This window comes from Rhodococcus sp. AW25M09, assembly GCF_000333955.1.
Taxonomy (GTDB): Bacteria; Actinomycetota; Actinomycetes; order Mycobacteriales; family Mycobacteriaceae; genus Rhodococcoides.
Window position 1 is genome coordinate 1 of record NZ_CAPS01000073.1, and the last position, 47,810, is coordinate 47,810.

The 47,810-nt window shown below is 64.3% G+C and carries 38 protein-coding genes and 3 pseudogenes; 27 read left to right on the forward strand and 14 right to left on the reverse strand.

Annotated features, from left to right (window positions below; translation table 11 throughout):
- Both RHODMAR_RS28290 and RHODMAR_RS14960 read right to left on the reverse strand, forming a co-directional pair.
- Positions 1-143: pseudogene (locus RHODMAR_RS28290) on the reverse strand (AraC family transcriptional regulator); the annotation flags it as partial.
- A gap of 207 nt (positions 144-350) precedes the next feature.
- Positions 351-857, reverse strand: a complete 507-nt coding sequence (locus tag RHODMAR_RS14960) for a 2'-5' RNA ligase family protein (protein WP_042939352.1) — start codon at positions 855-857, stop codon at positions 351-353.
- A 10-nt stretch (positions 858-867) separates the two neighbouring features.
- Between RHODMAR_RS14960 and RHODMAR_RS14965 the strand changes: the two genes are divergently transcribed.
- Positions 868-1,965 carry an isocitrate/isopropylmalate dehydrogenase family protein gene (locus tag RHODMAR_RS14965; protein WP_008715905.1) on the forward strand — a complete coding sequence of 366 codons (1,098 nt, stop codon included), beginning with the start codon at positions 868-870 and terminating at the stop codon, positions 1,963-1,965.
- Between the two features lie 15 nt (positions 1,966-1,980).
- Here RHODMAR_RS14965 and RHODMAR_RS14970 read toward each other — a convergent pair whose 3' ends face one another.
- Positions 1,981-2,808: a class I SAM-dependent methyltransferase gene (locus RHODMAR_RS14970; protein WP_008715906.1), complete on the reverse strand. Its 828-nt coding sequence runs from the start codon at positions 2,806-2,808 to the stop codon at positions 1,981-1,983.
- Between the two features lie 212 nt (positions 2,809-3,020).
- On the opposite strand from RHODMAR_RS14970, the pseudogene rpsA reads away from it, so the two are divergent.
- Positions 3,021-4,500, forward strand: a pseudogene (gene rpsA / locus RHODMAR_RS14975) (30S ribosomal protein S1).
- Positions 4,501-4,656: 156 nt separating this feature from the next.
- Here the strand turns inward: rpsA and RHODMAR_RS27580 are convergent.
- On the reverse strand, positions 4,657-4,866 hold the full coding sequence (locus RHODMAR_RS27580) for a hypothetical protein (RefSeq protein WP_081606012.1): 210 nt from the start codon (positions 4,864-4,866) through the stop codon (positions 4,657-4,659).
- Between the two features lie 129 nt (positions 4,867-4,995).
- On the opposite strand from RHODMAR_RS27580, the gene coaE reads away from it, so the two are divergent.
- A complete protein-coding gene (coaE, locus tag RHODMAR_RS14985) occupies positions 4,996-6,213 on the forward strand; it encodes a dephospho-CoA kinase (protein ID WP_008715909.1) in 1,218 nt (405 codons plus the stop codon).
- A 61-nt stretch (positions 6,214-6,274) separates the two neighbouring features.
- Complete coding sequence (locus tag RHODMAR_RS14990) at positions 6,275-7,705, forward strand: DUF2252 domain-containing protein (protein WP_008715910.1); 1,431 nt, start codon at positions 6,275-6,277, stop codon at positions 7,703-7,705.
- 8 nt (positions 7,706-7,713) lie between these two features.
- Here RHODMAR_RS14990 and RHODMAR_RS14995 read toward each other — a convergent pair whose 3' ends face one another.
- A complete protein-coding gene (locus tag RHODMAR_RS14995) occupies positions 7,714-8,259 on the reverse strand; it encodes a DUF402 domain-containing protein (RefSeq protein WP_008715911.1) in 546 nt (181 codons plus the stop codon).
- Positions 8,260-8,337: 78 nt separating this feature from the next.
- On the opposite strand from RHODMAR_RS14995, the gene uvrB reads away from it, so the two are divergent.
- Together uvrB and RHODMAR_RS15005 are read left to right on the forward strand one after the other, a co-directional pair.
- Positions 8,338-10,500, forward strand: a complete 2,163-nt coding sequence (gene uvrB / locus RHODMAR_RS15000) for an excinuclease ABC subunit UvrB (RefSeq protein ID WP_042939353.1) — start codon at positions 8,338-8,340, stop codon at positions 10,498-10,500.
- Between the two features lie 28 nt (positions 10,501-10,528).
- The gene (locus tag RHODMAR_RS15005) at positions 10,529-11,395 is read left to right on the forward strand and encodes an SCO6745 family protein (RefSeq protein ID WP_008715913.1); all 867 of its coding nucleotides are present in this window, start codon (positions 10,529-10,531) and stop codon (positions 11,393-11,395) included.
- A gap of 6 nt (positions 11,396-11,401) precedes the next feature.
- Here RHODMAR_RS15005 and RHODMAR_RS15010 read toward each other — a convergent pair whose 3' ends face one another.
- Together RHODMAR_RS15010 and RHODMAR_RS15015 are read right to left on the reverse strand one after the other, a co-directional pair.
- On the reverse strand, positions 11,402-12,259 hold the full coding sequence (locus tag RHODMAR_RS15010; protein WP_008715914.1) for an ABC transporter permease: 858 nt from the start codon (positions 12,257-12,259) through the stop codon (positions 11,402-11,404).
- Positions 12,256-15,129: an alpha/beta fold hydrolase gene (locus RHODMAR_RS15015; RefSeq protein ID WP_008715915.1), complete on the reverse strand. Its 2,874-nt coding sequence runs from the start codon at positions 15,127-15,129 to the stop codon at positions 12,256-12,258. The genes RHODMAR_RS15010 and RHODMAR_RS15015 overlap by 4 nt, the downstream gene beginning before the upstream one ends.
- A gap of 182 nt (positions 15,130-15,311) precedes the next feature.
- On the opposite strand from RHODMAR_RS15015, the gene RHODMAR_RS15020 reads away from it, so the two are divergent.
- Positions 15,312-15,764 (forward strand): universal stress protein, encoded by a 453-nt coding sequence (locus tag RHODMAR_RS15020; protein ID WP_008715916.1) that lies wholly within the window; start codon positions 15,312-15,314, stop codon positions 15,762-15,764.
- Positions 15,765-15,840: 76 nt separating this feature from the next.
- Here the strand turns inward: RHODMAR_RS15020 and RHODMAR_RS15025 are convergent, their stop codons facing one another.
- From RHODMAR_RS15025 to RHODMAR_RS15035, 3 genes are all read right to left on the reverse strand, one after another.
- A complete protein-coding gene (locus tag RHODMAR_RS15025) occupies positions 15,841-18,162 on the reverse strand; it encodes a HelD family protein (RefSeq protein WP_008715917.1) in 2,322 nt (773 codons plus the stop codon).
- Between the two features lie 147 nt (positions 18,163-18,309).
- Positions 18,310-19,566: a DoxX family protein gene (locus RHODMAR_RS15030; RefSeq protein WP_008715918.1), complete on the reverse strand. Its 1,257-nt coding sequence runs from the start codon at positions 19,564-19,566 to the stop codon at positions 18,310-18,312.
- Between the two features lie 132 nt (positions 19,567-19,698).
- Positions 19,699-20,388, reverse strand: a complete 690-nt coding sequence (locus RHODMAR_RS15035; RefSeq protein ID WP_042939362.1) for an MBL fold metallo-hydrolase — start codon at positions 20,386-20,388, stop codon at positions 19,699-19,701.
- Positions 20,389-20,649: 261 nt separating this feature from the next.
- Here RHODMAR_RS15035 and uvrA point away from each other — a divergent pair, with 261 nt between their 5' ends.
- Positions 20,650-23,577: an excinuclease ABC subunit UvrA gene (gene uvrA, locus RHODMAR_RS15040; protein WP_008715920.1), complete on the forward strand. Its 2,928-nt coding sequence runs from the start codon at positions 20,650-20,652 to the stop codon at positions 23,575-23,577.
- Positions 23,578-23,667: 90 nt separating this feature from the next.
- Here uvrA and RHODMAR_RS15045 read toward each other — a convergent pair whose 3' ends face one another.
- The gene (locus tag RHODMAR_RS15045; protein WP_008715921.1) at positions 23,668-24,054 is read right to left on the reverse strand and encodes a DUF1844 domain-containing protein; all 387 of its coding nucleotides are present in this window, start codon (positions 24,052-24,054) and stop codon (positions 23,668-23,670) included.
- Positions 24,055-24,439: 385 nt separating this feature from the next.
- On the opposite strand from RHODMAR_RS15045, the gene infC reads away from it, so the two are divergent.
- The 17 genes and pseudogenes from infC (at position 24,440) to RHODMAR_RS15130 (ending at position 43,193) form a co-directional block, all read left to right on the forward strand.
- Positions 24,440-25,186 (forward strand): translation initiation factor IF-3, encoded by a 747-nt coding sequence (gene infC, locus RHODMAR_RS15050; RefSeq protein WP_008715922.1) that lies wholly within the window; start codon positions 24,440-24,442, stop codon positions 25,184-25,186.
- A gap of 118 nt (positions 25,187-25,304) precedes the next feature.
- On the forward strand, positions 25,305-25,499 hold the full coding sequence (gene rpmI, locus RHODMAR_RS15055) for a 50S ribosomal protein L35 (RefSeq protein WP_008715923.1): 195 nt from the start codon (positions 25,305-25,307) through the stop codon (positions 25,497-25,499).
- Between the two features lie 87 nt (positions 25,500-25,586).
- Positions 25,587-25,976 carry a 50S ribosomal protein L20 gene (rplT, locus tag RHODMAR_RS15060; RefSeq protein ID WP_008715924.1) on the forward strand — a complete coding sequence of 130 codons (390 nt, stop codon included), beginning with the start codon at positions 25,587-25,589 and terminating at the stop codon, positions 25,974-25,976.
- A gap of 38 nt (positions 25,977-26,014) precedes the next feature.
- Positions 26,015-26,812 (forward strand): TrmH family RNA methyltransferase, encoded by a 798-nt coding sequence (locus RHODMAR_RS15065; protein WP_008715925.1) that lies wholly within the window; start codon positions 26,015-26,017, stop codon positions 26,810-26,812.
- Positions 26,813-26,926: 114 nt separating this feature from the next.
- Positions 26,927-27,994 (forward strand): phenylalanine--tRNA ligase subunit alpha, encoded by a 1,068-nt coding sequence (gene pheS / locus RHODMAR_RS15070; RefSeq protein WP_008715926.1) that lies wholly within the window; start codon positions 26,927-26,929, stop codon positions 27,992-27,994.
- Between the two features lie 55 nt (positions 27,995-28,049).
- Positions 28,050-30,536, forward strand: coding sequence for a phenylalanine--tRNA ligase subunit beta (pheT, locus tag RHODMAR_RS15075; RefSeq protein ID WP_008715927.1), 2,487 nt, complete (start codon positions 28,050-28,052; stop codon positions 30,534-30,536).
- Between the two features lie 69 nt (positions 30,537-30,605).
- The gene (locus RHODMAR_RS15080; protein WP_008715928.1) at positions 30,606-31,166 is read left to right on the forward strand and encodes a hypothetical protein; all 561 of its coding nucleotides are present in this window, start codon (positions 30,606-30,608) and stop codon (positions 31,164-31,166) included.
- A gap of 65 nt (positions 31,167-31,231) precedes the next feature.
- The gene (argC, locus tag RHODMAR_RS15085; RefSeq protein ID WP_008715929.1) at positions 31,232-32,287 is read left to right on the forward strand and encodes an N-acetyl-gamma-glutamyl-phosphate reductase; all 1,056 of its coding nucleotides are present in this window, start codon (positions 31,232-31,234) and stop codon (positions 32,285-32,287) included.
- Positions 32,284-33,521, forward strand: a pseudogene (gene argJ / locus RHODMAR_RS15090) (bifunctional glutamate N-acetyltransferase/amino-acid acetyltransferase ArgJ). Before argC ends, argJ begins: the two are co-directional and overlap by 4 nt.
- The gene (gene argB, locus RHODMAR_RS15095) at positions 33,518-34,432 is read left to right on the forward strand and encodes an acetylglutamate kinase (RefSeq protein WP_008715932.1); all 915 of its coding nucleotides are present in this window, start codon (positions 33,518-33,520) and stop codon (positions 34,430-34,432) included. Before argJ ends, argB begins: the two are co-directional and overlap by 4 nt.
- Complete coding sequence (locus RHODMAR_RS15100; protein ID WP_008715933.1) at positions 34,429-35,634, forward strand: acetylornithine transaminase; 1,206 nt, start codon at positions 34,429-34,431, stop codon at positions 35,632-35,634. Before argB ends, RHODMAR_RS15100 begins: the two co-directional genes overlap by 4 nt.
- The gene (gene argF, locus RHODMAR_RS15105) at positions 35,631-36,566 is read left to right on the forward strand and encodes an ornithine carbamoyltransferase (protein ID WP_008715934.1); all 936 of its coding nucleotides are present in this window, start codon (positions 35,631-35,633) and stop codon (positions 36,564-36,566) included. The genes RHODMAR_RS15100 and argF overlap by 4 nt, the downstream gene beginning before the upstream one ends.
- On the forward strand, positions 36,563-37,078 hold the full coding sequence (locus tag RHODMAR_RS15110; RefSeq protein ID WP_008715935.1) for an arginine repressor: 516 nt from the start codon (positions 36,563-36,565) through the stop codon (positions 37,076-37,078). The genes argF and RHODMAR_RS15110 overlap by 4 nt, the downstream gene beginning before the upstream one ends.
- A 51-nt stretch (positions 37,079-37,129) precedes the next feature.
- Positions 37,130-38,329, forward strand: coding sequence for an argininosuccinate synthase (locus tag RHODMAR_RS15115; RefSeq protein ID WP_008715936.1), 1,200 nt, complete (start codon positions 37,130-37,132; stop codon positions 38,327-38,329).
- Positions 38,326-39,774 carry an argininosuccinate lyase gene (gene argH, locus RHODMAR_RS15120; protein ID WP_008715937.1) on the forward strand — a complete coding sequence of 483 codons (1,449 nt, stop codon included), beginning with the start codon at positions 38,326-38,328 and terminating at the stop codon, positions 39,772-39,774. The genes RHODMAR_RS15115 and argH overlap by 4 nt, the downstream gene beginning before the upstream one ends.
- A 108-nt stretch (positions 39,775-39,882) precedes the next feature.
- Positions 39,883-42,900, forward strand: coding sequence for an AMP-binding protein (locus RHODMAR_RS15125; RefSeq protein WP_008715938.1), 3,018 nt, complete (start codon positions 39,883-39,885; stop codon positions 42,898-42,900).
- An 86-nt stretch (positions 42,901-42,986) separates the two neighbouring features.
- Positions 42,987-43,193, forward strand: a complete 207-nt coding sequence (locus tag RHODMAR_RS15130; protein ID WP_042939356.1) for a Trm112 family protein — start codon at positions 42,987-42,989, stop codon at positions 43,191-43,193.
- Positions 43,194-43,217: 24 nt separating this feature from the next.
- Here the strand turns inward: RHODMAR_RS15130 and RHODMAR_RS15135 are convergent, their stop codons facing one another.
- The 3 genes from RHODMAR_RS15135 to RHODMAR_RS15145 all read right to left on the reverse strand — a co-directional run bounded on the left by RHODMAR_RS15135 (position 43,218) and on the right by RHODMAR_RS15145 (position 45,458).
- Complete coding sequence (locus tag RHODMAR_RS15135; protein ID WP_008715939.1) at positions 43,218-43,868, reverse strand: TetR/AcrR family transcriptional regulator; 651 nt, start codon at positions 43,866-43,868, stop codon at positions 43,218-43,220.
- Between the two features lie 61 nt (positions 43,869-43,929).
- On the reverse strand, positions 43,930-44,685 hold the full coding sequence (locus RHODMAR_RS15140) for an ABC transporter permease (protein ID WP_008715940.1): 756 nt from the start codon (positions 44,683-44,685) through the stop codon (positions 43,930-43,932).
- Complete coding sequence (locus RHODMAR_RS15145; protein ID WP_232433670.1) at positions 44,682-45,458, reverse strand: ABC transporter ATP-binding protein; 777 nt, start codon at positions 45,456-45,458, stop codon at positions 44,682-44,684. The genes RHODMAR_RS15140 and RHODMAR_RS15145 overlap by 4 nt, the downstream gene beginning before the upstream one ends.
- Before the next feature lie 60 nt (positions 45,459-45,518).
- Here RHODMAR_RS15145 and RHODMAR_RS15150 point away from each other — a divergent pair, with 60 nt between their 5' ends.
- The gene (locus RHODMAR_RS15150; RefSeq protein ID WP_042939366.1) at positions 45,519-46,151 is read left to right on the forward strand and encodes a DNA-3-methyladenine glycosylase; all 633 of its coding nucleotides are present in this window, start codon (positions 45,519-45,521) and stop codon (positions 46,149-46,151) included.
- A 30-nt stretch (positions 46,152-46,181) separates the two neighbouring features.
- Positions 46,182-47,456, forward strand: coding sequence for a tyrosine--tRNA ligase (gene tyrS / locus RHODMAR_RS15155; RefSeq protein ID WP_042939368.1), 1,275 nt, complete (start codon positions 46,182-46,184; stop codon positions 47,454-47,456).
- Positions 47,457-47,810 lie beyond the last annotated feature (354 nt).

Sequence of the window (47,810 nt, forward strand, 5' to 3'; positions counted from 1 at the left end):
GGCTGGGGGACGGCCGCTATCAGCGAGAAGTCGTAGGTCGGCAGACCCTCGTCCGAGCGATCGAACCCGAATACCTCGCACGCGACGCCCAGCTCGAACTGCTCGGCCAGCGGCATCAGCGCAACGACCACTCGTGTCAGCATGCACACGAGTATGGCAGAAAGTCGTCGATATATGGCGTTACTGCCACTCGTGCGGGATCCCCGCAGGTAGGACGCTGAGTGCATGACGATTGTACTTGTAGTTGTGCTGCTGTTTCTGGCCCTCGACGCGTTCGTGGTCGCAGGACTTGCTCCCGACACCCACACGGAGGTGACTCGGTTCGGAGACTTTCGGTTCTGACGCGTCGCTCAGCCGATTCGCCACTCCCGCTTGGCCTCACCGTCCCAACGACGCAGTGCCACAGCCGAGCCGAGCAGATCTTCGATGTTCCTCGACAGCAGGCGCACGGCATCGCCCGCCTCCTCGGGCGTCAATCGCCGGGCCAGCGTCACGTGCGGTGTCCATCGTCCGGGTTGGAGATGATCGAGCGAACGTTCGCCTACGGCCTCGAACATCCTGGCGTGCAGGTCGAGTAGATCGTTCGACGGAACGACCAGGCGAGCAAGGGTGATCGTGCGTCCGCCGAACACGACGAGGCCACCGAGGCGCACCTGGAACGGATCGAAGCGGACGGCCGCGCCGTCGTCCACGGCGTCGGGCATCCAGGAGGCCACCGCCATGGTGATGTGCGGGCGGTTCGACTCACCCCGGTGACGATTCTGGCTCGGAAGTTCGGCGTCGGACAGTGCCGCCCACTCGCGGCGAACCGCGGCATCGAGGCCGGCGTCGAGAAGAAGTTCTGCAGACTGCACCATGGAGGCCATGATGTCGCAGACGGACGGTCGCAATGCAACGACGCTTCGGATCGGGGCGATGACCGGTGACGGCATCGGCCACGAGATCGTGCCCGCTACGTTTCGGGTGGTCGACGCAGCACTGGCGGCCGTCGGTGGTCGAGCGGTCGACTGGGTTCACCTACCGCTGGGCCTCGGTGCCATCGAGGAGTACGGAACGCCGATACCCGAGAGCACCCTCAGCGAATTGAGCGAACTCGAGTGCTGGATTCTGGGACCTCATGACAGCGCGTCGTATCCGGAGCCGTTCCGCTCGCAGCTGACTCCCGGCGGACGGATCCGTAAGGACTTCGACCTGTTCGCCAATATTCGCCCGGCGAAGACCCTCACCGGGGTGCGGGCCGTATCGCCGCGGATGGACCTGGTCGTGGTGCGGGAGAACACCGAGGGTTTCTACGCCGACCGGAACATGTTCGTCGGCAGTGGGGAGTTCATGCCGACTCCCGACGTGGCCCTGGCGGTCGGAGTGTTCACCCGACGGGCGTGCGAACGCATTGCGCACGAGGCGTTCTCGCTGGCAGACCGACGCCGCAGAAAGCTGACCATCGTGCACAAGACCAACGTGCTGTCGATGACCACGGGACTGTTTCGTGATGCGTGCCGGTCGGTGGGGGAGCAATTTCCCCATGTCGAGATCAGCGAGGAGCATGTGGATGCGTTGGCTGCGCACCTGGTCCGGCGAGGTGAAGACTACGACGTCATCGTCGCCGAGAACATGTTCGGCGACATTCTCTCCGACCTCACGGGTGAGCTGTCCGGGTCGTTGGGCACAGCGCCGTCGATCAATTCGTCGGAATCGCAGGCCATGGCGCAGGCCTCACACGGTTCGGCCCCGGACATCGCAGGTAAGAATCGTGCCAACCCGACGGCGCTGTTTCTCTCGGCTGCGATGCTGCTCGAGTGGCTGGCGGATCGGCACCACGACGAACTGCCGGCCCATGCCGCCGATCGCATCCGGCATGCTGTCGATGCCACCGTCGAATCCGGAGTCGCGACGGCCGACCTCGGTGGGCAGGCGTCGACCAGTGCATTCACCGAGGCCGTCGAAGCCCGAGTGCACCGTCGTTGATCGGAGCGTTGTCGGTCAGAGCGGCTTGCGGCTGCTGAAGATCGCGGTGCCGGGAAAGAGTTGCCCACGTAGCGGGCTCCACTGCCCCCATTCCCGGTCGAGCCATTCCGGCCAGTCCGGCTCGACGATGTCTCGCACCTCGAGGCCTGCGGCGACCAACTCGCGTACGCGGTCACCGATCGTGCGGTGATGCTCGACGTAATTCGGCGTCCCATCCCCGTCGTACTCGACGTACGGGGTTCGATCGAAGTACGGAATCGTCGCGGTCAGCCCACCCACTCCCGGATCGTCGGGGAAGACCCACCGCATCGGATGATTGACGGCGAACACCCAGATTCCGCCCGGTCGCAGTACCCGTGCGACTTCTCTCATGACGTTGGCCGAGTCCGCGACGAACGGAACCGCGCCGAACGCCGAGCACACGATGTCGAACCGTTCGTCGGCGAACGGCAACGACTCGGCACTGGCCTGAACCAGTGGAACCGTGGAACTGCCCTCCGTCATGGCGTCGAGCCCACGTTGCAACATGCCCATGGAGATGTCGAGACCGATGGCCCGGGCACCCTGGGCCCCCAGCCAGCGGGCGCACGGTGCCGAGCCGCAGCCCACTTCGAGTACGTCCTTGTCTGCAACGTCCCCCAAGAGGTGGACGTCGCCCTCGTGCAGTCCCTCCGGACACCAGACGAACTCCCCGGATGAGGTCGAGACGCCCAGAAATGCGCCGTGCGTACGGTGGTAGTTGTCGGCATCGAGGTCCCACCAGTGTCGGCTGGCTCGGTCGCTCGAGGCCGAATCGACTCTGCCGCGGCCGGGAGTGGTCGGTGGGACGGAAACATCGTTCACACGCCGACTCTAACCGGGTTTGTGCTGGTACTGCGGCATCGCGTACCCTGTTCATCGCGAGTGTGTTCACGCTGCGCCCAGGTCGGGTTTCCCGGCGTCGGCGCTGCGGAGTCGGTGGCAGTTTCGCCGAAAGTGCTCGTGTTGCACATGTTCTACAGGTCCGACCGAACATCCATCAACCGATACCCAACCCGTCCGGAGCAACTCAACACATGCCCTCAACCACAACCTCACCGCAGGTAGCCGTCAACGACATCGGCTCCGCAGAGGATTTTCTCGCCGCCATCGACGCCACGATCAAGTACTTCAACGATGGTGACATCGTCGAGGGCACCATCGTCAAGGTCGATCGTGACGAGGTTCTGCTCGACATCGGTTACAAGACCGAAGGCGTCATCCCTTCCCGTGAGCTCTCCATCAAGCACGACGTCGACCCCAATGAGGTCGTCTCCGTGGGCGATGAGGTCGAAGCCCTCGTTCTCACCAAGGAGGACAAGGAAGGCCGCCTGATCCTGTCCAAGAAGCGAGCTCAGTACGAGCGCGCCTGGGGCACCATCGAAGAGCTCAAGGAGAAGGACGAGGCCGTCAAGGGCACCGTCATCGAGGTCGTCAAGGGTGGACTCATCCTCGATATCGGCCTCCGTGGCTTCCTTCCCGCCTCGCTCGTCGAGATGCGTCGAGTCCGCGACCTCCAGCCGTACGTCGGCAAGGAGATCGAGGCCAAGATCATCGAACTCGACAAGAACCGCAACAATGTGGTCCTGTCGCGTCGCGCATGGCTCGAGCAGACTCAGTCCGAGGTTCGCAGCGAGTTCCTGCACCAGTTGCAGAAGGGCCAGGTCCGCAAGGGCGTCGTGTCCTCCATCGTCAACTTCGGTGCCTTCGTGGACCTCGGTGGCGTCGACGGCCTCGTGCACGTCTCGGAGCTGTCCTGGAAGCACATCGATCACCCGTCCGAGGTTGTCGAGGTCGGTACCGAGGTCACCGTCGAGGTTCTCGACGTCGACCTGGACCGCGAGCGTGTTTCGCTGTCGCTCAAGGCAACTCAGGAAGATCCGTGGCGCCAGTTCGCTCGCACCCACGCGATCGGCCAGATCGTGCCCGGCAAGGTCACCAAGCTGGTTCCCTTCGGTGCATTCGTGCGCGTCGAAGAGGGCATCGAGGGCCTCGTGCACATCTCCGAGCTGGCCGAGCGCCACGTGGAGGTTCCGGACCAGGTCGTGGGTGTCGGCGACGACGCACTCGTCAAGGTCATCGACATCGATCTCGAGCGTCGCCGGATTTCGCTGAGCCTCAAGCAGGCCAACGAGGACTACGCAGAAGAGTTCGATCCGTCCAAGTACGGCATGGCCGACTCGTACGACGAGGGTGGCAACTACATCTTCCCCGAGGGCTTCGACTCCGAGACCAACGAATGGCTCGAAGGTTACGAGAAGCAGCGTGAAGAGTGGGAAGGTCGCTACGCCGAGGCAGAGCGTCGCCACAAGATGCACACCGCTCAGATGGAGAAGACGGCCAAGGACGAAGCTGCCGAAGCCGCCAACACCAACTACTCCTCCGAGTCGGGTCAGGTCCCCCGCCGATGCAGAAGGCGATGCTCCCGCAGCGTCGGCTCCCGCGTCGACCGGTGGATCGCTGGCCAGCGATGCGCAGCTCGCTGCACTTCGCGAGAAGCTGTCGGGCAACGCCTGATAAAAGATGTCCACCCGTGAGGGTGTGACCTCGGCCCCGGTTCTCTTCGTGAGAACCGGGGCTTTCTCGTTCGAATGTGTACCGGCACAGCCCAGCAGAGACAACAATGGACCCGGTTCTGCTGAACCGGGCCCATGTTCGAGGGGGGAGTGCGAACTACGCGGCGGTGGCTGGACTCCACTGGCCGACGCTCGCTGTGCGCTTGCGCATGGAGGCGAAGCTGTGGCGGGCGGGGGTCAGAAGGTTGGTGAACCAGTTTCGCCGGTGGTCGGCCAACGCCGAGGCAACTTCCGGGATGAGAATGCAATGAACGCCTGCATCCATGCCAAGGCGGTGCCGACCCGGTTGGATCTGATTGCTTCGCATGGGTGTCCTTTTCGATAGCAGTGGGTCGGCACATCGTGGTCGCGCTCGTCGAAGATAACCGACACACCTCCGAAAACGGTGCATTTGGGGCTGGTGTGCTTCGGCGTGTTCGAGTGTCAGACTGGGTGCATGCTGAGACTGGGACTGACAGGTGGAATAGGCGCCGGAAAATCGACCGTGGCGACGGTATTGACCGAACTGGGGGGAGTTCTCGTCGATTCCGATGTGCTCGCCCGTGAAGTCGTGGAGCCGGGAACACCTGGGCTGCAACAACTGACGGAGACCTTCGGTACCGATATTCTTGCGCCCGATGGCTCACTGGACCGTCCGGCGTTGGCCGCCAAGGCATTCGGCGACGAGGAATCTCGCAAGAAGCTCAACGCCATCGTCCATCCGTTGGTCGGTAAACGCACTGCCGAGATCATCGACGGCGCGGCACGCGATGCCGTAGTGGTGCAGGACATCCCGCTCTTGGTCGAAGGGTCGATGGGCCCGTTCTTTCAGCTGGTGGTGGTCGTCTGGGTCGATGCCGAGGAGCGAGTACGCCGACTCACCGGTCAACGAAACATGTCGGAGGCGGACGCACGCGCGCGCATCGCAGCGCAGGCGACCGACGACGCGCGTCGAGTTGCAGCAGACGTCTGGATCGACAACACCGGAGCACCGGGCAGCGTCGACGAGCAGGTTCGGGCCCTGTGGAACGAGCGCTTGATTCCCTTCGAGCGCAACATCAGAGAAAGAGTTGTCGCCCGGACGCATCCGGAACTGGCGACGGCCGATCCGGCGTGGGAATCGCAGGCCCGCCGAATCATCGGGCGTCTCGCACTGGCATGTGGGGACAAGGCCGTGCGGATCGACCATGTCGGTTCCACCGCCGTGCCCGGACTCGACGCCAAGAACGTGATCGATATTCAGATCACGGTCCGCGGACTCGACGACGCCGATGCGGTCGGCGATCAATTGTGCGCGGCAGGGTTCCCCGGAGTCGAGGCAAGCAACTCCGACGAGCCGAAGCCCGCGTACGGAATCGGCGGTGAGGCCGATCCGGCAGTGTGGGGCAAGCGCTTTCACGGCAGCGCAGACCCCGGTCGACCGGCAAATGTGCATCTACGAGTGGACGGTTGGCCGAACCAGAAGTTCGCTCTGCTGTTCCGTGACTGGCTCCGGGCCGAGACAGGTACAGCGACGGAATACGCGGGAATCAAGAGACGTGCCTCCGAGGCCGCAGCAGGAATCACGGACTATCGTTCGGCGATCGAGGCGTACGAGAACGCGAAGGCACCATGGTTCGACGTGGCATACCGTCGGGCGTGGCAGTGGGCGGCGGATACCGGATGGTCCTCCTGACGGCTCGGTCTCGAACCGGACAGCGGTTCAAGTTGCCACATCTCGGGGTAGACGGGCAGCTATGACGCCACGTAAGTCGACTGCCGATGCACAGCCCCACGACGATGGGGAGAGTCCGGACGGACTCGGAGGCGGCCCGACGGCGTCTCGGTTCGAGGCCTTTCGCGCATTGGCGCAGGCCAGAGCCCGTGGCGAGATGGTGTTTCTTCCGCGTCACCTCACTGGTCACGAGCGGCGCAGACACGTGCGTCAGACCATTCGGGAGGACCACGAGACTCGGATTGCGAACAAGGACGAAGAAGCCGTTGCCAAGTTCGACAAACTACACAAGAGCGTCTTCTCGTTCTTTCGTGGAACGTGCCTGCTGTTCTACCGCGATATGGCGGGAGAAGACGCGTGGATGCCCACGGTTCTGACCCTCGGCGATGTGCACCCGGAGAACTTCGGCGTGATGCCGAGCGTGGACAACGTGCCGATATTCGGTCCGAACGATTTCGACGAGTCCTTCTACGCGCCGTTCACTTGGGATCTCAAGCGAGGGGCGACGGCGTTCATGATCGGTGCGGGGGCCGAGGGCGGACAGGGCCGAAAGAAGCAGCGGAAGATCGCTGCGAGTTTCGTGCGCGGCTATATCGATGCCATGGAGCAGCTCGCCGCCGACTCCAGCGAGCAATACCAGCAGATGCGCCAGGACAACGCGCCGAAACTGATCCGAAAGCTGATCGAGGATTCGTTGGAGGATCGATCGCATTGGTTGGCCAGGAAATATCACGACGAGTACAGCTGGGGTTTTCGAGCCGACGACGAGCATGTGCCGATCACGCACCGGGTGCCCGAGTTCCAGGAGGCGCTGGAGCGATTCATCGCGGACAAAGGTGTCGAGATACCGGACCGCGCCGGCAATCTTGCGGTCAAGGATGTGTGCAAACGGCTCGGACAGGGCACCGCATCGCTGGGCCTGCCGCGCTACTACCTCAAGGTGGAGGGTCCGCGTCAGGACGGCTCCGACGACATCATCATCGAGTTCAAGCATGCGCGTCGCTCTGCCCTGGACGGTCTGACACCGCCGTGCGAGTACGTCGTCGACGGTGACGCCGGCCGTATCTCGCACGCTCAGGGGGTATTGCTGGTCGGTGGTGACCGCTTCTACGGTGCAGCCGAGGTAGATGGCGTTGCTTTCATGGTGCGCGAGCGTGCACCGTTTCGCGACGACATCGATCTCGACGACCTGTCCGGAAAACAATGGAAGACGTACGCCAGGATCTGCGGCGGCTCCCTTGCGCAGGCTCATGCGCTCTCCGACGAGGCCGGCTTGGTCGACCATGACATCGAACCCGAGATCCTGGCGGCCATCGGCAGCCGCGAGCTGTTCGTCGAAGACATCGTTGCCTTCGCCGACGATGCAGCACAGCGGGTACGCGCCGATCACGAGCACTTCCGTGCGGACCATGAGTTGGGAGCGTTTCGGTTCATCGACCGGGTATTCCGGTGATGGACGAATCAGGTTGGCTTACCGTTCCATTCGGTCGGCATCCCGACGGACGCGAGCCACGCATTCAGATCGTAATCGTGCCGCGTCAGCCCTTCGATGGCCGTGATCGATCTGGCCAGCGCACGCTCGGCCGTCGGGGTGTCGAGATGCTGCGCCACCCGCGCGTCGAACAATTCGTCGACGTCCAATAAGTCGTAGCCACGGCCGGTGCGAACGCTGAGGTCGAGGTAGTGGTCGATCGATGTCCACTCGGTGGTGCCGGATGCGTATTCGCCGATGTCGACGTAGTAGTCCTGGTCGCGGGCATTCTCGGGAACGTAGTGGAAGACAGACGCTCGCAGTCCCAGGGACGGCAGCAGCCAGGACTCCAGGTAGTGGAAGTGCGGGTGATCCGACGGTCTGGCCATGTACAGCCCCCACGGCTCGACGCGGTATTCGTCGACGGCGCGCACGAAACCCTTGGGGTCGACGTTCGTCTTGGCGACGAGGTCGAAGGTCTCGTGCTTGGGGGCATGAACGACGGCGTGCGCACCGGCTGACGTGTGAGCGACCATGCCTGTAGAAGCTACCGGGAACTGGCCTCCCGGGTCTGCCCGACGGAACTTGTCGGTGGTCGCGTCTACGCTTGTGAAATGGCGTTTGCATCCGAACATCCCGTTGTCGCGCACTCCGAACATCGTCCGGTGGGCGCAATCGAGCGCACGGGGCCGGCATTCGAGGTCGTCAGCGAACACACACCGGCGGGCGATCAGCCGACCGCCATCGCCGAGCTAGAACGGCGGATCAAGGCAGACGAGAAGGACATCGTGTTGCTCGGTGCCACCGGTACCGGCAAATCGGCCACCACTGCCTGGCTCATCGAGAAGCTGCAGCGCCCAACCCTGGTGATGGCTCCCAACAAGACGTTGGCGGCGCAGTTGGCGAACGAGCTACGAGACATGTTGCCCAACAACGCAGTCGAGTATTTCGTCTCGTACTACGACTACTACCAGCCCGAGGCGTACATCGCGCAGACCGATACTTACATCGAGAAGGATTCGTCCGTCAATGACGATGTCGAGCGTCTGCGGCACTCGGCGACGGCATCTCTGCTCTCGCGCCGCGACGTGGTCGTGGTGGCGTCGGTGTCGTGCATCTACGGTCTCGGTACCCCGCAGTCGTACGTCGATCGGTCGATCGAGCTGGAGGTCAACGTCGAAGTGCAGCGTGACGCGCTGCTCCGGCTGCTTGTGGATGTGCAGTACACCCGCAACGACATGGCCTTCACCCGCGGATCGTTCCGGGTTCGCGGTGACACCGTCGAGATCATTCCGTCCTACGAGGAGCTGGCGATTCGCATCGAGTTCTTCGGCGACGAGATCGAAGCGCTGTACTACCTGCATCCCCTCACCGGCGACATCGTTCGACAGGTCGATTCGGTCCGCATCTTCCCGGCCACGCACTACGTTGCCGGGCCGGAGCGGATGGAACGAGCCGTCAAGGACATCGAAGCCGAGCTCGAAGCACGTCTGGCCGAGCTGGAGGGCAAGGGCAAACTACTCGAGGCGCAGCGGCTACGGATGCGGACACAGTACGACCTGGAGATGATCAAGCAGGTCGGGTTCTGCTCGGGTATCGAGAACTACTCGCGGCACATCGACGGTCGCGGCGCGGGTACCGCGCCGGCAACCCTGATCGATTACTTTCCCGAGGACTTTCTCATGGTCATCGATGAGTCGCACGTGACCGTGCCGCAGATCGGGGCCATGTACGAGGGCGACATGTCGCGCAAGCGCAACCTCGTCGACTTCGGGTTCCGCCTGCCGTCCGCGACCGACAACCGACCTCTGACGTGGGAGGAGTTCACCCAGCGAATCGGCCAGACGGTCTACCTCTCGGCAACGCCGGGAAAGTACGAGTTGGGGCAGACCGGGGGAGAGTTCGTCGAGCAGGTGATCCGCCCCACCGGACTCGTCGATCCTCAGGTCGTCATCAAGCCGACCAAGGGACAGATCGACGACTTGGTTCATCAGATCCGAGAGCGCGCCGAGAAGGACGAGCGTGTTTTGGTGACCACTCTGACCAAGAAGATGTCGGAGGATCTGACCGACTACCTGCTCGAACTGGGTATTCGCGTCCGATACCTGCACTCCGACATCGATACGCTGCGCCGCGTCGAGTTGCTCCGGCAGCTTCGGCTGGGCGAGTACGACGTACTGGTGGGCATCAACCTGCTGCGGGAGGGTCTCGACCTTCCTGAGGTCTCGCTGGTGGCCATTCTCGATGCCGACAAGGAGGGCTTCCTCCGCAGCGGTACCAGCCTCATTCAGACCATCGGTCGCGCCGCGCGAAACGTCTCCGGCGAAGTCCACATGTACGCCGACAAGATGACCGACTCGATGACCTACGCGATCGAGGAAACCGATCGTCGGCGTGAGAAGCAGATCGCGTACAACAAGGAGCGGGGCGTCGATCCGCAGCCGCTGCGCAAGAAGATCGCTGACATCCTCGACCAGGTGTATCAGGAAGCCGACGACACCGATTCCGTCGTCGAAGTCGGTGGATCCGGTCGAAATGCCAGCCGCGGCCGGCGGGCACAGGGGGAGGCCGGCAGGTCGGTGAGCTCGGGGGTCTACGAGGGGCAGGACGTCTCCTCCATGCCGAGAGCCGAACTGGCCGACCTGATCAAGAACATGACCGACCAGATGATGAATGCGGCACGCGAGTTGAAGTTCGAGCTCGCAGGTCGCCTCAGAGACGAGATCCAGGATCTCAAGAAGGAACTCCGCGGCATGGACGCTGCCGGTCTGAAGTAGACGGCTCGATGTTCGATACGGTTCAGCGATGGATGCAACCAATGCTGGCCGGACCTCTCGAGCTCTCGAACTCCTTCACTCGACAACCTATTTCGTTCCCGAGACGCAGGAAGCGCTCGTCGCTGCCGGGTTGCCGCCTCGAGCCTGCTATTTCGCGGGGCGCGCTGCTCCCCTCGGCACGGTCGGCGCAGGCGTTGTCGCCGCCACCTTCTACAACTACAACCGTGAACTGATCGCACCGTTGATCCCGGCGGCCTGGGAGATCGCATCACCTGACGCGATCATGTCGATCCGCTACGACACCCTCGATGCAGCCTTCGGTCGACTGCTCGGACCCGAGGTGCTGACGTCCGCGGACATGGCCGAGGCCGCAGAGCTCGCATCGATCGCGGCCCGCGGAATCCCCGGTGACGACGGTCGGCCTCTGTATGCGGCGTATGCCGAGCTGGAGTGGCCGACAGCACCGCATCTGGTGCTCTGGCATGCCTTGACTCTGATCCGCGAGTACCGCGGCGACGGCCACATCGCCGCGCTGCAGACGGCAGGTCTGAACGGTCTCGACGCACTGATCACACACACCGCCACCGGGTACGGATTCGACAAGGAATTCGCGCGTAAGCAGCGGGGCTGGTCGACGGAGCAATGGGATTCAGCTGTCTTGTCCCTGTCCGACCGAGAATTGCTCTCGGCCGACGGTTCGCTGTCCCCGGACGGCAAAGATCTGCGCAAGCTCGTCGAGGACATCACCAACGACGTGGCCGTTGCGCCGTGGGCGGCGCTCGGCGAGGACGGTGCGGCTCGGCTGGTCTCGCTCGCGACACCGTGGCGCGATGCGATCATCGGCCACGGCGTGTTTCCAGCGGGCGTTTTCGGACCTGCAATCGCCAAGAAGTAGATCGGGTCAGCTGGTGATGTCCTTGGTGGCGAAACGCCGCCACGCGATCAAGCCGAACACTGCCGCGTAGCTCACGGCAGAGAACGAGCCGACCACCATGTCGTTCCAGTCGATACTCGTTCCGAAGGAGTCGATCCACGAATTCGCGTAGTGCCCGGGCAGGTAATTGCGAAGCGATCCCAGTGCCGTGATCTGGTCGAGAATCTGCATGAGGATGGACGTCATGACCGCGCCGCCGACGGCCCCGAGAGGGGCGTCGGTGAGCACCGACAGCAGCATCGCCAGGCCGGCGACCCACAGCAGGTTAATACCGATGTAGGCGACCGCGATCAGCAGCCGTATCAGCGAGGTGCCGTACGGCAGTCCCTCACCCAATGGAGTGATCAGCGACTCGGCTCCGTACATCACGGTGCCGATCAGCAGGGATGCACCTACGAGCACGACGAGTGCCGCACCGGACAAGGTAGCCGACACCAGCGCCTTCTGCGTGAGCAGCCGGCTCCTGGGCACGGGGATGGCCAGCAGGTATCGCAGACTCGACCAGGAAGCCTCGCTGGCCACCGAGTCGCCGAAGAACAGCGCCACCACCACGATCAGCAAAAATCCCACCGACATGAACAGCGCGAACACCGTGAAATTCATGCCACCCCGCGTGCCGAGTTCGATCAGCCCACCGGCGTCGGAGTCGGCACTCGAGCTGCCGACCGTGAAGGCGATGGCCAGAATGACCGGAAGCAGGGCCAAGAACCCGATCGCCAACTGAGTGCGCCGTCGTCCGAGCTGTCTGCGCAGCTCTGTTCGGAAGGGCAGTGTGCTTCCGCCGGAATAGCCGGCAGCGCGTCCGTCCGAGTGCGTGGTACTCATGAGCGATCCTTGCTGGTATCGGGCTCGAGAATGACAGAGCCCGGGGTATCCCGATGGACGAGGTCGAGAAACACGTCCTCGAGTCGTGTCGATTGCGAGAAGCCGCGTACCGAGACGCCAGCGGTCACGAGTTCCTCGATGACCACGGCGGAGTCGGCGTCGGTCAGATCGACGGTCACCGTTCCGTCGTCGACTATCGCAGCGCCGTCGTGGCCGGCGGCACCGAGTACCGACAGTGTGCGGGCGGCGTCGTCGACTCTGATCTCCGTTTGCCCGCCTGCTGCAGTCAGTTCGCGGACAGTGCCCGAGCTGATGACCGAACCGCGGTTCATGACGACGACATGGGTGCAGGTCTGCTCCACCTCGGCGAGCAGGTGACTCGACACCAGCACCGTCCTTCCCGTTTTCGCGTAGTTGATCAGGACGTCACGCATCGTCCTGATCTGCGGCGGGTCGAGTCCGTTGGTCGGCTCGTCGAGCACCATCAGGTCCGGCAGACCCAGCATTGCCTGGGCGATTGCGAGCCGCTGCCGCATACCTTGGCTGTACGACTTGACCTTGCGTTCGATCGCTGCGCCGAGGTCCGCGATCTCCAGCGCTTCGTCCAGGTGGGCTTCCTCGATCGGACGCCCGGTTGCCTCCCAGTACAGCCGTAGATTTTGCGTTCCGGTCAGGTGGGGGAGAAAGCCGGATCCTTCGACGAACGAGCCCAGCCTGGACAGCACCGGTGCGCCCGGGGTCACTTTGTGACCGAAGACGCGAATATCACCGCCGGTGGGGGTGATCAAACCCATCAGCATGCGCAGCGTGGTGGTCTTTCCGGCACCGTTCGGCCCGAGCAGCCCCAGAACTTGGCCCTGCTTCACTTCGAAGCTGACGCCGTCGACGGCGCGGAAGCCGTTGGAGTAGGTCTTGGCCAAGTCCGTGATCACCAGGGGAGTGTCGATCAGGTCCTCGTCGACCTCGGCGACCGTACGGCGTCTGGTGCGTACGGCTCCGGCCGCGATGGCGCACCCCACCACGAGTACCACCACTCCGATGCCGATCAGCGGTGCCACCGGAACGGTGCTGTTCGCGCTTGCCACTGCGGAGACGGTCGGCAGCTCGATCGCGTTGTCGGTCATGGCCACACTGAACCGAGCGGGTTCGAGCGGAACGGCATAGGCCTGGTCCGTGGTGGAGACACTGAGTTCGAGTCGATGACCCTGCTGGACGGTGTAACTGATGCCGGGAAGGACCACGGTCACGTCCACGGGGTCGATGCCCTCGGTATCGGGCAGACGTACAGCCGAGACAGCGCCACCGGGAAGAGTTCTGGTTCCGTTCGGCGAGACATCGTAGAGCTTCGCGAACAGCACCGATTGGCCCGGTGCAGCCAGCGAGGCCACCCGTAGATTCACTCGCGGTGCACCGGTGATCGTCACCGACGACTCGAGGGGATCGCTGCCGAAGGTGGCCGACTGTCCCGGCAGGTCCGCCGTCAATGCTGCGCCGGCCCCGGTCGATCCCAGCGCCCCGAGCACCGACCCCAGGCCGGGCACCGAGGAAATAGCTGACGGTGATGCCCCGGGCGGACGGATTATCGACTGATTCTCGGTAGCGGCGGTGAAGTCCACCGATCGGGTTCGAGTCGGGTCCGAGTCCGAGGTCAGTCCGGGATAGTCGGGCGCGGTCATCCGTCTGTTGCGGTCACCGCGGCGCTCGTCGAGTGCGCTCTGCGTGGAGTACACGAAGGGCGCGGCTCCGCTGCCGGATGAGGAGTCGCGAAGTGTGTTGTCGAAGAAGTCGGCGATGGCTCGATCGCTCGTAGCGTTCGTTCCACCGGCGTCGTGCCCGCCGTCGAACCACCGCACGGTGACGTTGCCGCCGGCAGCCGCGATCTGACGAGCCGTCGCGTCGGCTTGATCCACACCGAACAGCGTGTCCTGGGTGCCCTGAACCAGCAGCGTGGGTGCAGTGATGTTCGATGCCACCGCGACCGGCGAGTGCGCGGTCAGCAGATCCAGTAGCTGTCGACTGGGGATTCCGGTCACGGCGGATTGCGTGTACGCGTCGCAGAACTCGGGTGCAAACCTGCCGCACGCGGATGAGCCGCCCGTGGAGTCGGACGCGGCGGCGTTTCCGTTTCCATTTCCGGGTTCGCCGGGCGGTGCGCTCGCTGCGCCCACTCCGAAGAACACGCCGGCCCAGCCGCGCTTGAGGACGCCCGGCCCGCCGTATCCCGCCGCTGCAGGAGTGGCGATGTTGCCGAGGGCTTGTCGACCCTCGGCGGAGGTGACCCCGTAATTGGGGAACAGCGCCTGACCCAGATCGTTCCACGTGATCGCAGCGGCAATGGAATCGATGCGAGGATCGGTGCCTCCTGCGCTCAGTGCCAGTGCGCCGCCGTACGAGCCACCGGCGACGCCGATGTGCGGGTCGCCGGGAGCGTCCAGTCGTACTTCCGGTTGTTCGGCGAGCCAGTCGATGAGTCCACGCGCGTCCGCGACTTCGCGATCGGGATCGTTGATCGAGATCGAACCTGTACTGGCACCGAACCCGCGAGCGCTGTAGGCGAGTACGGTGTACCCGCGAGACGCGAGATCGCGTGCCTCTCCGTCGACAGAGTCCTTGCTGCCGCCGAATCCATGGGCGAGCAGTACCGTCGGCGCGGGGGTCTCGGCGGGGACGTAGAGCCGTGCGTCGATATCGACGGTCCCGGTCGAACCGGGGCTTTCCGGTAGCGTGATGCGCGCGTCACGCGTGGTTGTGTCAGCGCTCGAATCCTGGGGGAGGAACACGAATGCGAGAGCGGCCACCGCCAGAATTGCGATCAGGGCGGCACCGACGGTGATGGCCCGTCTCGACAGTGGCGGGCGGGGAATCGGCATGCAAACCAATGTATGTGAGTGGCGCGGATCGTGTTGTTCCCCAAGTTCACGTGCCGATCGGCCGCTTCCGGCTAATGTCAGCGCATCAGTCCCCGGACCACGTCTTTCGGTCCTGTGACTTGCACCAATCGAGTTCGACCAGAAGTGTCACATCTGTGTGTGACCGACAAATGGAGGAATGAATGAGCGCCTACCGCACCGTCGTCGTCGGGACCGATGGCTCCGAATCGTCACTGCGGGCAGTGGAGAAGGCCGCGGCTTTGGCGGGAGACGCCGACGCCACTCTGGTGATCGCCTGCGCGTACTACCCGGCCGACCCGAAGGACACGTCCGCTGCCGCCGACGCATTGCGCGAGGACGCCTACCAGATCACCGGATCGGCTCCGACGCGTGAGATTCTGCGCACCGCGCGAGAGCATGCCACGAAGGCCGGTGCCAAGAACATCGAGGAGAAGCCGATCGTCGGTGCACCCGTCGAGTCGCTGCTGGCACTCGTGGACGAAGTCAAGGGCGATCTACTCGTCGTCGGCAACCGCGGTCTGAACTCGTTGACCGGCCGCCTGTTGGGATCGGTGCCGTCCGATGCCGCGCGCAAGTCGACCTGCGATGTGCTGATCGTGCACACTGTCCGCTGATCTTTCGCTGCACGTCCAACGGCCCGCTCCATCGATCCGATGGAGCGGGCCGTTGTCGTCCGCCGCCTCCGGAACTCTAGGCTTCCGACTCGAACGGATGCAGCGCCGAGAGCTCCTTCGGTAGATCGTCGACGTGCACCACCCCCAGCCGCTGGGTGGCCCGGGTGAGCGCCACGTACAGGTCGTTCATACCCTTGGCCGACTCGGCCACGATGACACTCGGTTCGACGATCAAGACCGAGTCGAACTCGAGTCCCTTGGCCTCCTTGACCGTCGATACCGTCACCAGCTCCGACGCCAGATGCCGCAATCGGTCGACGTGTCCGGCTGGAACCAGCACGGCGCTCGAGCCGGGACGCGGGTGATCCGCTACTCGCTTCTCGACCGTGGTGACCAGATCGGCAGCGGCAACCCGGAGGGCCCACGGTTGTACACCGGTGCTCCGGATGGAGCGTGGTTCGGACTGCTCGGGATCGATCGCTGCCAGTACCTCGTGTGCCACTGTCATGATCTCCGACGGCGTTCGATAGTTGACTGTCAGTTCGGTCAACTTCCAGCGCTGAGCCACATACGGTCCGAGAACCGAGCCCCACGACGATGTTCCCGCGGGATCACCCGTTTGTGCAGTATCGCCTACCAGCGTCATCCACCGATTCGGGATGCGCCGCATCACCATTCGCCATGCCATCGCCGATAGTTCCTGGGCCTCGTCGACGATCACGTGCCCGTAGGTCCAGGTGCGGTCACCTGCGGCGCGTTCGGCTGTAGTGAGGCGCTGACCCGAATCCTGACGTCGGGCAAGCTGATCGGCGTCGATGAGGTCGTAGGCCATCAGTATCTCTGGATCGAGCTCGTCCTCGAGATCCTGAGGTGCCGAACCGGTCAGGATGTCCAGTGCGCCCTGGGCGTCGGCAATCTGGCCGCGCCACTGACGTTGCGCTTGTTCAAGTTCGGCGGCGTCGTCGACGCCGAGCAACTCGGCGAGTTCATCGAGCAGGGGAGCATCGGCGGAGGAGAAGCCCCGGCCCCGTCGCACCAGAGACTCGCGCTGCGCCGCGTCGAGGCTCGGTGCGGCAGAGGTGATCTTCTCCGGGGATGCAAACAGGTCTCGGAGAACCTGTTGGGGGGACAGGTCCGGCCACAGCTCGTCGATCGCGGCCATGACGTCCTTGTCTTCTCGCATCTCGTCACGCATGTCCGCGATGTCGTCTGCGCTCAGCAGGCTGGATCCGTCGACGAGGTTCTGCCCGAGCTTCGCCGCGAGTTGGTTGGCCAACTGATCGATGACCGAGGACACGAACAGGGGCCGAGCCAAGTTGTGCGGGCGCCGGGACGAGCGGGCGCGTCCGCGAGCACGAGTGACGATCTTGCGATCGAGCGTGATGTCGTAGGTGTCGAACTTCAGTCGCCGCGGCCGCGCGGGTACTTCCTGCCGGTCGCGTACCGCCTGGGTCAGGATCTCGACCATCGCCAGTGCGCCCTTGACCTCGGTTGCCAGCGGCGAATCCTCACGCTGCGCACGGACTCCCGGGTACAGGTCGCCGATCGTGGACAGCAATACCCCGGTCTCGCCCAGCGAGGGCAGTACCTGTCCGATGTAGTCGAGGAATGTCGCGTTGGGTCCGATGATCAGCACGCCGCTCTTGCCGAGCTGTTGCCTGTAGGTGTAGAGCAGGTAGGCGGCCCGGTGTAGTGCGACTGCGGTTTTGCCGGTTCCCGGCCCGCCCTGAACGACCAGCACGCTGCGGTGCTGCGATCGGATGATGGCGTCTTGCTCGCTCTGGATCGTTTCGACGATGTCGTTCATCTGACCGGTACGCGCAGCATCCAAAGCCGACAGCAATGCGCTTTCACTGGCGACGCCGCCGGCCACGGCAGCGTCACTGGACGATCGCGCAGAGTTCAGATCGAGGAACTCATCGGCGATCGACGTCACTCGGCGACCTCGGGTGCGAATGTGTCTGCGTCGCAATACGTTCTCGGGCGCGGCCGGGGTGGCCAGATAGAACGGCCGGGCCATCGGTGCGCGCCAATCGAGCAGGAGCGTCTCGTAGTCGTTCTTGTCGTCGAGAATCCCGACGCGGCCGATGTAGCGTTCGGGTCGGTCGTCGACCTTGGGATCGAGCGAGTCCGGATCGAGGTCGATGCGCCCGAAGCACAGTCCGTTCTCGGCGGCGTCGTACTTGGCGATGTCCTCGGTGTACATCTGGTTGAACGATTCGCGCTCGCTTCGGGCCTGCGGGGTTCCGCCGGTCTCGAGAAGTACTGCGCGGAGTCTGGTCGCCGCGTACTCGCGTAGTGCGTCGAGCTGGGTGTAGAGCCGCGTCAGGTGCGCCTGCTCGAAGTCTTCTTCGATCGGCACACCGGAGTTGCTCGATGTGTGGCCGTCGTCCGGCAAAGGGTCTCCTCGGGAGTTCGGCCGAGGCGAAGATATCGCCTCGAAATCAGCCAGAGCAGTCTACGCCGCACAACGGCCCTGCCGCAGAACCTCGAGTTCCGGGGCAGAGCCGTTGTGTGCGAACGTTGCTGGTGTGCTCGGCGAAAACTACTTCGCGTACTGCTGAATCTTCTTGTCCAAGTTCTTCTGAGCCTTGGCAACTCGCTTCTCGAGCTTTGCGCGAGCCTGCTCGGTCGCCTTCTCGAGTTCCTTGCTCTGCTTCTCGGCGCGCTTGCGAGCGCGCTTGCCCAACGTATCTGCGCGATCAGCTGCCAGTTCGGCCCAGGTGGCTCCACGCTTGCCGGCCTCGTCGGCGACGACGGAGCCCTTGTCGGCAGCGAGCTCGGCCAACTTGGAACCGCGCTTCTGCGCGACCTCCGCCAACTCGACGCGTCGATCAGCAGCGACCTCGGAAAGCTTGGATCCGCGCTTCTGCGCAAGTTCGGCCAGATCCGACCCACGGTGCGCTGCCTTGTCGGCCAGCTTGGATCCGCGCTTCTGTGCTTCGTCGGCCCAGTCGCTTCCGCGATCGGCGGCGAGTTCGGCCAGTTTGGATCCGCGCTTCTGTGCTTCGTCGGCCCAGTCGCTTCCGCGATCGGCGGCGAGTTCGGCCAGTTTGGATCCGCGCTTCTGGGCTTCGTCGGCCAATTCCGAACCCTTGTCGGCGGCGAAGTGAGCCCAACGGTTCAACGCGGGCTGGGCGACGTCGGCAAGTTCGGAGCCCTTGTCGGCAGCGATGTCTGCAAACTTGCTCAACTTCGGCTGTGCGGCGTCGGCGAACTTGGCCAGTTTCGGCTGCGCTGCGTCGGCGAGATCGGCGCTGCGACTCGCGGCGATGGAGGCGATTTCCTTGACGCGCTCACCGGTCTCGTGTGTGGAGTACCCGGGCAGCGCAGAGGCGACGCTCTCTTGCGCGCGGCGTGCGGCCCGCCGGCTGCGCCACGCCATGGACGGCTTGCCCTCGGTGTCGACGGCTGCGATGAGCAGTCCGCCGAGGAGGCTGAGGTTCTTGAAGAAATGAATGCGCTGTGCGGCCTTGGCTTCCGGATCGGTCTCGTTCCAGAAAGCATGACCGGCGAGCGTCGTCGGGACGAGGCTTCCGGCGAGTGCGACCGATGCGATGCGCGGAGCCTTACCGGTGGCCAACAGAATGCCGCCCGCGACCTGGATGCCACCGTTGATGCGAACCAGCGTCTCGGGGTCCGAGGGCACGCTGGCGGTGACCTCGTTCGGCAGCGCATCCTTGCTCTGCTCGATCAGTGGAGTGGCGACCTGTGCTTTGCCGCTGGGATTGCGGAGCGCGTCGATGCCCCCGGCGATGAAGATCGTAGACATCAACGGACGGGCGATACGGCGGACCAGCATTGACAGCCTCCTGCGTAGTTTCTCGTGTCATCGGCGTACTGAAATCGCACATCGGCTTTGATTTCTACCGGTGTGCGTCCATTTGTCTCATCATTCATACCCCGTGATCGGCGGTCTCAAGCGCGCCGATCGTTACCAGCCTCGTTCGCGCCATTCGGCCAGGTGAGGGCGCTCCGCGCCGAGAGTGGTGTCCTTTCCGTGGCCCGGATACACAACGGTGTCGTCACCGAATCGGTCGAACAGTTTGTTGGTCACGTCGTCGAGCAGGTGGGTGAAATCCGCGGGGTTTGCGGTCTTGCCGACGCCGCCGGGGAAGAGCGAGTCCCCGGTGAAAAGATGGGTGCGTCCGCGGTCGGCCTCGGTCAGCGCCAATGCAATGGAGCCGGGAGTGTGTCCGGCCAGGTGCACAACGTCGAAGGTGAGTTCGCCCACCGACACGGTGTCCTGATCGGCCAGTAGGCGGTCCGGAGTGACGGGCAGCGGCTCGGCGTCGAGTTCGTGGGCTGCAGTCGGCGAGTCCGTGCCACCGGCGATGTCCGCCAGCGCCTGCCAGTGATCGTCGTGTTGGTGTGTCGTCACGATGAGCGAGAGGGTCGGTGCGTTCTCGTCGATGAGCAACGAGAGGCGCTCGGCCTCGTTTGCCGCGTCGATCAGCAGGGAATTGCCCGTGGCGGAACAGACAACGAGGTAGGTGTTGTTGTCCATGGGGCCGACCGACATCTTCGTGATCGTCGCGCCGGGGATGGTCCGCCGCTGTGGCGGTGAACCCTGCGCGACGACGCCGGTGTAGTCGTCGTCGATGACCATGAGGTGCTCGTCCATCTCGAGGACGCTACCGTCGGCAGCGACGTCCGGGGCGTTGGGGTCACGAACGTGGAAAAGTGTGTCGGTGCCCGGACCTACCATTGCTACTCGGTGAGGTTCGATTCTCACCGAGGCAGGTTTTCGACCCGGGGTCCTCGGTTACACGACCCTCGTGGCCGGCAGGTCGGCACCACACGTCATACGCGATTCGAAAGCCGTGCAGCGCTGCGCGCAGCAGCAGCTCGGCTGGACGTGATCGTTCGGAAAGAAGGGAACACAGTGGCGGATCGCCTGATAGTGCGAGGTGCGCGAGAGCACAATCTGCGGGGAGTCGACATCGATCTACCTCGCGATGCGCTCATCGTGTTCACAGGTCTGTCCGGCTCGGGCAAATCGTCTCTCGCTTTCGACACGATCTTCGCCGAGGGTCAGCGTCGCTACGTTGAGTCGCTGTCTGCATACGCGCGGCAGTTCCTCGGCCAGATGGACAAGCCGGACGTGGATTTCATCGAGGGCCTCTCGCCTGCGGTCTCCATCGATCAGAAGTCGACCAACCGCAACCCGCGATCCACCGTGGGCACCATCACCGAGGTCTACGACTATCTGCGCTTGCTGTATGCCCGTGCGGGAACGGCCCACTGCCCGGTGTGCGGTGAACAGATCGCCAAGCAGACGCCGCAGCAGATCGTCGATCAGGTGCTGGACATGGAGGAGGGCCTCAAGTTTCAGGTCCTCGCACCGGTGGTGCGTACCCGGAAGGGCGAATTCGTCGACCTGTTCGACTCGCTCAACACCCAGGGGTACTCACGTGTGCGCGTCGATGGCGTCGTGCACCAGCTCACCAGTCCGCCCGTTCTCAAGAAGCAGGAAAAGCACGACATCGAGGTCGTCGTCGACCGGCTGACTGTCAAGTCCAGCTCCAAGCAGCGACTGACCGACTCGGTGGAGACAGCCTTGCGGCTCGCCGACGGAATCGTGGTCCTGGACTTCGTCGACCGCGACGAGAATGCCGCGGACCGCGAGCGTCGCTTTTCCGAGAAACTCGCGTGCCCAAACGGTCACCCCCTGTCCATCGACGATCTCGAACCGAGATCCTTCTCCTTCAACTCTCCGTACGGTGCCTGCCCGGATTGCGTCGGACTCGGTGTGCGCAAGGAGGTCGACCCCGAGCTCGTCGTTCCCGACGGGGACCTCAGCCTCGCCGATGGTGCGATCGCACCGTGGTCTATGGGTCAGACGTCGGAGTACTTCGGCCGCCTGCTGTCCGGGCTCGCCGATGCGATGGGCTTCGACCTGAATGCCCCGTGGAACAAGTTGCCTGCCAAGGTCAAGCGTGCCGTGCTCGAAGGCAGCGACCACCAGGTGCACGTGAAGTACAAGAACCGCTACGGCCGGACCCGTTCGTACTACGCCGAGTTCGAGGGTGTGATGCCGTTCCTGCATCGCCGCCTCGAGCAGACCGAGTCCGAGCAGATGAAAGAGCGCTACGACGGCTACATGCGCGACGTACCGTGCCCCACCTGCAACGGTGCCCGGCTGCGACCCGAGATCCTGTCGGTGACGATCGCGGCGGGCGACTTCGGTCCGAAGTCGATTGCCGAGGTGTGCGAACTGTCGATCGCCGATACCGCGAACTTCCTCAACAGCCTCACCCTGGGCCGCCGCGAGGAAGCTATCGCCGGTCAGGTCCTCAAGGAAGTGCAGGCGCGCTTGGGGTTCCTGCTCGACGTCGGTCTGGAATACCTCTCGCTGGCTCGAACCGCCGGTTCGCTCTCCGGTGGCGAGGCGCAGCGAATCCGGCTCGCCACTCAGATCGGATCGGGTCTCGTCGGTGTGCTGTATGTGCTCGACGAGCCCTCGATCGGTCTGCACCAACGGGACAATCGTCGATTGATCGACACTCTGACCCGGCTGCGCGACCTCGGCAACACTCTCATCGTCGTCGAGCACGACGAGGACACCATTCGCACCTCGGACTGGATCGTCGACATCGGGCCGTTGGCGGGGGAGCACGGCGGCCGCGTCGTGCACAGCGGCTCGTACGAGGATCTGTTGACCAACGAAGAATCGCTGACCGGTGCCTATCTCTCGGGCCGGATGGAAATACCACTTCCCGACACCCGTCGCGTAATCGACAAGAAGCGTCAGGTCACCGTGGTCGGTGCTCGCGAGCACAACCTGCGCGAGATCGACGTCAGCTTTCCGCTCGGCGTGTTGACCTCGGTCACTGGTGTGTCCGGTTCAGGCAAGTCCACGCTGGTGAACGACATCCTCGCGACCGTGATGGCCAACAAGCTCAACGGAGCTCGGCAGGTTCCCGGTCGGCACACACGGATCAACGGACTCGATCAACTCGACAAGCTCGTTCGTGTCGACCAGTCGCCGATCGGACGCACACCCCGCTCGAACGCCGCCACCTACACGGGAGTCTTCGACAAGATCCGGACGTTGTTCGCGGCCACCACCGAAGCAAAGGTTCGTGGCTACCAGCCCGGGCGGTTCTCGTTCAACGTCAAGGGCGGCCGGTGCGAGGCATGCTCGGGCGATGGCACTCTCAAGATCGAAATGAACTTTTTGCCGGATGTCTACGTTCCCTGCGAGGTCTGCGAGGGTGCGCGGTACAACCGCGAAACGCTCGAAGTCCACTACAAGGGCAAGACCATCGCCCAAGTTCTGGACATGCCGATAGAGGAGGCCGCGGACTTCTTCGAGGCCATCACCTCGATTCACCGCTATCTCAAGACACTCGTCGAGGTCGGTCTCGGGTACGTCCGCCTCGGCCAGCCGGCAACCACTCTGTCCGGTGGTGAGGCGCAGCGTGTGAAGTTGGCCGCGGAACTTCAGAAGCGGTCCACCGGGCGCACGGTCTACATTCTCGACGAACCGACCACGGGCTTGCACTTCGAGGACATTCGTAAGTTGCTCGGTGTCGTGAACGGTCTGGTGGACAAGGGCAATACCGTGATCGTCATCGAGCACAATCTCGACGTCATCAAAGTCTCCGACTGGGTCATCGACATGGGGCCGGAGGGTGGTTCCGGCGGCGGAATGCTTGTCGCGCAAGGTAATCCGGAAGCGGTGGCGGCCGTGCCGGAAAGCTACACGGGCAAGTTCCTACAGGAAGCGCTCACCCGCGAGTCCGTTGTATCTCCGCCGGTGAAGGCGGCCGCGAAGAAGCGCAGGCCGCGTAAGGTCGCGGCGGTCTGATCCAGCTACGGTCAGTCCACGACCGTGAACGACGACGCCGCATCCGGGAATCACCGGATGCGGCGTCGTTGTCGTTGCGACTGTTCCTGCTCAGTGAACCGGTCCGGTGTACTTCTCGCCGGGGCCCTTTCCTGGCTCGTCCGGATGGGCGGATGCTTCCCGAAACGCGCGCTGCAGCGCTTGCAGCCCGTCGCGAATAGGCCCGGCATGCGGTCCGAGGTACTCCACCGATGCGGTGACCAGTCCTGCCAGCGCTGTGATGACGCGCCGCGCCTCGTCGAGGTCCAAGTAGGGGCTTTCGGCGGGATCCGGCTCGGAGAGTCCCAACTTCTCGGCTGCCGAGCTCATCAACATGACCGCCGCGCGGCTGATGACCTCGACCGCGGGGACCTCGGCCAGTTCTCGGACTTCGGGCTCGGTGCCGACAGGGTCGTTCGCCGCGGGATCTGCACCGTCGGGAGTGGGGGAGCTGGTCATGCCTACGAGAATCCCACGCCGCCTGTGGCAACGAGAATCGGGTGTCCAGCAGACGTGGCGATCGGGCTCGATTGTTCGTTTCCGGAATCTGCTGGTAACGTGACTCGACGACCGTCTTCGGCGTGCACTTCTCGATGGAGGGCACCGCACGGAGGCAGCAAGTGGAGCCCGACTCCCACCGGTACGTAGCGTTCAACACGTTACCTCCGGTCCGGTCGCACGAAGGACACCGTTCCCGGTTTCTCGATGTGCTTCCTCCCAGCGAGGAGACTGTACGACGTTAGTTGTCGCGCAGTTCGACCGGTCGACATCGGGCCCTGCTGTCGGTACACACCGAAAGCAGGGTTTTTTCGTCGCAGTAATTTTTTCGCGGCGGGTGTCGAGGATGGACGGCACCGGGCTGTGCCAGTGGCAGGCGGTCGGGTTACACACCACACCGCACTACCTAGGAGGCCCCATCAGCACTGAGACCCGCATCAACGATCGCATCCGAGTTCCCGAGGTCCGGCTTGTCGGACCTGGCGGTGAACAGGTGGGGATCGTGCGTGTTGAAGATGCACTCCGCTTGGCTCTCGAAGCCGACCTCGATCTTGTCGAAGTAGCTCCCGACGCTCGTCCGCCGGTCTGCAAGATCATGGACTACGGGAAGTTCAAGTACGAGGCTGCGCAGAAAGCGCGCGAATCGCGTAAGAACCAGACACTCACCGTCATCAAGGAGCAGAAGCTCCGCCCCAAGATCGACGCGCACGACTACGAGACCAAGAAGCGCAATGTCGTTCGCTTCCTCGAAGCCGGCTCGAAGGTCAAGGTCACCATCATGTTCCGCGGTCGCGAGCAGTCCCGACCCGAGCTCGGCTTCCGTCTGCTGCAGCGCCTGGGCGCGGACGTCGCGGAGCTCGGTTTCGTGGAGACCTCGGCCAAGCAGGACGGCCGAAACATGACGATGGTGTTGGCACCGCACAAGGGTGCCAAGACTCGCGTCAAGGCGCAGGAGAGTGCAGCGGCACCGCCCGCGCAACGTGCACCCGCTCCGGCACCGGAACAGCCCGCCGCCGCAGCTCCCGCCGCCGCAGCCCCGGCTGCCGAGGCACCGGCCGCGGCAGCTCCGGCTACTCCGGCGCAGACCAACTGAGCCTCGCGCTCTGCCAGTAAGACAGCCTCTACACCTACTTCGGTGCACTGACGTTCCGGAGCACTGTTGGGCTGTGCCATGCAACACCGAAGAAGCTATTACAGAAGAAGAGGATTTCATGCCCAAGCAGAAGACCCACAGTGGTGCCAAGAAGCGATTCAAGGTGTCCGGCAGCGGCAAGATCCTGCGCCAGAAGGCCGGCCGTCGCCACCTGCTCGAGCACAAGCCCACCAAGGTGACTCGTCGCCTCGATGGTGTCGCCGTTGTCAAGAAGGCCGACGTACCGCGGATCAAGCGCCTCCTCGGCATCTGATCTCGACCGTTCGCCGACTGATTCCGGTCGGCTTCATCCCATTACCATTCGGGGTTTCACAAACCCCCAGATCGACAGGATTCACCAGTGGCACGCGTAAAAAGGGCCGTCAACGCCCAGAAGAAGCGCCGTTCGATTCTCGAAGCGTCCAAGGGATACCGCGGACAGCGCTCACGTCTGTACACCAAGGCCAAGGAGCAGCAGCTCCACTCGCTCACCTATGCGTACCGGGACCGTCGCGCGCGCAAGGGTGATTTCCGCAAGCTGTGGATCACACGTATCAACGCTGCGGCGCGGGCCAACGACATCACGTACAACCGCTTCGTCCAGGGTCTGAAGGCCGCGGGTGTCGAGGTCGACCGCAAGATCCTCGCCGAGCTGGCTGTGTCGGATGCCGAGGCATTCGCAGGCTTGGTCGCCATCGCCAAGGCCGCATTGCCTGCCGATGTCAACGCTCCTGCCGGAGAAGCAGCCTGAGCGAGTCGAGGTACGACGACTCAACTCCGAAACGACCCGTGGATTCGCTGACCGAGCGAACACCACGGGTCGTTTCGGCCGTCAAGCTCGCGCGAGCGGCAGAGCGCAAGAAGACCGGACAGTTCCTGGCCGAAGGGTTCAATGCCGTCTCCGAGGCAGCGCGGTCCGGGCTGATCCGTGAGCTGTTCTTCACCTCCGATGCCCTCGAGCGGCACCGCACGCTCATCGCGTCCATCGAGGCCGGTGGGGCGCGAATCTTTCCGATCACCGATCGGGCCGCGAAGGCGTTGTCCGACACCGTCACCCCACAGGGACTGATCGCGGTCACCGAGCTGGTCGACGTACCCCTCGACCGTGCCTTGGCTGATACTCCTCGCCTGGTGGCCGTACCGGTGGAGGTAGCCGAGCCGGGCAATGCCGGAACTGTCATCCGCGTCGCGGACGCCGCCGGCGCAGATGCGGTGGTCCTTCTGGGCGATTCGGTCGATCCCCACAACGGCAAGTGCGTTCGGGCGTCGGCCGGCAGCGTGTTCCATCTTCCGATCGCCCGGGAACGGTCTGTCGAGTCCGGTATCGAGGCATTGCGTGGCGCGGGGCTGACGATCGTGGCCACCGCTGCCGACGGCGAGGTGGACCTGGACGACGCCGACCAGTTGCTCGCGCAACCGACTGCGTGGTTGTTCGGCAACGAAGCCCACGGGCTGCCCGAGTCCGTGGCGCGCGCAGCCGATCACCGCATTCGAATCCCTATCCACGGTCGCGCCGAGAGCCTCAACCTGGCAGCGGCCGCGGCGATCTGCCTGTACGCGAGTGCCCGAGCTCAGCGACGCTCGTGAGCCCCGTGCGCACGGTCGCCTAGGATCGATACCTGTCTGCTCCGCGCAGGAGTGAAGCCTGCGCAACGACCCCTCGTTGCAGACACCGACTATTACTCGAGGAGTGCTGCTGTCGTGGCGAAGAAAGATGTCGGACCCGAGCCGGTGGATCCGAGCGTTCTGGAGGAGTCTGCGCTCGGATCCGCGGTGGATTCGGCCGAGCAGGCGTTCGCCGACGCGTCGGATCTCGATGCTCTGACCAAGGTCAAGGCCGATCACGTGGGTGGAAAGGCTCCGCTGGCGCTGGCGCAGCGTGCGCTCGGTGCGCTACCGGGTGAGCAGAAGGCGGACGCGGGCAAACGCGTCAAAGCAGCGCGTGACCGAGTGCAGAAGGCGTTCGACGAGCGACGCGTCGTGCTGTCGGAACAGCGCGACGCGGCCATCCTGGTGGCAGAAACGATCGACGTGACGCTGCCCACCGATCGAGCTCCGGTCGGCGCCCGGCACCCCATCACGATCATCGCCGAGCAGGTGGCAGATGTGTTCGTGGGGATGGGCTGGGAGGTCGAAGAAGGCCCCGAGGTCGAGACCGAGCATTTCAACTTCGATGCGCTCAATTTCCTGCCCGACCATCCGGCGCGCACGATGCAGGACACGTTCCACATCGCACCCGAGGGATCACGCCAGGTATTGCGTACCCATACTTCGCCGGTGCAGGTGCGTTCGATGCTCTCGCGCGAGCTGCCGATCTACGTGGTCTGCCCGGGACGAACGTTTCGCACGGACGAGCTCGATACGACGCACACTCCGGTGTTCCATCAGGTGGAGGGCCTCGCCATCGACAAGGGCCTGACCATGGCGCATCTGCGCGGAACGCTGGATGCGTTCGCGAAAGCGTTGTTCGGCGATGACACCCGCACTCGTATGCGGCCCAATTACTTCCCGTTCACGGAGCCGTCGGCCGAGGTCGACGTGTGGTTCCCGAAGAAGAAGGGCGGGGCAGGTTGGGTCGAGTGGGGTGGCTGCGGAATGGTCAACCCGAAGGTGTTGCAGGCCAGCGGTATCGACCCCGAGGTGTACACCGGTTTCGCGTTCGGCATGGGCCTGGAGCGGACGCTGCAGTTCCGCAACGACATCCCGGACATGCGAGACATCGTCGAAGGCGACGTCAGGTTCACGCTGCCCTTCGGTGTTCAGGCCTGACGCTTCTTCACAACCACCCCACTTCTTCTCGGATACAAGAAAGAGCTGAGTACACGTGCGAGTCCCACAATCCTGGCTGACCGAGGTTCTGCACGCGGGGACGCCCGACTGGGCTGTCTCGCCCGAGGAACTCGACGCCGGTTTCGTACGGGTCGGGTTCGAGGTCGAGGAGCTCGAGGCCCTGGACAATGTGGCCGGACCGCTGGTGGTGGGCCGGGTGAGCTCGATCGAAGAGCTGACCGAGTTCAAGAAGCCGATTCGTTTCTGCCTGGTGGACGTCGGAACCGACGAGCCGCAGGAAATTGTCTGCGGAGCGCGAAATTTCGAAGAGGGCGATCTGATCGTGGCCGCTCTGCCGGGCAGCGTTCTGCCCGGGGGGTTCGCCATCGCATCGCGCAAGACGTACGGCCGCAACTCCAACGGCATGATCTGTTCGACGCTCGAGCTCGGACTCGGCCGAGACCACTCCGGAATTCTGGTGCTGCCCGACGGTACAGCCGACCCGGGTGACGACGCGAAAGCAGTTCTTGGCCTGCAGGATTCGGTCATCGAGCTCAATGTCACCCCAGATCGTGGCTACGCCTTCTCCGTCCGCGGTCTCGCCCGTGAACTGGCGTGCAGTTTCGATCTGCCGTACGTGGACCCGGCGCGCACGGTCGCCACCGAGGTCACCGGTGACGCGTGGTCTGCCACCGTCGAACCGACGTCGGGCGCGTCGCGATTCGCCTTGCGCAAGGTCGTCGGTATCGATCCGACAGCAACGACTCCGTGGTGGATTCAGCGTCGTTTGCTCCTGGCCGGCGTACGCCCCATCTCCGCGGCGGTCGATGTCACCAATTACGTGCTCCACGAACTCGGGCAGCCACTGCACGCCTTCGATGCTGCCAAGCTGGACGGCGGCATAGTCGTGCGCCGTGCGACAGCGGGGGAGAAGCTGACCACGCTGGATGGTGTCGAGCGTTCGCTCGATCCTGAGGACGTCGTCATCGCCGACGGATCGGGAGCGATTTCGCTCGCGGGTGTGATGGGCGGGTTGTCCACCGAGGTCGATGACTCGACCACCGAGGTCGTCCTCGAGGCGGCGTCGTTCGATCCGCTCGCGGTGTTCAGAACCGGGCGTCGGCACAAGCTCTCGAGCGAGGCAAGCAAGCGTTTCGAACGAACCGTGGACTCTGCTCTTCCGGTCGCGGCGCTCGATCGTGCTGCACAGCTACTGGTCGAGATCGCGGGTGGTCGGATCGAGCCCGTGCTGACCGACATCGGGGAGGCAACCGAATACCCCTCGGTCACGATGGACTTCGATCTGCCGGACCGGATTGCCGGTGTGGAGTACCCCAACGGGACCGCGGCTCGACGGTTGACACAGATCGGATGCCGAGTCGAGGTGTCGGTCGACGACGCCGGGCACGGCCAGCTGATCGTCTCGCCGCCGTCCTGGCGACCGGATCTGGTGCAGAGCGCCGACCTGGTAGAAGAGGTGCTGCGGCTCGAGGGACTCGAAAAGATTCCCTCGGTACTACCCTCTGCTCCCGGCGGTCGTGGCCTCACCGCGGAACAGAAGCGACGGCGCGCCGTCGGCAAGGCACTCGCGTTTGCCGGGTACGTCGAGGTGTTGCCCCCAGTGTTTCTCCCCAAGGGTGTTTTCGACACCTGGGGCCTCGCGGCGGACGATTCTCGGCGCGAGACCACCTCGGTGCTCAACCCGCTCGAGGCCGACCGTCCAGAGCTCGCGACGACGGTGCTCCCCGGTCTGCTCGAGATGCTCGGTAGGAACGTCGCCCGCGGTCAGCGAGATGTCTCGCTGTTCGGAATAGCCCAGGTGGTGCTCCGAGACGATGCCACCGCCGCGGTGGAGGCATTGCCGGTCGACCGTCGTCCTACCGACGATCAGATAGCCATGCTTCGCGGTTCGCTGCCTGCGCAGCCGGTGCATGTGGGTCTTGTGCTCACCGGGCAGCGTGAGTTCACGGGTCCGTGGGGGCCGGGACGCGCCGCCGAAGCTGCGGACGCGTTCGCAGCGGTACGCACGGTTGCCGAGGCGGCCGGCGTGAACGTCGATCTTCGAGCTGCACAGCACCTTCCGTGGCATCCGGGTCGGTGTGCCGAGGTTCTGCTCGACGGCGAGGTCGTCGGGTATGCAGGTGAACTGCACCCGGCGGTCCTCGAACGCGCCGGCCTGCCGCCGCGCACGTGTGCCGTCGAGCTCAGTCTGAGTGCTCTCCCCGTGGTCGAATCGCTCCCTGCCCCCGAGGTGTCGCCGTATCCGGCGGTGCTGCAGGACGTAGCCGTAGTGGTCGACGCGTCCGTGCCGGCGGCCTCCGTGGAAGCCGCGCTCACGATCGGCGGCGGCGACTTGCTCGAGTCGATCCGGTTGTTCGACGTCTACGACGGTGAACAGGTCGGCGAAGGACGCAAGTCGCTGGCCTTCGCATTGCGGTTCCGTGGGACCGACGGCACCTTGACCGAGGATCAGGCGACTGCCGCTCGCGACGCAGCGGTGGAGGCTGCATCGAAGGCGGTCGGAGCCCAGCTGCGGAGCTGATCGGTCCACCCCCGGGCAGTCGTGTCCGTAGCGTGGAGTCACGAGTGGTCACGACGACTGGAGTAGCAGATGAGTGAATCCGAAGTTGACGGCACTGCGTCCGACTTGCAGGTGGTGCAGGATGTCCTCGCGGCGGTCGCGGGTCGGCCACAGCTCGCCCCGGTTGCGGCTGCAGCGTCGGCTCTTGCTGCCGAGTTGAGCACCGCCGAGCCCGCTACGCCCGGTCGCACTGTGCCTGATCCCGCATCAGCGCCGGGGACGGTTCCCGATGTCGATGTTCCGAAGGTCACGAAGCCGCGAATCGATCAGCCGCTCGGGGATCCGCCGCCCGGGGCTCCCCTCGGCGGCACTGTGCCGGGGATCATCGAGGCGGAGCTGGTCGATGATCCGCTCGGCGCTGCCGGCGGCGGATCTATCGGCGGCGTGGTCGGTGACTTCACCGATTCCGGCGTGCCGACCTGGGACGGCGTGCGAGACAAGGTGGAGCATCGCTCGGGCACCGCTGCCGGGGCGCAGGAGTTGGACGAGGACTCTCGGGCCGGCCGCGACCTCGACGAGCAGTGGAGCGAACGGCAGGAAGCGGGTCGGCGCAAGCTCGACGAAATCCGCAAGTCCATGGGCGGAAGCTGACACGCCGGGCGGGGTACACCCACCCAGCCATGAATGAGCTTGCATGATGCTGCATAATAAACCGCATGACTATTTCGGAGGCCACGCCGAGGCGTATCGCGGTGGCAGGCGCAAGCGGTTATGCCGGTGGTGAGATTCTTCGGCTTCTGCTCGGGCACCCTGCGGTGCGCGACGGTTCGCTGGTCATCGGATCGCTGACGGCCGGCGGCAATGCCGGTGCCACGCTGGGCGAATTTCATCCGCATCTCTTGCCCCTCGCCGACCGTGTGCTCGGCCCCACCACCGTCGACGAGCTGGCCGGGCACGATGTGGTGTTCCTGGGGCTTCCGCACGGCAAGTCCGCCGAGCTCGCTCTGCAATTGCCCGAGTCGGTGCTGATCATCGATTGCGGCGCCGACTTCCGTCTCACCGACGGCGAGGCGTGGGAGAAGTACTACAACAGCCCGCACGCGGGGAGTTGGCCGTACGGACTGCCCGAGTTGCCGGGCTGCCGTGAGCAGCTGGTCGGCGCAACCCGCATCGCAGTTCCCGGGTGCTATCCGACGGTGTCGTCCCTCGCGCTCGCGCCTGCCGTCGCTGCCGGCATCATCGAGCCTCGCGTCAATATCGTTGCTGTCAGTGGCAGTTCGGGTGCCGGTCGAGCTCCGAAAGCAGAACTTCTGGGCTCGGAGGTGATGGGATCGGTTCGGGCGTACGCCATTGCCGGTGCCCACCGGCACACACCCGAGATCGTGCAGAACCTCTCGGCAGTCGCCGGGAGTGCTGTCACGGTGTCGTTCACGCCGGTTCTTGCGCCGATGCCTCGCGGAATCCTGGCCACGTGCACCGCGATCACCACTGCCACTCAGGAGCAGGCCGTCGAGGTATACGAAAAGGCCTACGCTGCAGAGCCGTTCGTGCATGTGCTTCCTGCCGGGCGACTCCCGCAGACCGGTTCGGTCATGGGATCGAACGCTGTACAGATGAGTGTGTCCGTCGATGCGGACGCGGGCCTGCTGGTCGTGATCGCGGCTATCGACAACTTGGCCAAGGGCACGGCGGGAGCTGCTGTCCAATCCATGAATCTTGCACTGGGAATTACCGAGACCGAGGGTCTCTCTACCGTAGGAGTGGCACCATGAGCAGCCTTCAGGACGAGTCGGAGGCCGTCGGCAAAGTAGCGGGAAAGCTGGTCCGCACTCAAGGTGTCACCTCGCCCGCAGGTTTCCGTGCCGCGGGAATTCCTGCCGGTATCAAGGTCAGTGGTAGGTCGGATCTGGCTCTGGTGTTCAACGAGGGTCCCGATTTCGCGGCGGCGGGTGTGTTCACCCGCAACAAGGTCAAGGCTGCGCCGGTGCTGTGGTCGCAGCAAGTGCTTTCCACCGGACGTTTGCGTGCTGTGATTCTCAATTCCGGTGGTGCCAACGCCTGCACGGGGGCCCCCGTTTCTAGGATGCGCACCGCACGGCAGAGGAAGTTGCGTCAGCACTGAGCAATTGGGGTTCCGAGACGGGGGCGATCGAGGTTGCCGTGTGTTCGACGGGTCTGATCGGTGATCGGCTGCCGATGGACAAGCTGTTGCCCGGTGTGACCGAGGTCGTCCACGAACTGGCGGGCGGAATCTCCGGTGGTACCGATGCGGCGCACGCGATCATGACCACCGATACCGTGCCCAAGCAAGCGGCGATCCATCATGCCGACAAGTGGAACGTCGGCGGCATGGCGAAAGGCGCAGGCATGCTGGCTCCGTCGTTGGCCACGATGCTCAGTGTCATCACCACCGACGCCGTCGCCACCGCGGAACAGCTCGACACGGCGTTGCGGGCGGCGACCCGGTTGTCGTACGACCGGCTCGATGTGGACGGAGCGACCTCGACCAACGACACCGTGTTGTTGCTCTCCTCCGGGGCCAGCGGAGTGGCTCCGTCGCAGGACGAACTCGACGCTGCGGTACTGGCAGTGTGCGAGGACCTTGCCGATCAGATGATGGCCGACGCCGAGGGCGTGACGAAGCGGGTGAAGATCACCGTCTCGGGTGCGGTGTCCGAGGACGATGCTCTGGTCGGCGCGCGGGCTGTTGCCAGGGACAGTTTGACCAAGACTGCGCTGTTCGGTTCGGATCCCAACTGGGGGCGGGTGCTCGCTGCGATCGGCATCGCTCCGATCGAGCTCGATCCCGATCGAATTGCCGTCTCGTTCAACGGTAACGCGGTGTGCATCGACGGCGTGGGCGCGCCGGGGGCGCGGGATGTGGACCTGTCCGGTGTCGACGTTGCGGTGACCATCGATCTCGGTCTCGGCTCCGGTTCGGCCTCCATCCGAACCACGGATCTTTCGCACGCGTACGTCGAAGAGAACTCGGCCTACTCGTCATGACCTCGGCCGCACTGGAACTCACGGCTGCGCAGAAGGCGTTCACGCTGGCAGAGGCCCTGCCCTGGCTGCAGCGCTTCGCGGGCAAGACCGTCGTGGTGAAGTACGGCGGCAACGCCATGATCGACGAGAATCTCAAACGGGCGTTCGCTGCCGACATGGTTTTCCTGCGTACCGTCGGAATCCATCCCGTGGTCGTACACGGTGGTGGCCCGCAGATCTCGGCCATGTTGACCAGGCTCGGGCTGGCCGGTGAGTTCCGCGGCGGCTTCCGAGTCACCACGCCCGAGGTGATGGACGTCGTTCGGATGGTTCTGTTCGGCCAGGTCGGACGTGAACTCGTCGGCCTGATCAACAGTCACGGTCCGTACGCGGTCGGCATCTCCGGTGAGGATGCGCACCTGTTCACCGCGACCCGGCGCACCGTCCTGGTCGACGGCACCGCGACCGATATCGGATTGGTCGGAGACGTCACCTCGGTCGACCCGGCGGCGATCTTCGATCTCATTGCCGCAGGCCGGATCCCGGTGGTGTCGACCATCGCTCCGGACCGGGACGGTGTGGTGCACAACATCAATGCAGACACCGCGGCAGCCGCGCTGGCGAGTGCCATCGGTGCCGAGAAGTTGGTCGTTCTCACCGATGTCGAGGGGCTCTACACCGCGTGGCCCGATCGCAGCTCGTTGGCCTCCGAGATCGATGTGTCTGCACTCGAGACGTTACTGCCCTCGCTCGACGCCGGGATGGTGCCGAAAATGGAAGCGTGCCTGCGTGCCGTGCAAGCGGGTGTGCCGACGGCTCATGTCATCGACGGCCGCGTCGAACATTCCGTCCTGGTGGAACTGTTCACCGGCGAGGGAATCGGCACCATGGTCACCCCCGATCGTCCTTCTACGTCAGGAGTCACGCTATGACCGGCACAGAGGCCACAGTCGATCTGCAACAGCGGTGGTCGAACTCGTTGATGGACAATTACGGGGTGCCGCGCGTGGCGCTCGTCCGGGGCGAGGGTGCGGTGCTGACGGACGCCGACGGCAAGCAGTATCTCGACCTGCTCGCCGGTATCGCCGTCAACATTCTCGGCCACGCGCATCCCGCGGTGATCGAGGCGGTCACCACTCAGCTGTCCACCCTGGGCCACACCTCGAATCTGTATGCGACCGAGCCCGGAATCGCGTTGGCCGAGCAGCTGCTCGCGCACCTCGGTGCCGGGGCAACCGGACGAGTGTTTCTGTGCAACTCCGGGACCGAGGCCAACGAGGCGGCATTCAAGATCGCGCGGCTGACGGGTCGTCCCAACATTGTGGCGGCCGAGAAGTCCTTTCACGGGCGGACGATGGGCGCGCTGGCGCTCACCGGCCAAGCAGACAAGCGAATCCCGTTCGAGCCGATGCCCGCCGGAGTGCAGCACGTGCCGTACGGCGACGTTGCGGCGCTCGAAGCAGCCGTCGATTCCGACACTGCCGCAGTGTTTCTCGAACCCATCATGGGTGAAGGAGGCGTGGTGGTTCCGCCGGAGGGATATCTTCTCGCCGCGCGCGAGATCACCGCGAAGCACGGTGCGTTGCTCGTCCTCGACGAAGTGCAGACCGGTATCGGCCGTACCGGGTGGTTCTACGCCCATCAGTCGGTCGGCATCGTGCCCGATGTCATCACCCTGGCCAAGGGCTTGGGTGGTGGCCTGCCCATCGGTGCCTGCATCGGTATCGGAGCTGCGGGAGAGTTGCTGCATCCGGGCAAGCACGGGACCACCTTCGGTGGAAATCCGGTGTGTGCTGCGGCGGCACTGGCGGTGCTGCGCACCATCGCGGACGAGGATCTGCTCTCGCACGCGGACAGCATCGGCAAGACGATCGCGCACTCCATCGACAATCTCGAACATCCTCTCGTGAGCCATGTCCGGGGTTCGGGGTTGCTTCTCGGCGTGGTGCTCACCGCGGCCGTGGCACCGGCGGCCGAGGCGGCCGCACGCGAGGCAGGCTTCCTCCTCAACGCAGCCCAGCCCGATGTGCTCCGGCTCGCACCACCGTTGATCATCACCGAAGAACAAGCTGCGTCGTTCGTGGCGGCGCTACCGGCAATTCTCGACGCAGCACAGGAGGCTCATCAGCCATGACGGTTCAGCATTTCCTTCGGGACGACGACATCACCCCACAGCAGCAGGGTGAGATCCTCGCCCTGGCAGCCGAACTCAAGCGCGCGCCCTTCTCCAAGCGTCCTCTCGAAGGACCGAAAGGAATCGGTGTCATCTTCGAGAAGAACTCGACGCGCACCCGCTTCTCCTTCGAGATGGGCATCGCGCAATTGGGTGGCCATGCGGTGGTCGTGACGGGCCGCGATACCCAATTGGGTCGTGAGGAGACGCTGCAGGACACCGGCCGGGTGCTCTCGCGCTACGTCGAGGCGGTGGTGTGGCGCACGTTCGGGCAGAAGCGGCTCGAGCAGATGGCCACGGGTGCAACGATTCCGATCGTCAACGCCCTGTCCAACGAGTTCCACCCGTGCCAGGTGCTGGCCGATCTGCAGACCCTGATCGAGCACAAGGGAGATCTCCGGGGCCGCACACTGGCCTACTTCGGTGACGGGGCGAACAACATGTCGCATTCGTTGCTCATCGGCGGAGTGACGGCAGGGCTGAACGTCAGGATCGCCGCTCCCAAGGAGTTCGTCCCACTCGGCTACGTCCTCGACGCCGCCCGTGCGCGAGCCGAGGAGACCGGTGCCACCATCACCATCACCGAGGACCCGGCCGAGGCCGCCTCGGGAGCCGACGCGCTGGTCACCGACACCTGGACGTCGATGGGTCAGGAGAACGACGGGCTCGATCGAGTTGCTCCGTTCCGGCCCTATCGAATCGACTCCGACCTGCTGTCCAAGGCGCAATCGGACGCCGTCGTGCTGCATTGCCTCCCTGCACATCGCGGCGAGGAGATCACCGACGAGGTGCTCGACGGCCCGCAGAGCGTCGTCTGGGACGAGGCCGAGAACCGCCTGCACGCGCAGAAGGCGCTGCTGGTGTGGCTTCTGGAACAGGCGCGACGACCGTGAAAGAAGACGCCACTGCGGTGCCGCTGACCGCATCGACCCGCGCGGGCAGGCAGGCGCGGATCATCGCGTTGCTGGCCACGCACCCGGTGCGCAGTCAACCGCAGTTGGCGTCCTTGCTCGCAGCCGAGGGAATCGACACCACGCAGGCGACGTTGTCGCGTGACCTCGAAGAACTGGGTGCGGTGAAACTGCGCGCCCCCGACGGTGGAGTCGGGGTGTACGTCGTGCCCGAGGACGGCAGCCCCGTCCGCGGAGTATCCGGCGGCACCGACCGCCTGCTGAGATTGCTGGGGGAGCTGTTGGTGTCCACCGATCACAGCGGAAATCAGGCTGTGCTCCGAACGCCACCCGGTGCGGCGCACTACCTCGCCAGCGCACTGGATCGGGCTGCGCTACCCGAGATCGTGGGCACCATCGCCGGCGACGACACGATATTGCTCATCGCGCGCGAACCGCTCACCGGTGGCGAAGTCGCCGACAAGATAGAGAAGCTTGCTCGACGCGGGAACTGAGTACCGGCTACCCATCACGTGCAACAAGAACAACGAAGGAGCTCGAACACCATGGCCGAACGCGTCATCCTCGCCTACTCCGGCGGACTGGACACCTCCGTCGCGATCAGTTGGATCGGGAAGGAGACCGGTAAGGAGGTCGTCGCCGTGGCGATCGATCTCGGCCAGGGCGGTGAAGACATGGAGATCGTGCGTCAGCGAGCACTCGATTGCGGCGCCGTCGAATCCGTCGTCGTCGATGCCAAGAACGAGTTCGCCGAGGAGTACTGCCTGCCGACGGTGCAGTCCAACGCGTTGTACATGGATCGATACCCGCTGGTGTCGGCCATCAGCCGTCCGCTCATCGTCAAGCACCTCGTCGAGAACGCACGGGCCCACGGCGGAACCGTCGTCGCGCACGGATGCACGGGCAAGGGAAACGACCAGGTTCGGTTCGAGGTCGGCTTCAACACCCTCGCCCCCGAACTCGAGGTGCTGGCACCGGTACGTGACTACGCGTGGACCCGCGAGAAGGCCATCAAGTTCGCCGAAGAGAACGACATTCCGATCAACGTGACCACCAAGTCGCCGTTTTCGATCGACCAGAACGTCTGGGGTCGCGCGGTGGAAACCGGTTTCCTCGAGGACTTGTGGAACGCACCCACCAAGGATGTCTACGACTACACCGAGGATCCGACGGTCAACTTCCAGGCCCCGGACGAACTCATCGTCTCGTTCGACAAGGGGCGTCCCGTCGCGATCGACGGTCGTCCGGTCTCGGTACTCGAAGCGATCCAGGAACTCAACACTCGCGCGGGAGCGCAGGGCGTCGGACGCCTCGACGTGGTCGAGGATCGGTTGGTCGGCATCAAGAGTCGTGAGATCTACGAGGCTCCCGGTGCCATGGTGCTCATTCGCGCGCACGAGGAACTCGAGCACGTGACCCTCGAGCGCGAACTGGGTCGCTACAAACGTCACACCGACCAGAAATGGGCCGAATTGGTGTACGACGGTCTGTGGTACTCCCCGCTCAAGGGTGCTCTCGACACGTTCACGGCACACACCCAGGAACACGTCTCCGGCGATATTCGCCTGGTTCTGCACGCCGGCGGCATCATCGTCAACGGTCGTCGCAGTGGCGAATCGCTCTACGACTTCAATCTGGCCACCTACGACGAGGGCGACACGTTCGACCAGTCCGCGGCGAAGGGTTTCGTTCAGCTGCACGGGCTGTCTTCGAAGATCGCTGCGAAGCGGGACCTGGGCCTGTGACGAATTCGGAAAGCTCGCATGGAACCAACGAGGGTTCGCTCTGGGGCGGCAGATTCGCATCGGGGCCGGCCGCGGCGATGGCGGCTCTGAGCAAGTCGACCCACTTCGACTGGGTTCTCGCCCCCTACGACATCCGGGCGTCGATGGCGCACGCCCGAGTGCTCAACGGTGCTGGATTGCTCACCCCGCAGGATCTCGAGACGATGCTCGACGGTTTGCAGCGCCTCGCCGACGATGTCGCCTCGGGTGTGTTCGCGGCAGCCGAATCGGACGAGGACGTGCACGGTGCTCTCGAACGCGGCCTCATCGATCGCGTCGGACCCGAGGTCGGTGGGCGGCTGCGGGCCGGCCGTTCGCGAAACGACCAGGTGGCGACGCTGTTCCGGATGTGGCTACGCGACGCAGTTCGGCGAGTGTCGGTCGGTGTTCTCGATGTGGTCGACGCCCTGGCGACACAGGCCGCGGCGCACCCGACCGCCGTCATGCCGGGCAAGACTCATTCGCAGGCGGCCCAGCCGGTGTTGTTGGCGCACCATCTGCTCGCGCACACCCATCCACTGCTGCGTGATGTGCAGCGGTTCGCCGATTTCGACAAGCGAGCAGCGGTGTCGCCGTACGGTTCCGGCGCTCTCGCCGGTTCGTCTCTCGGATTGAGTCCGGAGAAGATCGCGGCCGAGCTCGGGTTCGACGCGTCCGCCGAAAACTCGATCGACGCCACGTCTTCCCGAGACTTCGCGGCCGAGGCGGCGTTCGTGCTGGCGATGACCGCGGTCGATCTCTCCCGGTTCGCCGAAGAGGTCATCTCGTGGAGTACCCCCGAATACGGCTACGTGACCCTCGCCGACGCCTGGTCGACAGGTAGCTCGATCATGCCGCAGAAGAAGAACCCGGACGTTGCCGAGCTGACCCGCGGCAAGACGGGGCGATTGATCGGTAATCTGACCGGCTTGCTGGCCACGCTGAAAGCTCAACCGTTGGCCTACAACCGCGATCTTCAGGAAGACAAGGAGCCGGTCTTCGATTCGGTGGCGCAGCTCGAGCTGTTGCTCCCGGCGATCACCGGGTTGACGGCGACCCTCGAGTTCCACACCGATCGCATGGCCGAGCTGGCACCGGCGGGATTCACACTTGCCACCGATATCGCCGAATGGATGGTGCGGCAGGGGATTGCGTTCCGGGTTGCCCACGAGGCGGCCGGAGCGTGCGTCCGAGCGGCCGAGGCGCGTGGCGTCGGGCTGGTCGATCTGACCGACGACGAACTGTCCGCTATCGATCCGGCGCTCACTCCCGATGTTCGCGAGGTGCTGACGGTGGAAGGTTCCATCTCGTCGCGCGATTCGCGCGGTGGGACCGCAGCGGTGCAGGTGGCAAGCCAGCTCGGTGGGGTGCGGGCGTCGGCGTCGGCACTGCGTGCGTGGGCCGAGGTGCCGGTGTTGCGGCACTGAGAGAGCAATCGATATCCACGCCGGTCTCCTCGAGTGTGATGTGAGAGGCTTTCGTCACACGAAGATCGATGCCGGTCGTTCTGTCGGGCCGAACGCAGGAGTGAGTTTGTGGGACTGAATGCAGACGCCGTACGCGGTCCACTACGTCGTGCCATCGCCACGGCGCAGAACGGTCTCGAGGTCATCCGTCTGGGTGGTCTCGAAACCGAGGTGGATCCGTCGCCGTTTCGGGTGATGGACCGAGAGCCGATGTATCGGCTTCGGCGCTACTTCCCCGACGATGTGCCTGCGGACAGCCCTCCGGTGGTGCTCATTCCGCCGATGATGGTCTCCGCGGATGTCTACGACGTCACCACCGACCAGGGGGCCGCCGGAATCCTGCACGGCATGGGTCTCGATCCGTGGGTGGTCGATTTCGGTTCGCCCGATACCGAAGAGGGTGGGTGGAGCCGCACTCTCGCCGACCATGTCGTGGCCATCAGTGAGGTCGTCGACAAGGTGCACGAGTACACCGGACGTGACGTCCATCTCGGTGGGTACTCTCAGGGTGGAATGTTCTGCTACCAGGCGGCCGCCTACCGTGGTGGGCGAAACCTCGCCAGCCTCATCACCTTCGGTGCTCCGGTCGACACGTTGGCCGGATTACCGCTGGGGATCCCGGCTGGCGTGGCCACGCGGGGCGCGGAGTTCCTGGCCGATCACGTGTTCACCCGGCTTGCCGTATCGGGTTGGATGGCGCGGACGGGATTTCAGTTGCTCGATCCGGCGAAGACCGTGCGGTCGAGGTTGGACTTCCTGCGTCAGTTGCACGACCGTGAGGCGCTGTTGCCCCGCGAGCCGCAGCGACGCTTTCTGGCGATGGACGGGTGGGTGGCCTGGTCCGGGCCTGCCGTGGCGGAGTTGTTGAAGCAGTTCGTCGTTCACAATCGCATGATGACCGGCGGGTTCGCCATCAGGGACCGATTGTTGACTCTGGCCGAACTCACGGTGCCGGTGTTGGCCTTCGTCGGCGAGGTCGACGACATCGGTCAACCGTTGGCTGTGCGCGGCATTCAACGCGCTGCGCCGCGCGCCCAGGTCTTCGAAACCACGTTGCGCGCCGGTCACTTCGGCCTGGTGGTCGGCAGCACTGCGGCTGCGCAGACGTGGCCGACCACGGGAAACTGGATTCGGTGGCGCGAGAACCTCGGACCCAAGCCCGAGGCGGTCCGCCCGATGGAGCGTGAGGATCACAGCGACACCGACAGCGGAGTGTCGATCACCAACCGACTGATCCATACGGCCGCCTCCATCGCCGAGGTCGGCGTCGGCGTCGGCCGTGGGCTGGCATCGGCGGCCACCGGTGCGGTGCGTGGTACCCGAGAAATCTCGTCCGAGGCCGTGCGTACGTTGCCACGACTGGCGCGGCTCGGTCAGATGCAACCGCACAGTCGAGTTTCGTTGGGCCGCTTGATTGCCGAGCAAGGACGCAAGTCTCCCAACGGTGAATGCTTCCTGTTCGACGACCGAGTGCACACCTACGATGCGGTGAACGTTCGCATCGACAATGTGGTGCGCGGTCTGATCAGCGTCGGTGTACGGCCCGCGTCACGCATCGGAGTGTTGATGGAGACGCGGCCGAGCGCGTTGGCTGCAATGGCCGCACTCTCGCGCATCGGTGCAGTGCCGGTTCTGTTGCAGCCGGGCAGTGACCTGGCAGCAGTATTGCGGACCGTCGACGTCGACACCGTGATCGCAGATCCCGACAACGCCGCGGCTGCAGTCCCGGTGGTACCGAATGTGTTGGTCCTCGGCGGCGGTGACACTCGCACACTGGACATCCCCTCGGGGTACGAGGTGACCGACCTCGAGGCCATCGATCCCGACTCGGTGCGTCTACCTCAGTGGTACGAGCCCGATCCCGGTCGCGCTCGTGAACTGGCAATGATCCTGTTCACCACGACCGACCGTGGCCTCGAGCCTCGCTACATCACCAATTATCGCTGGGCGTTGTCGGCCTTCGGAACCGCAACAACCGCCGCGCTCGGTCCTGGCGATACCGTGTATTGCCTTGCCCCGCTGCATCATTCGGCTGGAATACTCGTCACGATCGGTGGTGCGCTCGCAGGCGGATCACGCATTGCGCTCTCTCGTGGTCTCGATCCCGAACGGTTCAGCGAAGAGGTCTACCGTTACGGCGTCACCGTGGTGAGTTACACCTGGACGATGATGCGGCAGATCCTCGACGATGGCCGTTTCCCGGTCGATTCCGGCCATCCGGTACGTCTGTTCATCGGCTCCGGGATGCCGGTGGGACTGTGGCGACGCACGCTGGCACGGTTCAGCCCGGCCCGGGTGCTCGAGTTCTACGCATCGACCGAGAACGATGTGATTCTGGCCAACGTGGCGGGTTCGAAAATCGGCTCGAAGGGCCGTCCCTTGCCCGGCAGTGCTCGCGTCGCCCTGGCGGCCTACGACCCGATCACCGGCCGACTCGAAGAGGACGACGACGGCTTCGTCCGGCAGTGTCGAGACAACGAGATCGGGCTGCTACTCGGTCGGCCCAGCGGAGAGGGCGAAGCGACGAGCCACGTCATGCGGGGAGTTTTCGAGCCCACGGACGCATGGATCCCCACCGAGAATTTGTTCCGCCGCGATTCCGAGGGAGATTACTGGCTCATCGACCGTAAGGACACGGTTGTGCGATCAACCTGCGGTCCGGTGTACACGCAGCCCATCGTCGACGCGGTAGGGGATCTCGACCAGGTCGATTCGGCTGTGGTCTACGGAGTGCGCGTCGCTGTCGATCGGCCACGATCGGTTCGCGTCGAGGCGAGTGCTACCGAGGTCGCAGTCTGCGCCATCTCACTGCAACCGGAGGCAGTGATCACGGCGCGTGCACTGACGGACGCTCTCGGTGCACTGCTTCCTGCGGAGCGCCCGGGGATCGTGCACGTGGTGCCCGAGATCCCGGTGGGTCGCGCATACCGTCCGAACGCGACGGCATTGAAGGAAGCAGGCATCCCTGTGCCGAGCGCGCGGTCATGGTTCTACGACGAGGAGTCGAACACCTATCGAAGACTGACCAAAGCCGTTGTGGCAGAAAGATTCGTCGACACCTCCGACCGAGCAAAGGTGTCGTCGTAGCTGCGGTTCGTCGGCGCTTCGGCGGCGTTGGGTACCGTAACCCAGTACATGACTCCGGCTGGGCCGGAGGCGAACAAAGGACACTCGTGGCGATCGATCAGACACTGCTCTCCATTCTTGCCTGCCCTGTGGACAAGGGGCCGCTGCTGTTGGTCGACGGCGAGTTGCTCTACAACCCCCGGCTGCGGCGCGCGTATCCCATCGCGAACGGCATCCCCGTTCTACTTGCCGACGATGCCCGCGATGTGGACGACGCCGAGCACGACGCCATTCTCGCGCGCGCTCGGTCCTGATACGCGACTATCGGGGCTCGCCGTTCACGAGCTCTCTTCGGATCCGTGTCCCACCGGCAGGGGCCCGGTGAGGTAGCGCTGCAGCGTTGGGGCCACCCAGTCGACGACGCGCTCGGCGGGCATCGAGGCGAGTGGTTCCAACTTCAGAATGTGGCGGCTCAGCAGCAGGCCGGACATTTGAGCGGCCACCAGGTTGACGCGTTCGAGAGCCGACCCTGCTGGGTCGTCGACGCGGGTGGCGATGTCTCGAAGCACCACCTGCATGAGAAATGTTCTGAGTAGCGCGGGGTCTCCGCTGGAGATCATCGTGCGAAACGCGGCGATGACGGCGTCGCTGTTCTCGGACTCCCACACTCCGAGTACGCCGGTGAGGAGCGCTCGACCCAGGTCGTCGGTGTCCACGGACAGAACTTGTCGGAGGGTGTCGCTCGGGTCGATCGGAAGCGCGATCGACGCCACGAACAGGTCCCGTTTGGTGCCGAAATAGTGGTGGATCAGGGCGGAGTCGACGCCCGCGTCGGCGGCGATGGCGCGCACCGAGGTCTTGTCGAATCCATGTTGGGCGAACAGTCCTCTGGCCGAGGCCAGGATCGTGTCGCGGGTGCCTGATCGGCCCGGCCGACGACCGGATCTTGTCTGGGAATTATCGGTTTCGTTCACCACCGGCACAACCATGCCCGATGATCCACGCCGGGGGTCGTGTCGGGTCCTTCGGTGTGCACAGGTGGTGCGACGCTCACGGCGTTCTTCGACGCAGCGTGGCGGCAGCGGCGCACAGTGCAAGGACGGTACAGCTGCCGACTACCGCAAGGTCTCTTCCCATTTCTACGGTCACGGCGGACTCGAGAGAGATCTGCTGCAGGGCATTCACCGGGTAGGTGAGGGGGAGGACGTTGCTGATGGCGTGTAGCCAGTCCGGCATCTGGTCACGGGGAACCAGCAGGCCGCACAGAAACAGCTGAGGTAGCACCACGAGCGGCATGAACTGCACCGCTTGGAACTCGGTCCGGGCAAATGCGCTGCACAGCAGTCCGATCGCCACACCGAGCATCGCGTCGAGCACGGCGATCAGCACTACCCAGGCAATGGGTCCGGCTGTGGTCAAACCGAGCAACCCGAATGCGACCGTGCAGGCGAGGATGGCCTGCGCGACTGCAGCGAGTGAGAACGCCGATCCGTAGCTCACGAGAAGATCGAGCTTCGACATCGGGGTGGTCAACAGTCTTTCCAGTGTCCCGGAGGTTCTTTCGCGTTGCATCGCGATCGACGTGATGAGGAACATGACGACGAATGGCAGGACCCCGAGCATGGTGATCGCGATTCGGTCGAACAGCGATTGCTGTCCTGGCGCGGTCGGTACGTCTTCGTAGAGGAAGTACAGCAGCACCATCAGCAGGGTGGGCACCAACAGGATCATCGCGACCGTTCGGTGGTCGGACCGGAGTTGGCGAAGGATCCGGCCGGTTCCGGCGGCGTATATCTGCATGTTCATGCCTGTGCTCCGGTGATCTGGGTCGATTCGATGAGAGTCAGGAACGCATGTTCGAGGCTCGTCTCGTTGGTCCGGGTGAGCAATTCTTCTGGACTCGACTGAGCCAGGACGGACCCTTCGCGCATGAGGATGAGTGAACTGCAGTGCTCGGCTTCGTCCATGACGTGGCTGGACACCAGGATCGTTGTCCCGGCTGCGGCGATGTCGGCGAATCGCGACCAGAGTTCGGCGCGCAGGACAGGATCGAGTCCGACGGTCGGTTCGTCGAGGACGATCAACTCGGGCTCTGCGACCAACGCGCTCGCCAGTGACACTCGTCCGAGCTGTCCACCGGAAAGTTGCCCCGCTCGCGAGGAGGTCCAGTCCGTCAGGCCGACCGAATCGATAGCCGCGGCCACCTCCGGTGCCCGGCGACCGTACATGGCCCCGAAGTACTGGACGTTCTCACGAACAGTCAGATCCAGGTAGACGCTCGGAGCCTGGGTGACGTAGCCGACCTTGCTGCGCAGAACGCTGGACCCGGCTGGTGAACCCAGAACGGTCACCGATCCACTCCGGACGATCTGCGTACCGACGATCGCCCGCATCAGCGTCGTTTTTCCGCAGCCCGAAGGACCGAGCAGGCCGGTGATGGTTCCTCGGGGAATCGTCATATCCACGTCCCGAAGTACGGGTCGGCCGCCGCGCCGCACCGTCAACCGTTCGATCTCGACGGCGTGCTGGTAGACGTCGGGCATATCGACCTCCTGAAATTCACCAAGCAATGAAATCATCGTGTGGTGAATTTATAGACCGGCATTGGCCCATAGGTCAAGGGGCGGCATCATGTGGGAGTGGATGTGCGAGATCTCGAGCGTGGCCGGCCCGTCGATGTCGCCGTGCGATTGCTCGGAGGCATCGTGACCGCAGGGGAGGTGGTAGTTCGTATCGACGAGGTGGAGGCTTACGGCGGTCCGGCCGACGGTCCTTGGCCGGACCCGGCGTCGCATTCGTTTCGCGGACCCACCGCTCGCAACGAGGTCATGTTCGGGCCGGCTGGACACCTGTACGTCTACCTGAGTTACGGCATGCATGTGTGCATCAACGTCACCTGCGGCCCGGTCGGGACAGCGGCAGCAGTATTGCTTCGGGCGGGTGAGGTGACAGCGGGCCATGAGCTCGTCGACAGCAGGCGCGGAAGTGCCGGACGATCTGCCAGAGGTGGGGCAAGTGGCCCGGGCAATCTCGGGAAAGCGCTGGGGGTCGGCTTGGTCGACAACGGAACCGACATGTTCGACGATTCGGCGCCTGTCACGCTCCAACTCCGAGGCCGTCCGCTGAAGGGCAGTGCTGTCGGATGCGGTCCGCGCGTTGGGGTGAGCCTGGCCGCCGATCGTCCATGGCGGTTCTGGACACAAGGATCGCCGGCAGTGTCGGCCTACCGGCGAAGCCCGCGTGCGTCCGTCGCCGATGAGCCCGAGCGTTGACCGACGTGGTCGTGCGGGAAGATGTACCTCGTGAGTGAAAACATCATCGACGAAATGACCTGGCGCGGACTGATCGCACAGTCCACCGATGCGGACGATCTGCGGAAAGCAGCGTCCGAGGGTCCGATCACGCTCTATTCGGGTTTCGATCCGACGGGTCCGTCGTTGCATGCAGGGCACCTTGTGCCGTTGCTGGCACTGAAGCGGTTCCAGCGGGCCGGGCATCGGCCGATCATTCTTGCCGGCGGCGCGACCGGACTCATCGGTGATCCGCGCGACGTGGGGGAGCGGACCATGAATTCACCCGAGGTCGTCACAGAGTGGGCATCGCGTATCCGCGGTCAGCTCGAGCGCTTCGTGGAGTTGAACGACAGTCCCACCGGCGCGGTCGTGGTCGACAATCTTTCGTGGACAGGGGAGTTGTCCGCCATCGATTTCCTCCGGGACATCGGCAAGCACTTCTCGATCAACGTGATGCTGGCTCGCGACACGGTGAAGACCAGGCTCGAAAGCGACGGGATGTCGTACACCGAGTTCAGCTACATGCTGTTGCAGGCCAACGACTACGTGCAGCTTCGCCGAAAATACGGCTGCAGTCTGCAGATCGGCGGCTCGGACCAGTGGGGAAACATCATCGCCGGGGTGGAGCTGAACAGGAGGCAGGACGCTGAGTCGGTTCACGCACTGACGGTTCCCCTGGTCACCTCGGCCGACGGCAAGAAGTTCGGCAAATCCACCGGTGGTGGAAGCTTGTGGCTCGACCCCGAGATGACGAGCCCATACGCCTGGTACCAGTACTTCGTCAATACCGGCGACACGGATGTCGTGAAGTACCTGCGCTGGTTCACCTTCCTGTCGAAGGAGGAGCTGGCAGAGCTGGACGTGGCGACTGCAGAGCGTCCCCAGGCGCGCGAAGCGCAGAAGCGACTGGCCGCCGAGATGACCACGCTCGTGCACGGGGAGGCAGCGACTCGATCGGTCGAGCTGGCCAGTCAGGCTCTGTTCGGGCGCGCGGAACTCGCAGATCTCGACGAGTCGACCCTCGCCGCCGCTCTGCAGGAAGCGTCCGTTGCCGACATCGCGTCCGGCTTGCCGCAGACGATCGTCGATCTACTCGTCGCCACCGGCCTGAGTGACAGCAAGGGTGCTGCCAGAAGGGCAGTCAAAGAAGGTGGCGCATCGGTCAACAACGTCAAGATCGCCGACGAGGAATGGACGCCGACTGCGGAGGACCTCCTCCACGGACGATGGCTGGTGGTCCGACGCGGGAAGCGGAACTTCGCCGGTGCGCGGATCCTCGACTAATTTTTCGTGTCAGCAGTGGCCGGAGTCACATCCATGTAATTTGGTTTCTACGCCCGCTCGACGGGTAACCGACCGGTTGCGACCAGGCTGTTCACGCGATCTGCGTGAAAACGACCTGGGGATTTGACGCGTTGTTATCCGGGGCGTAACTTTGTCCAAGTCAGAGCGACACGGACGCCAGCCCAGACCGCAAGGCCTGAGCGAAGCGCGGTTCGCCTGTACAACCCGAGAATGTCGGATCCGAAAGGATCGAACTTCTCGGCGGATGTGACGCCGGTTTGACCGTGCACGATCATCCGGTCTAAGCTGGAACGGTTGCCCCGGACATGCACGAGCTTATGCTCGTAGATGAAT

Coding starts and splice junctions, on each gene's coding strand:
- RHODMAR_RS14960 (WP_042939352.1), bottom strand. CDS start 857: ATGGTGCAGTCTGCAGAACTTCTTCTCGACGCCGGCCTCGATGCCGCG.
- RHODMAR_RS14965 (WP_008715905.1), top strand. CDS start 868: ATGTCGCAGACGGACGGTCGCAATGCAACGACGCTTCGGATCGGGGCG.
- RHODMAR_RS27580 (WP_081606012.1), bottom strand. CDS start 4,866: ATGCGAAGCAATCAGATCCAACCGGGTCGGCACCGCCTTGGCATGGAT.
- coaE (WP_008715909.1), top strand. CDS start 4,996: ATGCTGAGACTGGGACTGACAGGTGGAATAGGCGCCGGAAAATCGACC.
- RHODMAR_RS14990 (WP_008715910.1), top strand. CDS start 6,275: ATGACGCCACGTAAGTCGACTGCCGATGCACAGCCCCACGACGATGGG.
- RHODMAR_RS14995 (WP_008715911.1), bottom strand. CDS start 8,259: ATGGTCGCTCACACGTCAGCCGGTGCGCACGCCGTCGTTCATGCCCCC.
- uvrB (WP_042939353.1), top strand. CDS start 8,338: ATGGCGTTTGCATCCGAACATCCCGTTGTCGCGCACTCCGAACATCGT.
- RHODMAR_RS15005 (WP_008715913.1), top strand. CDS start 10,529: ATGGATGCAACCAATGCTGGCCGGACCTCTCGAGCTCTCGAACTCCTT.
- RHODMAR_RS15010 (WP_008715914.1), bottom strand. CDS start 12,259: ATGAGTACCACGCACTCGGACGGACGCGCTGCCGGCTATTCCGGCGGA.
- RHODMAR_RS15015 (WP_008715915.1), bottom strand. CDS start 15,129: ATGCCGATTCCCCGCCCGCCACTGTCGAGACGGGCCATCACCGTCGGT.
- RHODMAR_RS15020 (WP_008715916.1), top strand. CDS start 15,312: ATGAGCGCCTACCGCACCGTCGTCGTCGGGACCGATGGCTCCGAATCG.
- RHODMAR_RS15030 (WP_008715918.1), bottom strand. CDS start 19,566: ATGCTGGTCCGCCGTATCGCCCGTCCGTTGATGTCTACGATCTTCATC.
- RHODMAR_RS15035 (WP_042939362.1), bottom strand. CDS start 20,388: ATGGACGAGCACCTCATGGTCATCGACGACGACTACACCGGCGTCGTC.
- RHODMAR_RS15045 (WP_008715921.1), bottom strand. CDS start 24,054: ATGACCAGCTCCCCCACTCCCGACGGTGCAGATCCCGCGGCGAACGAC.
- infC (WP_008715922.1), top strand. CDS start 24,440: ATGGACGGCACCGGGCTGTGCCAGTGGCAGGCGGTCGGGTTACACACC.
- rpmI (WP_008715923.1), top strand. CDS start 25,305: ATGCCCAAGCAGAAGACCCACAGTGGTGCCAAGAAGCGATTCAAGGTG.
- RHODMAR_RS15080 (WP_008715928.1), top strand. CDS start 30,606: ATGAGTGAATCCGAAGTTGACGGCACTGCGTCCGACTTGCAGGTGGTG.
- argC (WP_008715929.1), top strand. CDS start 31,232: ATGACTATTTCGGAGGCCACGCCGAGGCGTATCGCGGTGGCAGGCGCA.
- argB (WP_008715932.1), top strand. CDS start 33,518: ATGACCTCGGCCGCACTGGAACTCACGGCTGCGCAGAAGGCGTTCACG.
- RHODMAR_RS15100 (WP_008715933.1), top strand. CDS start 34,429: ATGACCGGCACAGAGGCCACAGTCGATCTGCAACAGCGGTGGTCGAAC.
- argF (WP_008715934.1), top strand. CDS start 35,631: ATGACGGTTCAGCATTTCCTTCGGGACGACGACATCACCCCACAGCAG.
- RHODMAR_RS15115 (WP_008715936.1), top strand. CDS start 37,130: ATGGCCGAACGCGTCATCCTCGCCTACTCCGGCGGACTGGACACCTCC.
- RHODMAR_RS15135 (WP_008715939.1), bottom strand. CDS start 43,868: ATGGTTGTGCCGGTGGTGAACGAAACCGATAATTCCCAGACAAGATCC.
- RHODMAR_RS15140 (WP_008715940.1), bottom strand. CDS start 44,685: ATGAACATGCAGATATACGCCGCCGGAACCGGCCGGATCCTTCGCCAA.
- RHODMAR_RS15145 (WP_232433670.1), bottom strand. CDS start 45,458: ATGATTTCATTGCTTGGTGAATTTCAGGAGGTCGATATGCCCGACGTC.